Genomic DNA, 53,092 nt, shown 5'->3' with positions numbered 1-53,092 from the left:
ACCGATCGGCGAGAACGGCCCGCGTGAGCACTATATGCGCGCGCGCCTCTCCCCCGAAGGCGTGACGGTGTTCGACCGGCAAGACAGCGCCCTGCTGAGCGTGCTGGGCAGTGCCGACGCTCTCGCCGTCCGACCGCCGCATGACCCCGCGCGCGCCGCCGGGGATGAGATCGAGGTGATCCGTCTCTGACCGCTCGCGGACGTTGTTTCGGGACTTCCCGAAATGCCAATTCTCGGCCCGCCAGCGCGGCTTGCGCGGCACTATTAACTTTCGTTTAACGAAAGCGGGGATTGACACAAAACGGGAACATGCCTAGAACAAAGTCGAACATCTTCACTGGGCAACCCACGGGGAACGGCGCATGCTGACCAAGAAACAGCTCGATCTGCTGGATTTCATCAACACGCGCGTCGCCCGCGACGGCGTTCCCCCCAGTTTCGACGAAATGAAAGAGGCGCTCGATCTGCGGTCGAAATCCGGCATCCACCGGCTGATCACCGCATTGGAAGAGCGCGGCTTCATTCGCCGCCTTGCCCACCGCGCCCGCGCGATCGAGATCGTCAAACTGCCCGACAGCCTCGCCGGGCGGCCCAGCGGCTTTGTCCCCCATGTGATCGAAGGCGATCGTGGCGCGCCCGCGGCGAATAATGCAGTGGCCGAGGCGCTGGAAAGCGTCGGCGCCATGGAGCTGCCCCTGATGGGCCGGATCGCCGCTGGTGTTCCCATCGAATCGATCTCGGATGTGCCGCCGAATGTGGCCGTGCCCAGTGCAATGCTCGCCAGCAGCGGTCGCCACTACGCGCTGGAAGTCAAAGGCGACTCGATGATCGAAGCCGGGATCAACGATGGCGACGTGGTGATCATCCGCGAAACCTCTTCCGCTGAAAACGGCCAGATCGTCGTGGCGCAGGTGGAGGGCTATGAATCCACGCTCAAGCGGTTCCGCCGCAAAGGCAGCAGCATCGTCCTTGAAGCTGCCAACCCGGCGTTCGAGCCGCGCGTTCTGCCCGCGGGATCGGTCTCCGTGCAGGGGCGTCTTGTCGGGCTCATCCGCTCCTATTGATCGCGGCGCACCGCTGGGCTCTGCCACAGGCGGGCGCTAGGGCCTTTCGCCGCCTCAACCCTCATGCCGCCCGGAGCCTCGTATAGCGCCACCGCGCCAGTCACCTGCAGTCCCACCGGATCAAAGACCATGCACCCCTCTCGACGCGGCATGGGCGCGCTGGAGACGAGGATTGTTGCACCTGCGCAGCCCGTCACCTTCTGCGCTTCGCGCGCGCCGATCACATGCACGATCTGCTGATCCGCCGTTGCGGCGCGGCGCAGTTTGCTCTCGCTGACCGGCCAAAGCGCCGCAGCGGCGGGCTGTCCTCCTGCCTGTCCGTCATTCTCGAGCCAGCTTTCGGCGACAAAGCCACTTCCGACGCTGCGCGACAGCGCGCGCCCTTCCTCGGTCATCAAGCCAACGAGGCGGCCCGTCTCGGAGATCAGCAGCACGGGCCGCACGGTTTCCATCCAGAGGAAGGCCCCCACAAGCAGCGGCACCGCGCCCATCCAGCGACCGCGTCCCTGCCAGAGCAAGACCAGCAGCCCGCCGGCAACCAACAGCGGAAGCACCGCCGGCGCCGGTGCCACCACCGGGACCACAGCCCCTTGCAGCGCAGAGACGCGCTCGGCGACGGCGAGGATCCAGCGCAGCGCCAGCGCCATGCCCTGCAGCGCCAGCCCATCGAGCCCAAGCGGCAGGAGCAGCGCAGACAGCACCGCCATGGGCACCGCCACCAGCCCCATCGCCGGGACGGCGAGCAGGTTCGCCAGCAGCCCGTAGCGCGAGAGGATGTTGAAATGCGCCATGGAAAATGGCGCCGTCGCCAGCGAGGCGGTTGCCGAGGAAAGCAGCAGCGTGACGAGCGGGCGGACGACAGGTGCGAGGCGCATCAACCGCCCCGAGCCCGCGCTTTCGAACACCCGGACGAGGGCGGTCGTGGCGGCAAAGGACATCTGAAAGCCCGGGCCAAGCAGTGCTTCGGGCCGCAAGGTCAGCACGATCAGCGCCGCAAGGGCCACCGCGCGCAGCGACAGCGCCCGTAAGTCCGCCAGCACCGCGCCGAGCATGACCGCCACCATGATGAAGGCGCGCTGCGTGGCCACATTGCCGCCCGAGAGCGCCATATAGGCGGCGGCGGCCAACAATGCGCCCACCGCCGCGATCTTTTTGCCCGGCCAATGGTGACGCGAGCGCCGCGGCAGCAGCAGCGCGATCCGCAGTGCCGCAAAGACGAACCCCGCGAGAAGGCCCATGTGCAGGCCGGAGATCGCCAGAAGATGCGCGAGATTGCTGTGCCGCAGCGCCTCCAGCGTATCCTGCCCCATCGCGCTGCGGTCGCCGGTCATCAGCGCCGCCGCAAAGGCACCGATCTCCCCGGGCAAATGCGCCTGCACATGGCGCGACAAAGCCATGCGGGTGCGAAAGAGATATTGCCCGTGCTCCGGCGACGCGAGCAAAAGCACCGGCGTGCGCGTGTAGCCGACCCCGCCGAGTTCGTGAAACCAAGCGTGGCGCCGAAAGTCGAAGCCGCCCGGCTCGACGGGGCCACCGGGCGGCAGGAGATGGCCGGTAAGCATGACTCGTTGACCCGGCGCGGGCTGCAGCACGCGCGCCTGAACATCGGGGTCGCCATGCAGCGCGATGCGCACCCGGCGCGGCTGGTCCCCTGTGGGCAGGCCCTGCAGGCGCAGATCGTCGAGCGTCAGCCGTAGCGCATCCGATCTTGCGCGGTCGATCTGCACCACGCGCCCTTCGATCGGTCCGTAGTAGCGCCCCGCAAGCTGCGGCGCGGCGACCAGATGCGCCCGCCCTCCAGCGACTGCCAGACCGAGCAGCACAAGCCCGCACACAAGCGGCAGCACCGACAGATCAGAGGCCATACGCAGGCAAAGCAGAAACAGCCCGCCGCCCATGAGGGCACTGAAAAGAAGCGCCTCCGGCACCGGCTCGAACGGCAGCGCGAAATAGAGCGCGATGCCGAGGCCAAAGCAGACCGGCACCCAAGGGAAGAGATGACCGCGTTGCCGGCGCAGCGCGCTGAGGCCCCGGCCTGCCGGCACGCCAAGCAGACGGCTGATCCGCGCCCCCATGCTTGCCCCCGCCCCCTGTGCTGTTTAAGGAACCTGCAAATCCTAGGCTCACCACGATTACCGCGAGGTTAATGACCATGACGAACACCCAGGCGGTCGTCACCCGTTTCGCCCCTTCCCCCACCGGCTTTCTGCACATCGGCGGCGCCCGCACCGCGCTGTTCAACTGGCTCTATGCCCGTGGCCGTGGCGGCAAATTCCTGCTGCGCATCGAGGACACCGACCGCGCCCGCTCGACCCCCGAGGCGACGGCGGCGATCCTCAAGGGGCTCGACTGGCTCGGCCTCGACCATGACGGCGAGGTGATCAGCCAGTTCGAGCGCGCCGAGCGCCACGCCGAGGTCGCCCGCGCGCTTCTCGCCAAGGGCGCGGCCTATAAATGCTTCTCTTCTCAGGAAGAAATCACCGCATTTCGGGAAAAGGCGAAAGAGGAAGGCCGCTCCACGCTGTTCCGCTCGCCCTGGCGCGACGCCGATCCGGCAACCCACCCCGACGCCCCCTATGTGATCCGCCTGCGCACCCCCGAAGAGGGAGAGACGGTGATCAAAGACGAGGTGCAGGGCGAGGTGCGCATCGGCAACGCCCAGCTTGACGACATGATCCTGCTGCGCTCGGACGGCACGCCGGTCTACATGCTGGCGGTTGTGGTCGATGATTTCGACATGGGCGTGACCCATGTGATCCGCGGCGACGACCACCTCAACAACGCGGCGCGCCAAATGGGCATCTACACCGCCATGGGCTGGCCGGTTCCGGTCTATGCGCATATCCCGCTGATCCACGGCCCCGACGGCAAGAAGCTGTCGAAGCGCCACGGCGCGCTTGGCGTCGATGAGTACCAGAAGATGGGCTACCCCTCGGCGGGCATGCGCAACTACCTCGCGCGCCTCGGCTGGAGCCACGGCGATGACGAGTTCTTTACCGATGCGCAGGCAAAAGAGTGGTTCGACCTGTCTGGAATCGGCAAATCCCCGGCCCGTCTGGACTTCAAGAAACTCGAGAACATCTGCGGCCAGCACATCGCGGCCGGGGACGATGCCGCACTGCTGCAAGAAATCGAGGCGTATCTTGCTGCAGCCGAGCTTCCGGCGCTGACAGCGGCGCAAAAGGACGGGATGACGCGGGGTATGTATTGCCTGAAGGACCGGGCCAAAACCTTCCCGGAACTACTTGAAAAGGCTCAGTTCATCCTGACCGAGACGCCGATTGTCCCGGATGAGAAGGCACAGAAAAATCTCGATCCTGTATCCCGTGGTATACTGGCTGCGTTGACGCCGCACCTGCAAAGTGCTAGCTGGTCGCGAGAAGAGCTCGAGGGGGTAACGGCGCGTTTCGCCGAGGAACATGACACCAAGTTCGGCAAGCTTGCGGGCCCGCTGCGTGCGGCTCTGGCTGGCCGGGCCGTCACCCCTAGCGTGTTCGATATGATGCTGGTGCTCGGCCGCGAGGAGTCGCTCCTCCGGCTCGAACAGGCAGCGGCCTCCGAGGTGGCGTAACGGCAAGTACCGACCCACTCCGGGCCATGTGACAGATACCGACCGGGCGCGCGCGACGCGCCTGGCCTTTTCTAGATGAAGGGATAAAGCAAGCATGGCTGACACAGCGAAAAGCGCGAAACTGACCATTGGCGAGCAGAGCTACGATCTTCCGATCTACTCCCCGACCGCCGGTCCCGACGTGCTCGACATCCGCAAGCTCTACGCGCAGGCCGGGGTGTTCACTTACGACCCGGGCTTCACCTCCACCGCGAGCTGCGACAGCACCATCACCTTCATCGACGGCGACGAAGGCGTTCTGCTTCACCGTGGCTACCCGATCGACCAGCTGGCCGGTAAGTCGCATTACCTCGAAGTGTGCTACCTGCTGCTCTACGGCGAGCTGCCGACCGCGGCAGAGCTCGAGCTGTTCGAGAACACGATCACCCGTCACACGATGATCCATGAGCAGATGCACAACTTCTTCCGCGGCTTCCGCCGCGACGCGCATCCCATGGCAACCATGGTGGGTGTGGTCGGCGCCATGTCGGCCTTCTACCACGACTCGACGGATATCTCCGACCCGCGCCAGCGCGAGATCGCCTCGCACCGCCTGATCGCCAAGATGCCGACCATCGCCGCGATGGCCTATAAATACTCGATCGGCCAGCCCTTCGTGTACCCGCGCAACGATCTGACCTACGCAGAGAACTTCCTGCACATGTGCTTCTCGGTGCCCGCCGAGAAATACGAGGTCGACCCGATCCTCGCGCGCGCCATGGACCGCATCTTCACCCTGCACGCCGATCACGAGCAGAACGCCTCGACCTCGACCGTGCGTCTGGCCTCTTCTTCGGGCGCGAACCCCTTCGCCTGTATCGCGGCTGGCATCGCCTGCCTCTGGGGCCCGGCCCACGGCGGCGCCAACCAGGCCTGCCTCGAGATGCTCAAAGAGATCGGCTCGGTCGACAAGATCCCCGAGTTCATCGCCCGCGCCAAGGACAAGAACGACCCGTTCCGCCTGATGGGCTTCGGTCACCGCGTCTACAAGAACCGCGACCCGCGCGCGACGGTGATGAAGCAATCCGCCGACGAGGTGCTGGATCTCATGGGTGTCGAGAACAACCCGATCCTGCAGGTCGCCAAGGAACTGGAAAAGCAGGCGCTCGAGGATGATTACTTCATCGAGAAGAAGCTGTTCCCGAACGTCGACTTCTACTCGGGCATCATTCTCGAGGCGATGGGCTTCCCGACCTCCATGTTCACCCCGATTTTCGCGCTGTCGCGCACCGTCGGCTGGGTGTCGCAGTGGAAAGAACAGCTCGCCGATCCGCAGCACAAAATCGGCCGCCCGCGCCAGCTCTACCGTGGCTCGGTGACGCGCGACTACACCGACATCGAAAGCCGCTGAACGCAGCTTCTGTCACAGGAAAGGCCCCGCAGATGCGGGGCCTTTTGCTGTCCGGGCCATTACTTTTAGGGCTAAAGAGCGTCTTCAGCGCCGCGCCCCCTGCTTCTTCTCTTTAAAAATACGCAAATCCGGCGCCAGCCAAGCCTCACCGACCCTCGAATTTCGCCGCGCGCTTCTCGTGGAACGCCACCACGCCCTCCTTGAAGTCCCGCGTCATGCCGCATTCGCCCTGCAGTTGCGCCTCCAGCACCAATTGGCTGCCGAGATCCTGCTCGAAAGCCCCCCGAATGGCGCGTTTGATCCGCGCATAAGCCTCGGACGGGCCCTGCGCCAGATGCGCCGCACGGGCCTTCCAGATCGCCTCGAACTCTGCGTCCGGCACCGCCTCCCAGATCATCCCCCAGCGCTCGGCCTGCGCCGCGCTGATGCGGTCGGCAAAGAGCGCTGCCCCCATGGCTTTGGCCAGCCCCATCTGCCGCGGCAGCAGCCATGTGCCGCCCGCGTCGGGCATCAGGCCGATGCGGGTGAAGGCCTGCATGAAAAAGGCGCTCTCGGCGGCGATCACCACATCGGCGGCCAGCGCGAGATTCGCCCCGGCCCCGGCGGCAGCGCCGTTCACTGCTGCGATGGTCGGGCGCGGGCATTCGGTGATGGCGGTCAGCATCGGCATATATTCGTCGCGCAGCACGCGCTCGAGATCGATATTGGCGGCGGTCTCGCGGTCGCCCAGATCCTGACCCGAGCAGAAGGCCCGTCCCTCGCCGGTCAGCACCACCACACGCGCCTCTTTGCCGCCCGCTTGGATGGCATGGGTCAGCTCGGCCCGCATCGGCGCCGAAAGCGCATTCATCACCTCGGGCCGCGCGAGGGTGATCTGCGCCACGTCGTCAATGACCTCATAGCGGATGGTGTCGTAATTCATGCTGCTCCTCCAGACATCGGCCCGCGTTCGGGGCCTGCGCGCGCGAAGAGTGCCCGCGCGCGCCGCCGATGCCAAGCCCGGCTCAGAGCTTTTGCAGCGCCGCGATCAATGCCAGCGCCTCGGGGCTGGGTCGGTGCTCGATGCGGCTGTAGCGCGCGCCATCGCGGGTGCGTGTCAGCATGCGGTTCTCCACCATGCTGCGCCTGATCTGCGCGGCGTCGCGAAAGGCGCAGTGTAGGTCGATGCGGGCGCTGATCTCGCGTTCGTTGAACACCTGCCGCGGCGGGATCCGGGCCCAGATCGGCGCAAGGCATAGCGCCTGCATCGCCGTCCGCCCGGGAAAGCGCAGCAAACGCCCATGCTCATCGAAATGGCGCAGGGCGCGCGCCACCTGCTTGGGGTCGACTTGCGGCTTCGGCTCGGCCTGCGCGCGCAGCTGCTGGTAATTGCGATAGCCCGCGGCCCTAGCGATCAGCCCCAGCATCTGCTGATGCGGGGGCGGCGCGTCGAGGCTCGCACGCAGGGCGCGGGCAAAGCCCGACAGATCGTCAATGGCAAGCGGGATGGTCTCACGGCGCGAGGACGTGCTCATCGGATCCTCCAGATCCTCCGGCGCTGCTGCCCGACCCCTTGCGGGGCTGGAGTTCCGCCCTTGTCCGTCAGGCATCGCCGGGATGTCCGGAGATCACTGAAAGCGAAAGTGCAGGTTCAGCGTACCTGCGTGCTGCAGGCGGCGGAGACTGGGTGAACTGCCGACCCTGCCCGCGACGCTATCAGGAGGACCCGCCCTCGTCCAGAATCCGCTTCAGCCGCGCCTCTTCCTCGGCGGTGAGCCCCGCCTCTGTGCTGGCCTCGGCCCGAGAGCGGCCACGCAAGTAGACCGCCGCAAGCAGCAGCGCCAGCACGAAAAGGATCGGCCCGGCGGCCCAGAGCAGCCAGTTCCAGCCGCGCGTGGTGGGCTGCAGCAGCACGAACTCGCCGTAGCGGTCGACAAGGTACGCCACGGCCTCTTCGTCGCTGTCGCCCGCCACCAGCCGCTCGCGCACCAAAAGCCGCAGGTCGCGGGCAAGCGCGGCGTTGGAATCGTCGATGTTCTCGTTCTGGCAGACCAAGCAGCGCAGGTGCTTGGAAAGCTCGCGCGCCCGCGCCTCCAGCGCCGGATCATCGAGCATCTCATCGGGCTGCACCGCCAGCGCCGGGGTGGCGGGCACCAGCGGCAGCGCCAGAAGCAGCAGCATCATGGCCATGTGAAGCAGGTGAAGCGGCTTCATTCTGCGGGCACTCCCTGCGCCGGGCGGCTCTTGCGCGCGCCAGCGGCGACGCGGAAGCGCCGGTCCGACAGGCTCAGCGCGCCGCCAAGCGCCATAAGGATGGCGCCGCCCCAGATCCAGTTCGCCAGCGGCTTGATATAGACCCGCATGGTCCAGCCGCCACCCGCCTGCGCATCGCCCAGCACAACGTAGACGTCGCGCAGGACACCGCCGTCGATCGCCGCCTCGGTGGTGGGCATCTTGGCGACCGGGTAGTTGCGCTTTTCCGGATAGAGATGCGCGATCTCTTCGCCGTTCTTGCGCAGCGAGACCTCGCCCATGTCCGAGAAATAATTCGGCCCCTGCACCCGCTGCACGTCGAGCAGTTCAAGCTCGTAGGCGCCAACGGTGAACGGCTGGTTCACCTGCGCGACGCGGATGTCTTCCTGCTGCCAAGCCATCAGACCCGCGATGCCGAGCATGGTGATGCCAAGCCCGCCATGTGCCACCGCCTTGCCCCAGTCGGCGCGCGGCAGACGCATCAGGCGGCTCCAGTCGCGGGTCCGGCCGATGCGCGAGATCAGATCGGTGATCGCCCCCGCCACCAACCATGTGCCAAGGAAGACACCAATCGGGCCCATCAGGCTGCGCCCGGTCTGCATCGCCCATGCAAGGCCTGCCAGCGCAACGGCGAGGATCAGCGCAGGCACCAGTTGGCGCAGCGCGCGGCCGATCTTGCCTCGTTTCCAGCTCAGCAGACCGCCGATCGGCAGCACGAGGCCGAGCAGGATCATGAAGGGCGTGAAGGCCATGTTGAAGAAGGGCGCCCCGACCGACAGCTTGCGCCCGAACAGCATCTCGGCGACCAGCGGCCAGAGCGTGCCGGTGAAGACCACAAAGCAGGCGACGGCCAGCAGGATGTTGTTGACCACCAGCGCCGACTCGCGGCTGACGATGCCGAAAACGCCCTTGGCCTGCATGATGCCCGCCCGCGCCGCGTAGAGCGTCAGCGCGCCGCCGGTGAAGAACACCAGAATGCCGAGGATAAAGACGCCGCGCTGCGGGTCGGTGGCGAAGGCGTGGACCGAGGTCAGCACGCCCGAGCGCACGATGAAAGTGCCGATCAGCGAGAAGCCGAAGGCGAGGATGGCCAGAAGGATGGTCCAGCTCTTCAGCGCCTCGCGCTTCTCGACCACGATGGCCGAGTGCAGCAGCGCTGCGGCCAGCAGCCACGGCATGAAAGAGGCGTTCTCGACCGGGTCCCAGAACCAGAAGCCGCCCCAGCCCAGCTCGTAATAGGCCCACCAGGAGCCGAGCGCGATGCCGATGGTCAGGAAAAGCCAGCTCAGCAGCGTCCAGGGGCGCACCCAGCGGCCCCAAGCAGCGTCGACCCTGCCCTCAATCAGCGCGGCGACCGCGAAGCTGAAGCAGATCGAAAGGCCCACGTAGCCCAGATAGAGGAACGGCGGATGGAAGGCGAGCCCCGGATCCTGCAGCAGCGGGTTCAGGTCCTGCCCGTCAAAGGGCGGCACCGCGAGGCGCAGGAATGGGTTCGAGGTGAAGAGGATGAAGGCGAAAAAGGCCACCCCCACAGCGGCTTGTACCGACAGCACCCGCGCGCGCAGCGTCGGCGGCAGATTGCCCCCGAACCATGCGGCCATCGCACCAAACAGCGACAGGATCAGCACCCACAGGAGCATCGAGCCCTCGTGGTTCCCCCAGACGCCGGAGATCTTGTAGATCAGCGGCTTTGCGGAATGCGAGTTCAGCACCACCAGCCGCAGCGAGAAGTCGGAAGTGATGAAGGCATGCATCAGGGCACCGAAGGACAGTGCCACCAACAGGAATTGCGCCGTGGCGGCGGGCTCGGCGACGGCCATCCAGCCGGGCCATCGCTTGTGCGCTCCGATCATCGGCACCACCGCCTGCACGCAGGCGACGAAGAAAGCGAGGATGAGCGCGAAATGTCCGAATTCGGTGATCATGATCCCGCTTATAGGGCGCAAGACAACGCCCGGCCAACGGAAATCGCGGGCCGGGCGGGATCACAATGTCGCAATTGACGCAGCGGGATGGGCGCGGCGCGCGCCTCAGTCCATGCGGCGCAGGTAGGTCCAGGTCGGCACTGCGGAATTGCGGGCCACCGAGAAAGCCTCTGCGTCGCCAATATATTCGAAGCCGCAGTTCACCAGCACGCGCGCCGAGGCGGCGTTGTCCTGAAACACCGACGCGAACATCGTGGCGCTGCCAAACGGGTTGGCCTGCACCAACGCGCGCACCGCTTCCGAGGCGTGGCCGGTGTTCCAGAACGGCGGCGCGACCCAATAGCCGATCTCGGCTTGGTTGCCGTCGAGACGTTCAAGCGAGATGAGCCCCATGACCTCGGCACCGCCATGCGCTTCGCCGTCCATCGCCCAGACATCCTCTTCGCGCTTGGGATCGGTCGCACGCGCGATGAAGGCCTCGGTCGCGCCCGGCGGCAGCGGGTGCGGAATCGAGGTGGTCATACGCGCGAGGCGCAGATCGCCGGTGTAATGCGCAATCATCCCTGCGTCCGACTTTCGCAGCGGCCGCAGCAGGAAACGGGGTGTCTCGATGACCGGCTGTGCGGTCAGCTGGTCCTCTTGGGCCAGGCTCATCGTCTTTCTCCTCTTGTGCGCGAGGGATCGCCTCACGGGCCGTTTCGTCTCCCCCCGAAACGGAAGAGGGGGACCGGCCCGTGCCGATCCCCCTGCAAGATGTCGATCTTGGATCGGCTTATTCGGCAGCCTCCGCCACGGGCAGGACGGAAACGAAGGTGCGGCCCTTGAGGCCTTTGTGGAAGGTGACCGAGCCTTCGGTCACAGCAAAGATGGTGTGGTCTTTGCCCATATCCACGCCCTCGCCCGGCCAAAACTTGGTGCCGCGCTGACGGATGATGATGTTGCCGGGGTTGGCGGCTTGGCCACCGTAGAGTTTCACGCCGAGACGGCGGCCAGCGGAGTCGCGGCCGTTACGGGAGCTACCGCCTGCTTTTTTATGTGCCATGGGTTGGTCTCCTTAAATCTCTATCAGGCCAGGGTCTTGGCCTGTTCAACCCACTCGGGCTTCACCTTCACGGCATCGAAGCTCTCGGGGTCAACGGCGGCGAGCTGTGCGAAGGTGGCGATGCCGGCTTCGTTCAGCTTCTTGGCGGCGGCGGGGCCGACACCGGTGATCTGGGTCAGGTCGTCACCCTCTGCTGCGGCGGCCTTGGGGGCTGCTGCGGCGGGCGCGGCTTTCGGAGCGGAGGCAGCGCCAGCGGCGGCCTTCACGCCGGTGCCTTCGGCGCCGGATGCGAGGATCTCGGTCACGCGCAGCAGGGTCAGCTGCTGACGGTGGCCGCGGGTCCGCTGCGAGCTGTGCTTGCGGCGGCGCTTGACGAACTTGATGACTTTCTCGCCCTTGATCTGGTCGATCACGGTTGCCTGAACGGCCGCACCGGACACCAGCGGAGCACCAACGGTGACATTGTCGCCGCCGAGCATAAGGACTTCGTTGAACTGAACGGTTTCACCCGCATCAGCAGCCAGCTTTTCCACGCGGAGCACGTCGCCCGCCTGGACTTTGTATTGCTTGCCGCCGGTTTTCATCACCGCGAACATCTGCGTCTTCCTTTGTCTACCGCGTTCTGTGGCGTCCCGGTCCGTGCGGACCTTTTCGGGAACTTCGTGGTGCGGAAAGCCCGCTCCGCCGTCGAACAGCGCGCCCTTTCGGGCTGTCATGATGTAAGAATCGAAAGCGGGGCGCGCAATGGCCCCGTCTTCGAAGCCCGGCTTATCGGGGCAAAACCTTATGCTGTCAACCCATCAGGGCGGCCAAGCCCCGGATTCGCGCTTGGCGAAGTGATCACCGCGCGGATTGCGTGCGCGAGACCATCAAAGCCCCCTCGCCCACGCCGAGCCCCAGCCGAGCCCCAAAACCCTCTCAGAGCTCTTCGCTGCGCATCTCGCGCGCGGCTGCCAGCCCCAGCCCGTAAGAGATCTCTTCATACATGTGATTGAACCCGTCGAACAGCGCGCGGTTCATCGCTTTGCCCTCGGGCGTTGCCGAGACATCTATATAGGCATCAAGCTCTTCACCCGGCAGCGGCCCATAGGCGGTGAGCATATAGGCATAGAGCCACTCTTCGGTGTCGTAGCGCGTGGTCTCTTCCTGCATCCAGACCTCTTCAACGATCTCCGGCTCGGTCATCTCCATGCCGCCGCCATCAACAAGGCCAAGGTAGAACTGGAAGCTGGCGTTGAGCGCGCCGACCACATTTGTCTCGAGCAGATCATTGGCGGCCACGAAACGGTCAAGCTGCGCCTCGCGCGGGTCACCAGTGCCGGCGATGGCGTTCCACGCCTCGCGCGCGGCGACCTCGACGTCATTGTCGATCATCTCGCGCCGGGCGGTGAGTTCAAGCTCCACCACGCGCTGCCCGGCCTCGGAGGTGAAAAACTCCAGCAAGGGCCCCGCGTCGGTGTCGCCGAAGCTTTCGAGAAAGCCCGCGCGCACCACCTCTTCCATGGCGTCCGCGTCATAGAGCCTGCCCACGGCCTCTTCCCAGCCTGCGGTCGCCCCCGACGGAAGAAGGTCCTGCGCCATGTCCGATCCGTAGTCCCGGCCCTCGGCGCGCATGATCTCGACAATCTCATCCACCTTCAAAGCGTCGAGCAATTCCTCGGCGGGGCCTGCCCACCCCGGCAGGCTAAGTGCGGGCATGATCAGCGAGGCGGAAACGGTACAGGCGGCAAGACGCGACAACATGGCAGAGCTACTCCAGCTACTTTCGGCCAGACCCTAGGGCGCGCCCGCGGCATTTCCAAGGTGACGCAAGGCCCCCGCGCGATGGCTGGCGGAGCTTTGCCAAGGAAAAATTCGCCTGAATGAAAAAACTTCAAAATTCCCTGTTGCACCCCCCTGAGCATATCGTTAAACGCCCCCCACGACCCCCGCGGAGAGGTGCCGGAGTGGTCGAACGGGGCGGTCTCGAAAACCGTTGACCCTGCAAGGGGTCCCAGGGTTCGAATCCCTGTCTCTCCGCCACTTTCCTTCGGGAAAGTAGCCAGTTACGCCGACAGCCTTCAGAAATATCTGAGCTGTCGGCATCACTGACCCAACCATCCGAAATTGATCTACGCCCGGTGTCAGCGCCCGATCATTCGTGCGTGTTGTCTTCCGTTCGCGCGGTCTGCTGCGTCCCTGTTTGGCGTGTGCCGCGCGCGTGGGTTTTACTGCCCTACGAACCCTCAAACACCCTACCCCGAACAAAAAACGCGGCGCGCAGGGATCGTCCCGCACACCGCGTCATTGTAATGGGCCGTTTTCTTGCGCCGCGGCGCTCAGGCCTCGATGCTGCCGCGTGCCGGTGCATCCGCCTGCTGCGCCTCGGCGCGCGCTGCGGCATAGCTCTCGGCACCTTGACGCATCCGGGACGCAAGACCGTCCTCGTCGGCACCGCTGCCGATCTGGGCAAGCACCAAGGATTTCATGAAGCTTTCCTGCGTGGAGATAGCCTTGGCGCGGGCCTGCGCGAGGGCATCAGCCTCTTCCGGAGTTTCGCTCGCCTCGACCTGCGCGCCGCTCGACTGAGCAGCATTGGCGGCCACCTCGTCGGCCTCGCTCGACGCATTGGCATTCGCGGCACTTGCGGCGCCAGACGAAGAGCCCTCGCTCGCCGCCTCTTGGGTGGCAGCCTCCGCCACTGCGTCAACGCTGGCCGAGACCTCCTGAATCTGATCGTCTTCGTCCGTAACGTCCGGTTCAGCTGCAATCTGGTTTTGGGAGGAGGATTGCGCCGCCGCGACCGCCGAGGCGATCGCCCCGAAGAGGCTCGAGTTCGAGCCGGAAATGGAACCTAACATTTACATACACCTTTTGATGGTACACGCGCCTTTTGATTAAGGATTGAGGAAGAATTACGACCTCTGCGAGACCACTTAGCGGCAAGCCGCCCTTCCGGTGCCCGTCAAATTCTCACCATTCGGCAGAGAAATCGCCCGGCAGATAGGCCCGGATGCTGTGGAAGAAGATGTCGATCTCCAGCGCCATCCCGACCTCGAAGTCATTGAGTTCCGCCCCGCTCCAACGGTGCTGCTCGAGGCGCGCAAGGAAATCCCGGCGGGTCTGATCGTCGCGCGGCTCCAGTGGCAGGGTGCCGGCGGCACGCAGCAGGTCGATGCGCTTGTGCACCTCGCGCATGCCCGAAAACGCCTCCATCATCGGGCGCGTCAGGCGCGGGTCTTTCTGCCATGAACGTCCGCCAAAGACCTCCTGCACCACCCGATTGCCCGCCCCAAGGCAATCATAGGCGACGCAGCCCGGAAACCCCTCCTCCGTCAGCCTCTCGTGAATCGTGCAGCTGTGTCCCGAAAGGTTCCGGCACGGCTCGCCGGGGTTCTTGTCGAAGGCGAAGTCCTTGCCCTTGTCGAAGGCCAGCGCGAGGCAGCAGAGCGCCGCGCATTTCGAGCAATCGGTTTTCAGGTGATCGGTTTTGAGATGATCGGTCTGCGGCATTGCGGCAATCGTTCTTCAGGGATGTCCAAGGGCGGCTGAGGGGGCCGTATCCCGCGGAACGCCCGCGGATTGCAAGCCCAGCCTGCCTGCCGCTCTGCGCAGCGTCTGCAAATGACGAGCGCGCGCCAACTGCGGACGGAGCGGGGTTCAGGCTGATTTATCCGACTTCTTGCCGTCGGGCAGAGCCTCGTCCCCCGGCCCCGAGGGGGCCTCCGGCGGTTTGCTGAAGGACTTGGTCAGAACGATTGCCTCTTCGCTCCAGCGGCAGGCCATCTTCTGGAAGTTCTCAAAGAGAACATGGTGGTAGTCCCATTTTTCGCTCTGAGCGTCCCACTTCCACCTTTCGCGCTGAATGAAATCCGCCGCCGCGTTCCAATCCCGCACGAAGGGTCCCCTCATCCATTCACGATAAAAAGCTTCATCGAGAATTTTTCTGCGAATCCCGATGGATACAAGCTCGTAGTGATTGAGGTACCCCAAGATCGCCCGACGTTCTTCCCGGTCTTTCGTTTCCGCAGGGCTGTGAAGCTTTGCAAAGCCATTCTGACGGCGGTGGTAGCTGAAGACCGAATTCTGCTCTTGGTAATATGGCGTGGATTCGACCTTCTCGATCATATCCAGCGTGGCTCTCTGGCGGGTGGACGCCCGGGCCATGGCGACGCCATAGGCCGCCACCGCGACCGACATCAGGATGACCGCGGGGCCGACCAAACCGATCCAGTTGAAACTAGAAGCGACGCAAACCACCAAGGTTTGCGTCGCTTCACTGGCAATCTGCTCGGAACAGTTCACGTCAGTCCCGAGCACCTTCTTTGGTGATCACAGACATGCTGGTCTCCTTCTCAGAAAGATGCGTTGCAAGCAGGTTTACGCGCTTCACGCGCACTGTCAACGAATTCCCATAGGCTGGCACGGCCGCCCACTGCCACCCGCTTCGCGAGAGCCGCGCGGGATCGGAGAGCGCGAAACCTCGCCCACAACAAAGGTGGTCATCGAAACTCTAGCTTACAATGGTAAACGCTTCACTTCCCGCCGAGTTCCATAAAGCTCGCACATATTCCAACTTCATTCTGCAAGCTGAGATGAACTGATCTCGCCACGCTGATCTACCACGACGGACCGCGCGCGCCCCGGCGCGGCGCAACGCCTGATCACGCAAAAAACGCAGGAGTTTATGAGGATTTGCAGAAAGCTGAGCGATTTCAGCTTGGTACCCAAGGTCGGACTCGAACCGACATGACCTCGCGGCCGGGGGATTTTGAATCCCCTGCGTCTACCATTCCGCCACTTGGGCCCGGGCATGGATTTAGCCGCCCCGCCGCGCCGCGTAAAGCGGCAATCTTCAAGCACTCGCATGTTCCTTGCGAAACTGTCATCACAAATGCGGCCCCAATGGCTTGCGCCTCAGGTTCCCCCGTGCTTCCTGCAAAGAAGACCCACGCCGGAGACCTGCCCGACGATGCTGCGCCGCCTTTACGACTGGACCATGTCGCTTGCCGATCACCCCAAGGCGCTTTGGGCGCTGGCAGCGGTCTCTTTCATCGAAGCCTCGGTGTTTCCGATCCCGCCCGACGTGCTGATGATCCCGATGATCCTCGCCGCGCCGCGCCGGGCATGGCTGATCGCGCTGGTGGCCACATTGGCCTCGGTCGTCGGTGGGCTCTTCGGCTATGCCATCGGGCATTTCTTCTTCGACAGCATCGGGCGGCCAATCCTCGAAACGCTCGGCAAGGCCGACTCGATGGAGGCCTTCAACGCCCGCTTCAACGGCGTTGGGTTCTGGGCCGTGCTGATCGCCGGGATCACCCCCTTCCCGTTCAAGGTGATCACCATCATGTCGGGCTGGACCGCGATGCCGCTCGGCACCTTCGTCACCACCGCCATCATCGCCCGCGCCTTCCGCTTCTTCATCGTTGCGGGGCTGCTGCGGGCCTTCGGCGCGCCGATCCGGGATTTCATCGAAAACCGGCTCGGGCTGGTGTTTACTGTCTTTGTGCTGCTGCTTGCCGGCGGCTTCTTTCTGGTGAAATACCTCTGAGACCATGACTGACCTGCGTAAGTTCCTCATCCTGATCGCCGCTGGCGGATCGGCCGCCCTGCTGCTGGGCGCGATCGGCTCACAATTCATCGGCGGGCTTGCCCCCTGCCACCTGTGCATCCTGCAACGCTGGCCTCATGCCATCGCCGTCGTCATCGGTGCACTGGCGCTGGCCTTCCGCGCCCGCCTGCTGCCGCTTTTGGGCGCGCTGGCGGCGCTGACCACCAGCGGCATCGGCGTCTATCACACCGGCGTCGAGCGCGGCTGGTGGGAAGGGCCGACCACCTGCACCTCCGGCCCGATCGGCGGCATGTCGGCGGACGAGCTGCTCAACCAGATCATGGACGCGCCGCTGGTGCGCTGCGACGAGGTTGCGTGGCAGTTCCTCGGCCTGTCGATGGCCAGCTGGAACGCGGTGATCTCGCTTGGTCTCGCGCTGATCTGGATCGCCGCATGGCGGCGCTCGGCCCAAGCCTGAACGGCGTTTTTGCGGGCCCAAACCGGCCCTGAACCAAAGTTGCAGGGGGCCCAATCTGCCCCCTGCGGTGCATGGCGAACCCGCCTGCCCCACGTCAGATCGGTCTTCGAGGCGCGGATGTCCCGCGCCGTCATTGAGGAGACCCATCCATGACCTATCGCTTCGTCACATCCGCCTTCATCGCCGCCCTGCTGACCGCCAGCGCCGCCGTCGCCTCCCCCGAGATTCCCGAACAGACCCAAGCCCAGGTGCGTGAGAAGCTCACTGCCGAGGGCTATGACGTGCGCCGCATCGACAGCGAAGACGGGCTGATCGAAGTCTATGCATTGAAAGACGGCAAGAAGCTCGAGCTCTATCTCGACGAAAGCCTGAAGATCGTCCGCAGCAAGTCCGACGACTGAGCCCAGACGGCCCCGCGCCCGCGCGGGGCCGTGCCGCTTTCCGGCCCCTGCTCTCGCACACAAGGGGCCAAGGACGCCCAGCAAAAGGACCTCTTCCATGTCTGATCTCTCGACCACCGCCGCGCCAAGCGGTGCCACGCAGCATGCCGTCTGGGACCCGTTGCTGCGGATCTTTCACTGGAGCCTCGTGACGCTCTTTGCCGCAAACGCGCTGTTTGACGATGCCGGGTCGAAGCTGCACGCGTGGATCGGCTATACGATCGGCGGCCTCATTGCGCTGCGGCTGATTTGGGGCTTCATCGGCCCGCGATCCGCGCGGTTTTCCAGCTTCTTCCCAACCCGTGCCGGCGTCGCGCAGCAAATCACCGATATGGCCACCGGACGCCGCCGCGTGCATCTGATGCACACGCCGCTCGGCGCACTGATGATCTTTAACCTCCTGCTCACCCTCGCCGGGATCATCGCCACGGGGGTGATGATGACCACAGACGCCTATTGGGGCGTCGCTTGGGTCGAGCATCTGCATGAGGCACTGGTCACATGGGCCGAAGTTTCGGTGGTGCTGCATGTCGGCGCGGTGCTGCTGGAAAGCCGCCGAACCGGAGTGAATTTGCCCAAGGCCATGGTCACGGGTATCAAAACCGTACCGGATGGCGCAAAGATCGAGGAATGACGCCGCAAAACACCGAACGCCCGATCATCCTGACCCTGCTGATCGCCGTGCAGCTGATCTGCACGGCCTTCTTCGTGGTCGACGTGATCTTTGACGCAAGCGAAGCGGGCTGGAACCCGGTCCATGATCCCGAGGCCTTCCTCGAAGGCAGCATGGTGCTCTGTCTCGGTGCGGCGGTCTGGGTCGAGATGCGTTTCCTGCTCCGGCTGCTGCGCCAGAATGCGCATCTGGAGCGGCAGGTCTCGCTCGCCACCGGCGCCTTCCATGAGATCGTCGAAGCGCAGTTCACCGCGTGGGGCCTGACGGGCTCCGAGCGGGACGTCGCCATGTTCACACTCAAAGGCATGACCATCCCCGAGATCGCGGCGCTGCGCGGATCGGCAGAGGGAACGGTGAAATCCCATCTCAATGCGATCTACCGCAAGGCCGGTGTGTCCGGGCGTGGTGCGCTGCTCGGGCTTTTCATCGAGGAGTTGATGACCGGTGCCGCGCCTGACGTCAGCACCGCCGCCGCTTCGACACAAGACAGGTGACAGCGCGCCAAACCTCTGGCATCACGAGAAAATGACCAATCGCTTCGCCCTCTGGCTTGCCGCCATCCTGATCCTCGCTGCCGTGCTGGATTACCTGCTCTTCGGGAGCGATCACTTCATCTATCTGGGGCGGAAAGTTTTCAATCTGCTCGATTGGATGGCATTTTGGCGGTGAGCGCTAACAGTCCCAGTATTGACTTGCCCGACGTATCCTGATGACCTTCGGGCAACCGCAGACTCTCGGACAGCGAGGAGACATCATGACCGTCAAGGTAGCGATCAACGGCTTCGGCCGCATCGGGCGCAACGTGCTGCGCGCCATCATCGAATCCGGCCGCACTGACATCGAAGTCATCGCCATCAACGACCTCGGCCCGGTCGAGACCAACGCCCACCTTCTGCAGTTCGACAGCGTGCATGGCCGCTTCCCGGAGGACGTGAAAGTGGCGGGCGACACGATCGACGCAGGCCGCGGCCCGATCAAGGTGAGCGCCGAGCGCAACCCCGCCGATCTGCCTTGGGGCGATGTTGATGTGGTGCTCGAATGCACCGGCATCTTCACCGACCGCGAGAAGGCCGCCGCCCACCTCGCCAATGGTGCGAGCCGGGTTCTGGTCTCGGCCCCCTCCGCCGGTGCCGACAAGACCATCGTCTATGGCGTCAACGACGACACGCTGACCAAGGATGACCTGATCGTCTCCAACGCGTCCTGCACCACCAACTGCCTGTCGCCCGTCGCCAAGGTGCTGAACGACACCGTCGGCATCAAGAAGGGCTTCATGACCACCATCCACAGCTACACCGGCGACCAGCCGACGCTGGACACGATGCATAAGGACCTCTACCGCGCGCGCGCCGCAGCGCAGTCGATGATCCCCACTTCGACCGGTGCCGCCAAGGCCGTGGGCCTCGTGCTGCCGGAACTGAACGGCAGGCTCGATGGTGTGGCGATCCGCGTGCCCACGCCGAACGTGTCGGTCGTCGATCTGGTGTTCGAAGCCGAACGCGAGACCACGGTGGAAGAGATCAACGACGCGATCCGCGTCGCCGCCAACGGCAAGCTGAACGGCATTCTGGGCTATACCGACAAGAAGAACGTCTCGATCGACTTCAACCACGATCCGCACAGCTCGATCTTCCACACCGACCAGACCAAGGTCATGGAAGGCACCATGGTGCGCATCCTGTCGTGGTATGACAACGAGTGGGGCTTCTCGAACCGCATGTCCGACACCGCCGTGGCGATGGGCAAGCTGATCTGATCCTGCCGCGCGCTTGCCAGCGCCATGTCTGGAAACTCAAAGGCGGGGCCGCGTGCCCCGCCTTTTCATTTGTCGAACGCCTTGCGCGCCGCGCCATAGCCCTCTGCCGCCTCGAGCCCCGCGGGCCGTGCGCGCGGGGTCACCCTGCCGGTCAGCGGCAGTGCCAGCGGCTGGCTGATCACCGGCACAGGCGCAGCAAGCGGGGCGTGTGACAAGCGAGCCACCCCCTCTTGCGGTGCAGTGCGGGCAGGCTGCTGCGGCGCGGCTTTGGGCCGCTGCGACCGGCCATGACCGCCGATCCCCTGCTGAATTTCCATGACCTGTCTCCCTTTCTAAGAGCCCATCGGCGCTGTTTTGGCTCCGCGCCCAGCAGCCGCGCTGCGGTGTTGCTGTGGCGTTAAGGTTAATCGCCGAAGGTTTACAAAGCCTTGCGCTCGCAGAAAGGCACCGCGCGCCATGCCATGCATGTTTTGCAAGGCGGGTCTGGAAAAGCGTCAATTGTGCTGCGTCGCAGCAAGGCCTAAGTTAGCGCCAACGCCGGGGACACCCGCAAGGGCATTTCCCGCGGCACCGAGTTTCAACAAACCAACCGCAAACGCGCCCACTCCTCCCCTCGGGGCGCCCTTCATAGATGGATCAGAGACATGACCAAAGCCATCAACGCCGTTCGTGACAGCTTCTCCCGCCGCTTCGCCTATCGCCGCACGCATCAGGCCCTGATGTCGCTGCCGCTGCGCACCCGCATCGACTGCGACATCGCAGGCCGCGAAGCGGAAACCGCGCGGATCGCTGTCTACGGTCAGTAAGACCAAGCTACGACAAAGAAAAACGGGGCCCCAGCGGCCCCGTTTTTGCGTTCAGCCTTGGCGTTCAACTTTGGCGTTGCGCCCCTGCGCTCAACCTTTGTCGAAGCGCGCCTTCAGCGCCTCGTTCACCGTGGGCGTGACGAATTTGCTGACGTCGCCATCGAGCCGGGCGATCTCTTTCACCAGCTTCGAGGCGATTGCCTGATGCCGCGCCTCGGCCATCAGAAAGACGGTCTCGATGCTGGTGTCGAGCGCGCGGTTCATTCCAACCATCTGAAATTCATACTCGAAATCTGCCACGGCGCGCAGGCCGCGAATGATGATCTGCGCGCCCACATCGCGGGCGCAGTCGATCAGCAGGTTCTCGAAAGGATGCGCGACGATCTCTGTCCCGGTTTCTTCAGACAGTTTGGCGCATTCGGTCTCGATCATCGCCACGCGGTCTTCCAGCGGAAAGAGCGGACCCTTGTCGCGGTTGATCGCGACGCCAATCACCAGACGATCGACCAGCGCCGCGGCGCGGCGGATGATGTCGATATGGCCCAGCGTGATTGGATCGAACGTGCCGGGGTAAAGGCCAATGCGCATAAAATCCTCCCAGAAGTGCCCGCGGGGGCATGTCCGGCGCACGCAACGATATTGCGTCCCGGAATGCAACCCCGAAACCGGCCTCCTGTTGAGGCGCCTGAACTTAGAAGCCCATGATCATGCCCTGCAGCGCGTCTTTTTCCATGGCAAGTTCGGCGATCTGCGCCTTCACCACGTCGCCAATCGAGATGATGCCCACCAGCACCCCATCCTCGACCACCGGCATGTGACGGAACCGTCCCTCGGTCATCCGGGCGAGCACCACATTGGTGTCCTCGTCGCGGGTGCAGACCTGCAATTTGCGGGTCATCAACTCGTCACACGTCATGTTCAGGATGCTGGCACCCTGCGCCGAGATAGCGCGCACGATGTCACGCTCTGACAGGATCCCCAGCGGCGTCTGCCCGTCGTCGGAAATCACCACACCACCGATCCGGCGCTCAGAAAGCACCTGCGCCGCGTCACCGACGCTGCTGCCGGGGGTGACGGTGACCACCCCGTCGTCGGACTTATCCTTGAGAATCTGTTGTACCTGCATGCGGCTTTCCTCCTAAGCGCTGCTGACCCTTACAGCGTCCGCCCCCTGCGACCTTCTGTCAACTCCGACCTTCGAGGCAGGCCAGCTCGCGCCGAACACCTTCGGCCAAAAGCTCTGCGAATCCGTTAAGGCGCGCGTGGCGCCGGTCGTCGGCATGGCGCACGAGGTAAAAACTGCGGGTGAGCGACACTTCATCGGCCAGCACCTTGCGCAGTCCCGGCGCGGCGGGCAGCGCGAAATCATGCACGATGCCCAGCCCCGCGCCCAAGCGCAGCCAATGGAACTGCACCGCGACGGAATTGGAGGCGAGACGCACCCGCTCGACGCCCAGATCGCTGAGATAGTCGAGCTCGCGGTCAAAGATCATGTCGGGGATGTAGCCCACCATGCGATGCCCCTGCAGGTCGGCGCGGCTGAGGATCGGGGCGTGACCGGCGAGATACTCCTCGGAGGCCGCAAGATGCAGGCGATAGTCCGAGATCTTCTTGACCACCAGCCGCCCCGCCGTGGGCGCAGAGACCGCGATGGCCATATCGGCCTCACGCCGCGACAGGTTCACCACGCGCGGCAGCGAGACGATCTGCAGATCGAGCCCCGGATTGTCCTCGGCGATCTTGGCGCAGACCTGCGGCAGCAGGAAGTTCGCGCAGCCGTCGGGCGCACCGATGCGGATCTGCCCGGCGAACCCCTCGGAGGCGCCCATCAGCGCCTGTGCGCCCTGCCCCAGCGCCTGTTCTGCGGTCTCGGCATGGACCAGCAGCCGCGCGCCTGCCTCGGTCAGTGCGTAGCCCTGCGGCGACTTGGCAAAGAGCGGATGGCCCAATTGCTCCTCGAGACGCGCCACCCGGCGGCCCACCGTCGCCGGGTCCATGCGCAGCACCCGCCCCGCCGCCGACAGGCTCTCGCCGCGCGCGACGGCAAGGAAAATCCGCAAGTCATCCCAGTTCTCACGCATGGCGCACCTGAATTTTTGCAAAACCTTTTTGCTGGATTACCCCTGTCCCCTGCATTTCCGCAAGGCTAGAGTGCGGCCCAACATCAAGGAGGTTCAGATGCAAGAACTCACGCATTTCATCAACGGCGAACACGTCAAGGGCACCTCGGGCCGCTTCACCGAGATCTTCAACCCGGCCACCGGGGAAGTTCAGGCCAAAGTGCCGCTGGCCACCGTCGCAGAGCTGAACGACGCCGTTGCCAAGGCCGCCGAAGCGCAAAAAGGCTGGGCCGCCACCAACCCGCAGCGTCGCGCCCGCGTGATGATGAAGTTCGGTGCGCTGATCAACGAGCATATGGACGAGCTGGCCGAGCTGGTCTCGAAGGAACACGGCAAGACCCTGCCCGACGCCCGTGGCGACGTGCAGCGCGGTCTGGAAGTGGTCGAGGTCTGCATGGGCGCGCCGCATATGCTCAAGGGCGAGTTCACCGACAACGGCGGTCCGGGCATCGACCTTTACTCCATGCGCCAGCCGCTTGGCGTGGTCGCGGGCATCACCCCGTTCAACTTCCCGGCGATGATCCCGCTGTGGAAGATGGCCCCGGCGCTGGTCTGTGGCAACGCCATGATCCTCAAGCCCTCCGAGCGCTGCCCCTCGACCTCGCTGCGCCTTGCCGAGCTGATCATCGAGGCTGGCCTGCCCGAGGGCGTGCTGCAGGTGGTCAACGGTGACAAGGAAGTGGTGGACGCGATCCTCGACAACGACACCGTGCAGGCCGTGGGCTTCGTCGGCTCGACCCCGATCGCGCAGTACATCTATGGCCGCGCCGCCACCAACGGCAAGCGCGCGCAATGCTTCGGCGGTGCCAAGAACCACATGATCATCATGCCCGACGCCGACCTCGACAAGGCCGCCGACGCGCTGGTGGGTGCGGGCTACGGCGCTGCGGGCGAACGCTGCATGGCGATCTCGGTGGCCGTGCCGGTGGGCGAGGAAACCGCCGACGCGCTGATCGAGAAGCTGGTGCCGCGCGTCGAGAAGCTGAAGGTTGGCCCCTACACCGCGGGCGAAGACGTGGACTATGGCCCGGTGATCACCGGCACCGCCAAGGACCGCATCAACGGCCTCGTCACCAAAGGTGTCGAACAGGGCGCGAAGCTGGTCATCGATGGCCGCGACTTCTCGCTGCAGGGCTATGAGAACGGCTTCTTCGTCGGCCCGTCGCTCTTTGACAATGTGACGCCCGACATGGACATCTACAAAGAAGAGATCTTCGGCCCGGTTCTCAGCACCGTGCGCGCTGGCACCTACGAAGAGGCGCTCGATCTGGTGATCGACAATGACTACGGCAACGGCACGGCGATCTACACCGCCGATGGCGACACCGCGCGCGACTTTGCGCACCGGGTGAACGTGGGCATGGTCGGCATCAACTTCCCGATCCCGGTGCCGCTGTCGTATCACACCTTCGGCGGCTGGAAGAAATCGGCCTTCGGCGATCTCAACCAATATGGCCCCGACGCCTTCCGCTTCTACACCAAGACCAAGACCGTCACCGCGCGCTGGTTCTCGGGCATTAAGGAAGGTGGCGAGTTCAACTTCAAGGCCATGGACTGATCCATTGCCGCGCCGCTTCGCACCGGCCCCTTGTCAAAAGCGCCGCCCCGATTCCCGGGGCGGCGTTTGCACATCCGGCGCAGACGGGTGACAGCGCCGACGCCAAACATGCATCTGCGGTACATCGTTGACGAGTCGAGGAACAACGGCGAGGCTTTTTCAGCGAACCCAGAAACAGCCGCCATGTGCACCATGTCCGTCACGTTCCGCATCCTTCCCAAACACGGATTGGTCTACGCCAGCTATGAAGGGCAGGCGTATCTCAAAGAGACATCCGCCGCGCTGACCGACTATCTAAGCCATCCCGACTTTCGCCCCGGCCAGAAACACTTGGTGGATCTGTCGCGCGTCACCGGCTGGGATGGGGATTTCGTCGAACTTATGAAAATTCAGGCCCGCATGGCCGACGCGATGCTTGGCGGCGGGGCTGAGGCCATGAAGGTCTATTACGCGCCGACACGGATAAGCCTCGAACTCGCACGGCTTGCCCTGCAATCTTGGGACGGTCTCGACGGTGCGGTCATGCTCGTGCAGCAAAGCGAACGGCGGTCGCTGGCGCTTTTGGGGCTTGCCGAGCGTAGTTTTGAACAGCTGCTGCAAGACGCGGACTGAGCTTCAAGGCACACAGACTCCGGCAGCTTAGTGTCGCTTACGCGACATAAAGTTTGACAGCCGCAGGCCCCCAGAACACATGCTAGCGTGACCCTACGCCGCGATTTCCTGTTTCTGGGAGGCACAGCAATGGCTGGCACGCTGAAATATTTTGCCGACCGCCCGTTGGTCTACCTAAAGTTTGCCGGGGAGACCTATTGCGAAGACTGCGTCGATGCTCAGAAGGTCCTGAACGACACGCCGGGCTGGACGCCCAATGTCGGCTGCCTGATCGACTATTCAGAGATGACGAATTTTCGAAGCGGTTACATAGGGTTGCAGCAAGTCTCGGCGGAGATGGCCGCCTCGGGCCATTTCGACGATCGCGTGATGCCTCTGGTCTATTTCGCCCCGACCGATCTGGGTTTCGGTGTGGCGCGCATGGCGCAGCAGATCCTCTCGCCGCAGCTCAGTTTCGACATCCGTGTCTTCCGCGAAGAAGCGCCCGCGCTGGCCTTTCTGGGACAGCCCGAGACCCGCGTCTCGGACCTCTTTGCCGCGACCCAGTGATCAGATCGCGCGCAACACCCCATTGAAAGCCGCGCGCCGCCGTCCTATATGAGGGATGTTCCGCAAGGGACTATGGGCATAAACGCGCATGTAATAAACGGATCGGACCCGGGGGCGGTACCCGGCGGCTCCACCAATAAACCCTTGTTGGGGGTTCATGGGGCCGAAATAGGATCGACGAACGCGTAAAGATGTAGCTTTGTCCCGGTGAGATACCACCGTTATCGGTTCATAAAGCATAGTTGCCAACAACAATCGTGCTCCGATGGCTCTGGCTGCGTAAGCAGTCCGAAACATCGAAATCTAAGCCCTTGCGCCTAGCAGTGTAAGGCGGGGTTCGCAGGTACCTGGCAACAGAAACCTGCACTTCCTCCCCCCAGAGTAATCGTCAGCGTAACCGTATAACCCATCGCGACCCGCGCGCGGGATGCCGCTTGCAGAGCGCCGCAATTCGCTGCTTTTGCGCCGCGACCGACGGATAGATTGACCGAATACCGCCGCGCTGCCAGCATTCGGCTTATGTTTCGCGTGGTTGCCGCCAGCCTTGCCCTGCTCGCCTCGCCGGCCCGAGCCTGCGAGACCGCGCTGCTTTTGGCCATGGATGTGTCGAACTCGATCGACCCGGCGGAATATGCGATCCAGGTCGAAGGCCTCGCCTTCGCATTGCGAGACCCCGAGATTGCCGCGATTCTGATCGAGGACCGGGTCGCGCTTGCGGTGCTGCAATGGTCCGGCCCGGCGCATCAGGCGCTCACCCTTGGCTGGCAGCAGATCACCGAGCCCGCCGATGTTTCCGCTTTCGCCAGCGCTGCAGAGCGCATGGAGCGGGCTTTCATCCTCTCTGACACCGCGCCGGGTGCCGCTCTGCAGGCCGCGCTCGATCACATGGCGGCGGCCCCCGCCTGCGGACGCCGGGTCATCGACATCTCGGGCGACGGGACGCCGAACTCCGGCCCCTCCGCCTCTGCCGCGCGGGTGCGGGCCGAACGCATGGGGGTGACGATCAACGGGCTGGCGATCGAGGGGCCGGGCCATGGGCTGCCGGTGACCAATTTCTACCGGCAGGTGCTGATCACCCGCGACGGCTTTGTCCTGACCGCGCGCAGCCACCTTGCCTATGCCGAGACCATGCGCCGCAAGATCCTGCGCGAGATCGCCCGCGTGCTAGGCTGAGCCGTCATGAAAGTTTCATCAAGCCCTGCGCAAAAGCCGGTGATGACGACGCCCGCCAAGACCCCGCTTTCACAGCTTTTCCTGAGTTTTCTGCGCATCGGCCTGCTGAGCTTCGGCGGTCCGGCGGCGCAGATCGCGCTGCTGCATCGCGAGATCGTCGAAGAGCGCGGCTGGCTGAGCGAGCGGCAATACCTGCAGGCGCTGTCCTTTTGCATGCTGCTGCCGGGACCCGAGGCGATGCAATTGGCCACTTGGGCGGGCTGGCGGCTGCGCGGCGTCGCCGGCGGGCTGATCGCAGGGGGGCTTTTTGTGGTGCCCGGCGCGCTGGTCATCGCCGCGCTGGCGCTGGCCTATTCCGCCTATGGCGCCCGCCCCGAAGTGACCGCGCTGATGCTGGGCGTGAAGGCCACGGTGATCGCGCTGGTCGCCTTCGCGCTCATGAAGCTTGGCCGCAAGGTGCTGTCTCATCGCGGCGCGCCATGGATCGCGCTGGCCGCTTTTGCCGCGCTTTATGTGCTGCATCTGCCGTTCCCGCTGGTCATCGCCTGCGCCGGGGCCATCGGCTGGCTCAGCCGCCCCGCCGCCCCCGCCGAGGACGTGCGCCCCCTGCCCGCGCCAGTGACCGACCGGCTGTGGGTCTGGCCGCTCTGGGTGACGCTCTGGTTCGCGCCAATGGTGCTGGCCGCGCTGGCCGGACAGACGCTGCTCTACGACATCGGCATGCTCTTCTCGAAGCTGGCGGTCTTCTCCTTCGGCGGAGCCTATGCGGTGCTGGCGTGGCTGGCGCAGGAGGCGGTCTCGGCGCGCGGCTGGCTCGACCCCGCGCAGATGGCCGACGCCTTGGGGCTGGCCGAGACGACGCCGGGTCCGCTGATCCTCGTGACGCAATTCGTGGGGATGCTCACCGGCTACGCCGAGGGCGGCTGGCCCATGGCGCTGGCCGCCGGAGCCATGGTGCTCTGGGTGACCTTCGTGCCCTGTTTCCTGTGGATCTTCGCCTTTGCCCCGCATCTCGAAAGGCTGCTGGCCCGCCCCCGCCTGCAAGGCGCGCTGGATGCGATCACCGCCGCCGTGCTGGGGGTGATCGCCAACCTCACGCTGTGGTTCGCCCTGCATGTGCTCTTTGCCGAGACGTGGCAACTGCGGCTTGGCCCCATCGCCCCGGAACTGCCAGTGCTGCAGAGCTGGCGACCGGGCGCGCTGGCGCTGACGCTTCTGGCCGCCCTGCTGCTTGGCCCGCTGGGCCGCTCGGTGCCGCTGACGCTTGCCGTGACGGCAGCCGCAGGCCTCTTGTTAACTATCTATTAATGCGCGTCTTTCCGTGAAATCCCGCCCGACGGGGATTTTTCCAGCCAAGTCCCCTTTTCCTCGCCGCCAAATCTAATATGGTGAAAAGAAAGCGACGAGGATCAGAGCCATGCCCTCCGGCATCGACTACGGGAATCTCATGCACCGCGCCATGCGCGGGCTCATTCATGACGTCCTTCTGGGCGTTCAGGACTCCGGCCTGCCGGGCGAGCACCATTTTTTCATCACCTTCGACACCCAGCATCCCGATGTGGAACTGGCGGACTGGCTGTCGGATCGCTACCCGGGCGAGATGACGGTGGTGATGCAGCATTGGTACGACGACCTCGAGGTGACCGAGGACGGCTTTACCGTGACGCTGAACTTCGGGGATGCGCCCGAGCGGCTCTACATCCCCTATGACGCGATCAAGACCTTCGTCGATCCCTCGGTCGAGTTCGGCCTGCGCTTCGAGACGCATGAGGAAGACGAGGACGACGACGAACCCACCCCGCCCGACGGCGACGATCCCGAGGGCTCGGGCGACGCGCCCAAGCAGGACGCCGAGGTGGTGCGGCTGGATTCTTTCCGCAAATAAACCGCCGCACAGGATGCGCCATGCCGCCGCCGGTCCGCCCGGCGGCGTTCGCTTTTCTGCCGCGCTGACCCTGCCATCATGGCCCGCGTCGCAGGATCTACAAATTTTCCTGCCCTGTCGCGACGCTAACAGCCCCCGCAAAACACGCTGCCCCGTTGCCCCTTCGCCTCGCTGGGGCTAAACGGCACACAATGGTATGCTTGCAGGAGGCAAAGATGGCCAACACCCGCACCGAGACCGACAGCTTCGGCCCGCTCGAGGTTCCCGCCGACAAGTACTGGGGCGCTCAGACCCAGCGGTCGATCATGAACTTCCCCATCGGCTGGGAGAAGCAGCCGGTTCCAATCATCCGCGCGCTTGGCGTGGTGAAAAAGGCCTGCGCCATGGCCAACAAGGAACTGGGCAACATGGAGGCCGAGGTCGCCGATGCGATCATCGCCGCCGCCGGTGAGGTGATCGAGGGCAAGTTCGACGACAACTTCCCGCTGGTGGTCTGGCAGACCGGCTCGGGCACGCAGTCGAACATGAACGCCAACGAGGTGATCAGCAACCGCGCGATCGAGATGCTGGGCGGCGAGATGGGCTCCAAAGCGCCCGTCCACCCCAACGACCACTGCAACATGGGCCAGTCGTCCAACGACACCTTCCCCACCGCCATGCACGTGGGCATCGCCATGCAGGCGCGCGATGTGCTGCTGCCGGGCCTGCGCAAGCTGCACGCGGCGCTCGAGGCGAAGAGCGAAGAGTTCAAGGACATCATCAAGATCGGCCGCACCCACACCCAAGACGCCACGCCGCTGACGCTGGGCCAGGAATTCGGTGGCTACGCGCATCAGGTGAAAAAGGGCATCGAGCGGGTCGAGGCCTGCCTTGGTGACATCTACGAGCTGGCGCAGGGCGGCACCGCCGTGGGCACCGGGCTCAACACCAAGAAAGGCTGGGCCGAGATGGTCGCCGCCAACATGGCGCAGATCACCGACCTGCCCTTCGTCACCGCGCCGAACAAGTTCGAGGCGCTCGCCGCGCATGATGCGATGGTGATGTTCTCGGGCGCGCTGAAGACCGTGGCGGCCTCGCTCTTCAAGATCGCCAACGACATGCGCCTGCTGGGCTCCGGCCCGCGCTCGGGCCTTGGCGAGCTGATCCTGCCGGAAAACGAGCCCGGCTCGTCGATCATGCCGGGCAAGGTGAACCCGACTCAGGCCGAGGCGCTGACCATGGTCTGCGCGCATGTGATGGGCAATGACGCCGCCGTCGGCATGGCCGGCAGCCAGGGCCACTTCGAGCTCAACGTCTACAACCCGATGATGAGCTACAACGTGCTGCAGTCCATGCAGCTGCTGGGCGACTCGGCCTCGGCCTTCACCGACAATATGGTCGTGGGCACGCAGGCGAACACCGCGCGCATCGACAAGCTGATGAAGGAATCGCTGATGCTGGTGACGGCGCTGGCGCCGACCATCGGCTATGACAACGCCACCAAGGTCGCCAAGACCGCGCATAAGAACGGCACCACGCTGAAGGAAGAGGCGATCGCCCTCGGCTTCGTCGACGAAAAGACCTTCGACGAGGTGGTGCGCCCCGAGAAGATGATCGGCCCGAAGGACTGATCCGCGTCCCTTTGCGAGACTTGAAACGGGGCCCCGCGCGGGCCCCGTTTTCGTCAGCGCCGCCGCCTGAGCGCGCAGCTTGCCGCAAACTGCCGCATATCTTTGCCCGCGCCTGTTCATACGTGCCTGTCCGGGCCTGCGCGTGCCTGCGCGCTCCCGGTTTTCGATTGTCCCCGCGCCGCACCGCGCTATCCTTTTTTCCCATGAGCAACGTCGTTAACCTCAACCGCTTCCGCAAATCCAAGGCCCGCGCCGAGAAACGCGCGCAGGCCGACGAGAACGCTGTGCGCCATGGTCTCAGCAAGGCCGAGAAGAAGCTGGAAGAACGCCGCAGCGACAAAGCCGCGCGCAGCCTCGAAGGCCACCGGCTGGACACGCCCGACGGCACGGCCGAGGGCGATGGCACGCCCGAGGGCGACGAGACCTCCCGCTCATGACCCCCAGGGACATCGGGCGCCCGGCGAAACACTCGCTGACCATCCGCGGCCACCGCACTTCGGTGTCGCTGGAGACGCCCTTTTGGGACGAATTTCGCAGCATCGCCGAAGCCGAGGGCAAGACGCTCAACGCCCTCGCCACAGAGATCGACGCGCAGCGCGGTGTGGAGGCGGGGCTCGCCTCGGCCATCAGGGTGCATGTACTCGAACACCTGAAGGCACGGCTGCGGGCGGCGGGCTGAGACGCCTCCGGCGGGCGTATTTTGGGAACAATGAAAGGCTCAGCGGCAGTAGTGGCTGAGCATCTCGTAGTCCTTGCGCGGCCCGCGTACGCGCCAGCGGGCGGTCCACTCCGGCCAGCGGCTGAAATCATACTCGGCATCATAGTGATCGGGATCACACCAATGCGCCGCCGCGCCGCCGCCGGGCGGAATATGGTGGAAGAAGCGCCCGTCTTCGAACCAGACCGACAGATCCATGCCCCAGCGATAGCGCCGCTCGGCGGCGAAACGCCCGGTCCCGATGATCAGATTCCCGGTCTCCACATAGAGCGCGCCACCGAGCGCGCCACCGTCCTCGGCGCGCCACTCGGCCCGCCCCTCGAAACGCGCCGCGCTGCCGTCCCCATGGGTGATCTCGCGCGCCAGCCGCCAGTCACCGAGGAAATCTTGGAGCCTGTGCATCGCCGCCGGTCCTATCTTCTTCTCTTTCCAAATACGCACATCTTTGGCCGGCGAAGCCGCGCGGCGGTCGTGAGGCAGAGCTGCCAGCCACTCACCGCCCTTGCCGTGGCGCCACTTCCGCCCTATGACGCCCGCGTCTGCCATGCAAGAGACCGAAGGATAGCCGATGATCCCCCGCTATGCCCGCCCCGAGATGACCGCGATCTGGGAGCCCGCCACCAAGTTCCGCATCTGGTACGAGATCGAGGCCCATGCCTGCGACGCACAGGCCGCGCTGGGGGTCATCCCCAAGGAAAACGCCGAGGCCGTCTGGAAGGCCAATGACGTCGAGTTCGACGTCGCCCGCATCGACGAGATCGAAGCCGTCACCAAGCATGACGTCATCGCCTTCCTCACCCACCTCGCCGAGCATGTGGGCAGCGAAGAGGCGCGCTTCGTGCATCAGGGCATGACCTCCTCGGATGTGCTCGACACCTGCCTCAACGTGCAGCTGGTGCGCGCCGCCGACATCCTGCTGGGCGGCGTCGACAAGGTGCTGGCCGCGCTGAAAAAGCGCGCCTACGAGCACAAGGACACCGTCCGCGTCGGCCGCAGCCACGGCATCCACGCCGAGCCCACCACCATGGGGCTGACCTTCGCGCGCTTCTACGCCGAGATGGACCGCAACAAGAACCGTCTCGAGAAGGCCAAATGGGAGATCGCCACCGGCGCGATCTCGGGTGCTGTCGGCACGTTTGCCAATATCGACCCGGCGGTTGAAGAGCACGTCTGCGAGAAGCTGGGCCTGCGCCCCGAGCCGATCTCGACGCAGGTGATCCCGCGCGACCGCCACGCCATGTTCTTTGCCACGCTCGGCGTCATCGCCTCCTCGATCGAGAACATCGCCATCGAGATCCGCCACATGCAGCGCACCGAGGTGCTGGAAGGCGCGGAGTTCTTCTCGATGGGCCAGAAGGGCTCGTCGGCGATGCCGCACAAAAAGAACCCGGTGCTGACCGAGAACCTCACCGGCCTCGCCCGCCTCGTGCGGATGACGGTGATCCCGGCGATGGAGAACGTGGCGCTCTGGCACGAGCGCGACATCTCGCACAGCTCGGTCGAGCGCGGCATCGGCCCGGATGCGACCATTACCCTCGATTTCGCGCTGAACCGTCTGGCCGGCGTCGTCGACAAGATGATCATCTACCCGCAGAACATGCTCGACAATATGAACAAGTTCCCGGGTCTGGTGATGTCGCAGCGCGTGCTGCTGGCGCTGACCCAAGCCGGTGTGAGCCGCGAGGACGCCTATTCCATGGTCCAGCGCAACGCGCTGAAGGTCTGGGAAGAGCGCCTTGATTTCCGCGAGCTGCTGCTGGCCGACGAAGAGGTGGTGAAAGCGCTCGGCGTCGACGGCATCAACCAGAAGTTCGACATGGGCTATCACACCAAACACGTGGACACGATCTTCCGCCGGGTGTTCGGCGAGGGCTGAGCCCCGCCCGGCTGGGGGCGCTGCCCCCGTCCGCTGACGCGGACTCCCCCGGGATATTTTGATCTAGACGAAGGGCCGGTGCGGCGCTCGCGGGAACGTGAGGTGCCGCGCCGGCCGCTTTCTTTTTGGCCGGTGGCCGAGCTGTGGTACCCTAGGGTCATTCCACACGGAGGACGAAGCATGACGATCAAGACGCTGTTGACCGCCGCCGCCCTCGTGGCAGCCCCGATGATTGCCTGGGCCGATTGCAGCTATCACGAGCAGGCCAAGATGACCTGCGCGGAAGGTTCGGCCTATGACGCCGAGAGCGGCACCTGCAAGGTGATCTCTGGCTGAGCTTTCCGCTGGCCTCGCGTGCAGTTACCCGAAGGGGCGCCCGATCTGGGCGCCCCTTTTTGCGGCAAGCCGTGACGGGGCGGAAATGCCGCGAGCCATGAGGGTTCATTAACCTCGCTGCGCTAGGTCTGGAGCTGCCAGCCCATCCGGCCCGCGCAGGCTTTCTGATCCCGAGATGCGATACCACGCCACGATAACACGACGCGAAACTCAGCACCGATGTCTACTCTGCCCTCATTGTCCGAGTCCCAAGGCCGCCCCGGCGGCCGGCCGCCGCTGTCGCGCCGCGCCAAGGCGGCGATCATCGTGCAATTCCTGCTCAACGAGGAGGCCGATGTGCCGCTCTCGGCGCTGCCCGATGACCTGCAGGCCGAGCTGACGCTGCAGCTGGGCCGCATGCGCTATATCGACCGCGCCACGCTCAACGCCGTGGTCGAGGAGTTTTCCGCCGAACTCGACGGGATCGGCCTGTCGTTTCCCGGTGACATGGCGGGGGCGCTTTCGGCGCTCGACGGTAAGATCAGCGCCCGCACCGCCGCCCGCCTGCGCAAAGAGGCCGGGGTGCGCCAGAGCGGCGATCCATGGGAGCGGATCGGCACCCTGCCCGAGGCGCGCATCGCCGAACTCGCCAGCGCCGAAGCGATCGAGGTGGCCGCCGTCATGCTCTCGAAGATCAACACCGCCAAGGCCGCCGCGGTGCTCGCGCTGATGCCCGGCGAGCAGGCCCGGCGCATCACCTATGCCGTGTCGATGACCGCAGGTGTCTCGCCCGAGGCGGTGGACCGCATCGGGCTCAGCCTCGCGGCGCAACTGGACGCCGAGCCGCCCAAGGCTTTTGCCAACCGCGCGGACGAGCGGGTTGGTGCCATCCTGAACTACGCCGCCTCGGCCAAGCGCGACGAGGTGCTCGAAGGGCTGGAGGAGACCGACAAGGATTTCGCCGAGGCCGTGCGCCGCGCCATCTTTACCTTCGCCGACATTCCCACGCGGTTGAAAAAGGTCGACGTGCCGAAGATCACCCGAGACGTGCCGCCCGAAGTGCTGACCACCGCCATCGCCGCCGCCACCTCCGAGGCCGATCTGCCCGCCGCGGAGTTTCTGCTCGAGAATATGTCGAAACGCATGGCGGGCGCGCTGCGCGAGGATGCCGCCGGGATGACCGTGAAGGGCAAGAAGGGCGAAACGGCGATGAGCACGGTGGTCACCGCCATCCGCGAGTTGGTCGCCGTGGGCGAGATCGAGCTTCGAACCGGCGAGGATGACGAAGACTAACGCGGCTCTGGAACTTGTGCCGCGCCGCGCGTCGGCCTAAATCTGCCCCTCGTAGGAACGGAGCGGGCTTTGACCAAGGGCGAGACGAATAACACCACTGCGCCGCAGGCGTCCACGAAGGACGGCGGTCCCGCGTCGGCAAGTGCCAAGACCGGCAGCAAGACGTCCAACAAGGCGGCCAGCAAGAAAGGCGGTAAGCCCGCGCCCGTGCGCGGCGGCACGGCGGATTACCTCTCGGACAAGGCGCTGCGCGGCACCATCCGGCTGGCGCTGACGCTGCCGCCTGCGCTGCGCGGACGGATGATGGGAACGCTGGTGCGGCGGCTCGTGGCGCCGCTCGCGGGCTACCGGGCGCGTGCCATGGCCAATCTCGAACACGTCTGGCCCGAGATGCCCGAGGCCGAAAAGCGCCGCATCGCCGATCAGGTGGCGGACAACGCCGGGCGCACGATGATCGAGAATTACGACGTCGCCGGGCTTTTGGAGCGGATGAAGGACACGCCTGTGACCGGCGAAGGCGTCGCCGCGATCGAAGCCGCCCGCGCCGAGGGGCGTCCGATCCTCTTTGTCACCGGCCATTACGGAAACTTCGAAGCGCCGCGCGCCGCGCTGGTGGCGCGGGGCTGGCGCATCGGCGGGCTCTACCGGCCCATGGCCAACCCGTTCTTCAACGAGCACTATGCCGCCAATATGCACGCGCTGAGCGATCCGGTCTTTGAACAAGGCCGCCGCGGCACCATGGGGCTGCTCAAGCATATTCGCGGCGGCGGCATGGGTGTGCTGCTGTTTGACGTCTATGACAGCGCCGGAACACCCATCGACTTTCTCGGCCAGCCCGCGCCCACGCTGACCTCCGCCGCCGAGATCGCGGTGAAGACCGGCGCGCTCTTCGTGCCCTTCTTCGGCATCCGCAAGCCCGATGGGGTGAACTTCGAGGCGGTCTTCGAAGCGCCCATCGCGCATGGCGAGCCGGTGGAGATGATGCGCGAGGTCACCCGCAGGCTCGAGGCGCGGATCGAGGCAGACCCGGGCCAGTGGTTCTGGATCCACCGCCGCTGGAAGCCCAAGCGCCAGCGCAAGCGGGCCGAGAAGCGCGCGCGCCAGCAGAATCAGAGCTAGTTCGCCGAGCGCGGCACTGCCTGCGCAAAAGGCTTGCCTGAGGCGGCGCTGTCGGCTCTGCTGCCCGGATATTCGAGACAGGAATTTTCCGGGAGACCCCACATGCCTTCAGCCAAGTTTTGCCTCGCCGCGGCGCTGATGCTCGCCGCCTGCGCCGAGACAGGTAGCCCCGCAATGGATGCGCCCATGCCCGCCTCTCCGGCTGGCCCGCCCTTCATCACCTCGATGTCGCCCGACGTCAGCAGCGCGGCGATCTCGGCCTGCCAGTCGGCGCTTACGGCGCAAACCGAGGGCGGCGTCACCGTGGTTGGCGGCGAAACCTCAGAGGCGGCGACGGCGGTCTATATGCGGGTCGGCGCGAACGGGGCGCCATGGCGTTGTCTGGTTGCGCCCGACGGCAGCAACCCCGAGCTGATGTTCATGGGAGATGAGGGCGCGGCCTGACTCGCAGCTGGCCTCGCCGCGTGCCGGATCAGTCTTTCCAGCGCGCCGAGGCCAGAACCGGGCCGAACTGGGCTTCCTGCAGCAGCACCACAGCCGGGTCGTCGCCTTCCAGGGGCACGGAAGTCTCATAGGGCTTCTGCCCGTCCCAGCTGCCGATCACCTGCCAGCCGTGGGCGATATTGGTGTAGGTCACCTCAAGCCCGGCATTCTCGCCATCCTCGATCGAGACGGTCTTTTCCGGCGCATAGCGCACGAGGTGAATCACCGTTTCCGGCGGCAGCTTGGCCAGCGGCTCGGCGCGGATCACCAATTGGTCGCCATCGCGCGCCACCAGAAGTTTCGCGGGCGACGCGGTTTCCGACGCGGCGCGGATCGCATCCACCACTTTCATCGGGCGCGAGCCGACCACGTCGTAGCGCCCGTTCACGATCATCTGCGGCGTGTAGAGCGAGCGGCGACCGGCGGCGCGGGCATAGCCCTTCTGGCGCTTGGTAAAGCCCGGATCGGCGAAATCATCCTTCCAGCCGATGTAATCCCAATAGTCCACATGCAGCGCCAGCGGGATGACATCCTCGCGGTTGCTGAGCTCGGCAAGCACCGCATCGGCGGGTGGACAGGCGGCACAGCCTTGCGAGGTGAACAGCTCGACGAGAACCGGGTTGTCCTGCTGCGCCTCGGCTGCGCTGCCCGCAAGCAGCATGGCGAGAGGTGCCATCCAAGTCGTGAGTCGGTTCATCTGAGCAGTGTTCCCCATGTCTGCGCCCCCATCTGGGGTACAAAACCCTCTTTGAAATAACCAATCAAGGTTTTGCGAGAGCAGGTGAAGCGTGTTTTCCGTGCATTGTATACCGTTGGATACAAAAAAACTCACGCGCCACTTGATCCAGCCCCCCCTCTGAGCCATCTACCTACTAGCGACCCATTTTTCTCCACGCAATGAGAGGGAGCCAGACATGCCTATTACAGTCGGTCAGGACACAGCCAAGACCCGCAAGACGCTTGAGGTCAACGGCAAGACAATCGCTTATTACTCGATCCCCGCAGCAGAAGAGGCCGGTCTCGGCGAGTTCTCGAAGCTTCCCGCCGCTCTGAAGGTCGTGCTGGAAAACATGCTCCGCTTCGAAGACGGCAAGACCGTCTCGGTGGATGACATCAAGGCATTTTCGGAATGGGGCAAGCAGGGCGGCAAGAACCCCCGCGAGATCGCCTATCGTCCGGCCCGCGTGCTGATGCAGGATTTCACCGGCGTTCCCGCCGTGGTCGACCTTGCCGCCATGCGCGACGGCATCAAGGCGCTGGGTGGCGATGCGCAGAAGATTAACCCGCTCAACCCCGTGGATCTGGTCATCGACCACTCGGTGATGATCGATGAGTTCGGCAACCCGCGCGCCTTCCAGATGAACGTGGATCGCGAGTACGAGCGCAACATCGAACGCTATGAATTCCTCAAATGGGGCCAATCGGCGTTCAACAACTTCCGCGTCGTGCCGCCGGGCACCGGCATCTGCCACCAGGTGAACCTCGAGTATCTGGCGCAGACCGTCTGGACCGATGAAGATCAGGACGGCACCGAGGTCGCCTACCCCGACACGCTGGTCGGCACCGACAGCCACACCACGATGGTCAACGGCGCCGCGGTTCTGGGCTGGGGCGTCGGCGGTATCGAGGCCGAAGCCGCCATGCTCGGCCAGCCCATCTCGATGCTGATCCCCGAGGTCGTCGGCTTCAAGCTGACCGGCGAGATGATGGAAGGCACCACCGGCACCGACCTCGTGCTGAAGGTCGTCGAGATGCTGCGCGCCAAGGGCGTGGTCGGCAAGTTCGTGGAATTCTACGGCGACGGGCTCGACAATCTGCCGCTGGCGCAGCGCGCCACCATCGCCAACATGGCCCCCGAATATGGCGCCACCTGCGGCTTCTTCCCGATCGACGCCGAGACGCTGCGCTATCTCGAGCAGACCGGCCGCGACAAGGAGCGCATCGCGCTGGTCGAAGCCTACGCCAAGGAGAACGGCTTCTGGCGCGACGGCGGTTATGATCCGGTCTACACCGACACGCTCGAGCTTGACATGGGCACCATCGTGCCCGCCATCTCGGGCCCGAAACGCCCGCAGGACTATATCGCGCTCGACGCCGCCGCCCCCGCCTTTGCCGAGTTTGTCGAAGGCCAGCGCAACGGCAACAACACCGACAAGGCCGAGGCCCGTTGGGAAGCCGAGGGCGGCGCCCCCGAGCCCACCGACATCCCCGGCGACGTCGGCCACCACAAGAAGGGCTGGTACAAGACCGACGACGGGGCCTACCAGCTGCACGACGGCTCGATCGTGATCGCCTCGATCACCTCCTGCACCAACACTTCGAACCCCTATGTGATGATCGGGGCCGGTCTGGTGGCGCGCAAGGCGCGTGAGCTTGGCCTCAACCGCAAACCCTGGGTGAAGACCTCGCTGGCGCCGGGCTCGCAGGTGGTGTCGGAATACCTCGAGGCGGCCGGGCTGCAGGAAGACCTCGACGCCGTCGGCTTCAACCTCGTGGGCTACGGCTGCACCACCTGTATCGGCAACTCCGGCCCGCTGGATGCGCCGATCTCGAAAGCGATCAACGATTACGATCTGATCGCCACCTCGGTGCTCTCGGGCAACCGCAACTTCGAGGGCCGCATCTCGCCCGACGTGCGCGCCAACTACCTCGCCTCACCGCCGCTGGTGGTGGCCTACGCGCTGGTGGGCGACATGAACGTCAACATCGCGACCGATGTCATCGGTCAGGACAAAAACGGCAACGACGTCTACCTCAAGGACATCTGGCCCTCGAACGCCGAGATCGCCGAGCTGGTCGAAAAGACCGTGACCCGCGCGGCCTTCCAAGAGAAATACGCCGACGTCTTCAAGGGCGACGAGAAGTGGCAGGGCGTGGAAGTCAAAGGCGGCGAGACCTACAGCTGGCCGCCGACCTCGACCTATGTGCAGAACCCGCCCTACTTCCAAGGCATGTCCAAGGATCCGGGCGTGATCACCAATATCGAAGGCGCGCGCATCCTTGCGGTGCTCGGCGATATGATCACCACCGACCACATCTCGCCCGCGGGTTCGTTCAAGGAAAGCACCCCAGCCGGCCAGTATCTTGTCGAGCATCAGGTGCCCGTGCGCGAGTTCAACTCGTATGGCTCGCGCCGCGGCAACCACGAGGTGATGATGCGCGGCACATTCGCCAACATCCGCATCAAGAACGAGATGCTGGATGGCGTCGAGGGCGGCTACACCAAGGGCCCCGACGGCGCGCAGACCTCGATCTATGAGGCCGCCATGGCCTATCAGGATCAGGGGACGCCGCTGGTGATCTTCGGCGGTGAGCTTTACGGCGCTGGCTCCTCGCGGGACTGGGCGGCCAAGGGCACGGCGCTGCTGGGCGTCAAGGCGGTGATCGCCGAGAGCTTCGAGCGCATCCACCGCTCCAACCTCGTCGGCATGGGGGTGATCCCCTTCGAGTTCACCGGCGGCGACACCCGCACCACGCTGGGCCTCACCGGTGAAGAAACCGTCAGCATCGAAGGTCTCGACAGCGTCACCCCGCTGGCCGAGGTGCCCTGCACCATTACCTTCAAGGACGGCTCGACCAAGACCATCCAGCTCAAGTGCCGCATCGATACGGCGATCGAGAAGGAATACGTCGAGCACGGCGGCGTGTTGCACTACGTGCTGCGCAACCTCGCCGCCTCCTGATCGGCGCGCGGCGCGACTCGTCGCGCTTGCCTGACTGCTATGAACCGCCCGGAGTCCATGCTTCGGGCGGTTTTGCGTTGTCCGGATGCTGCCTACGGCGGCCGTTTCGCGCCGATCCCAAGGCTGGCTGTGACCCGAAATCCTCAACCATGCCGCTTTTCCGCGCAGAAGAATGCAATTTAGGCAAAAGACCGCGCGCATGTCGCAATCGCGACACCTGATCCGCCGCAACCTGCTGTATTCTTGTCAGAAGCCGCTACCTGAGGGCAGAGACCACGAGAACGACGACCATAAAAAACGACAGCAGATAAAAACCATAAGGGGGTCCACCCGCAGCCATAAGCGGGGGGCAGCCACCACATCTTTGAGGCAGAAGATGAAACGCACAACCATGATCCAGCTGGCGGCGCTTGTCGCCCTCGCCGTGCTTGGCGCCTATCACGGTGCGAAGGCGCAGCAATCCCCCGCGACCCCGGTCTGCAGCAGGCCGGCGCTCGAGCATCCGATGGCGCCCCTCGCAGGCGACGCGACGGGCACCTGCGAGCTCTGACGCGCCTTTGGCGGCGCGGCGTGCTGCGCGGAAGTCAGGCGCTCTGTCAGGCATCAAGGGAGGGGGCGCTGCCCCCTCGGCGCTTTGCGCCTCACCCCCGGCGTATTTTTAAAGAGAAGAAGCGGACTCAGCCGCACGCGGTGCCGGGAACAGCAGGTCGTAGAGCCAGTTGAAGACGAAGGCATAGCCCACGTAGAACAGCGCGAAGGACATATCCATGACCAGCGCGTGCCAAAGGCTCACCCCCAGCTGCCACGCGATATAGGGCGCAAGCGCCAGCAGCAGCCCCGCCTCGAAGAGCAGCGCATGCGCGATGCGCAGGCCCGGTGTCTTTTGCGCATGGCCATAGCGGCGCTGCATCCAGCGGTCGAAGAGCAGATTGTAAAGGTAGTTCCAGCCCGTCGCCACGAGGCTGCAGACCAGCGCGATCAGGCCGATCTCATGGGCCGAGGCACCAAAGGCACTCGCCCCGAGCGGGATGATGAGGGCCAGCCCGATAAGCTCGAAACTGAGGGCGTGGCGGATACGGTCGAAACGGCTGCGCATGAGGGGTCTCCTTTGCCTCGGGCCGTCCCGTCTCGTGTCCCTTTTCCGGGGGAGGTCGTCCTCACTCGATCAGCGCATTTACGCCCTCCGGCGCGGCGTTTCAAGGCCGCACCGGAGAGATGGCCGCGCTGAAATGGCTCAGCCGGCTTTGCGCAATTGGGGGGCCACTTTGGTGCCCAGCACCTCGATCGCCTTGAGCATCTCGGAATGCTCGATCACCCCGATCGCCATCTGGATCGTCACCCGGTCAAACCCGAGATCCTCGCGCAGGCCAAGGATCTTGTCCACCAGCTGCGCCGGGCTGCCGACAAACATCGCGCCCTCACGGCTCATGCTCTCGTCATATTGCGCGCGGCTCTGCGGCGGCCAGCCGCGCTCGCGGCCCAGCTGGTCCATCACCTTCTTCTGCGCCGGGAAGAAGAGATCGGCGGCGCGCTGGCTGTCCTCGCCGACAAAGCCATGCACGTTGAGCGAGACGCGCGCCTGCTCGGCATGGCCGGTCTGCGCCGCGGCTTTGCGGTAGAGAGCGGCCAGCGGCGCGAACCGCCGCGGCTGCCCGCCGATGATCGCCAGCGCCAGCGGCAGACCAAGCGCCCCGGCCCGCACCATGCTCTGCGGCGTGCCGCCCGCGGCGATCCACAGCGGCAAACGGCCATCGCCGGTGGCGCGCGGGTAGACCCCGGCGCCCTCGACCGCGGGTGTATGCGTGGTGCCGGGCCATTTCAGCGTCTCATGCTCGTTGATCGCCATCAGCATCGACAGCTTTTCCTCGAACAACTCATTGTAATCGTCGAGCGCATAGCCAAAGAGCGGGAAGCTCTCGATGAAACTGCCGCGCCCCACCATCATTTCGGCGCGCCCGCCGGTCAGATTGTCGAGCGTCGCGTACTGCTGGTAGACCCGGATCGGATCGTCGGAACTGAGCACCGTCACCGCCGAGCTGAGCTTGATGCGCTTGGTGGTGCGCGCCGCCCCCGCCAGCACCGTCGCGGGCGAGGAGATCGCGTAGTTCGGGCGGTGGTGCTCGCCGAGGCCAAAGACGTCGAGCCCGACCTGATCGGCCAGTTCGATCTCTTCCATCAGGTTTTGCAGCCGCGTCTGCGCGTCGATCTTTTCGCCGGTGACCGGGTTCGTGCCCACATCGCCGAAAGTGTAGAGTCCGAGTTCCATTGCAATCTCCTTGCCTTGGCCCGGTATTTAGGGTGCGCGCGCCCGCCGCGACAGCCCTGCCCGCGCACATGGGGTGTGCGTTGGGTGATCAGGCGGGCGCTGTCAGGCGGGCGGCAGATGCAGTTCGGCGCGTTGGCCCTGCCCGCAACTTTGGGGCAGTTCCAGTGCCCCGCCGAGCCGGTCCATCGCCGCGGCCGCAATCGCCAGCCCGAGCCCGCTGCCATCGCCGCCCGCCGTGCCGCGCACAAACCGCTCGCAGGCCCGCGCGCGCAGATCGGGCGGGATGCCCGGCCCCGCGTCCTCGACCCGCAGCACACCGCATTGCAGCGAGATGCGCACCGTGGCGCCCTCAGGCGAGGCCTGCACCGCGTTCTCGACGAGATTGCGCAGCGCCGCATGCAGAAGGAAGCCGCTGGCGCGCAGCGGCGCGGACGCGCCCTGCGGCACATCCGAGCGCAAGAGCACCCCGCGCGCCTCGGCCAGCGGCGTGAGATCGGCGCATATCTCTTCACTCAGGCGGCCAAGGTCGGCATGACCCGGCGCCTCGCCCGCGCTTTCCACCGCCGAAAGTTCCAGAAGTTGCCGCACCATCCGATCGGTGCGGTCGACCGAGCGTTCGATGTTCTGCAGAGCGCGCGCCCGGGTCGCCTCATCCGGCGCGATGCGGGCGATCTGTGCCTGCGTGCGCAGCCCGGCCAGCGGGGTTTTCAATTCATGCGCGGCGAAGGCGGTGAAATCGCGCTCCGCCTCGCGCGCCTTGGCCAGCCGCCCGAAGAGACCGTCGAGCGCCGCGCGCATGGGGCGCATCTCGGCGGGCACCGGCCCTGCGGGAAGCGGACCAAGATCGCCGGGGCTGCGCAGCCGCAGCGCCTCGGCCAGACGGTGCATGGGCGCGAGCCCGCGTCCAACGCTGACCCAGATCGCCGCCGCCAGCAGCGGCAGGATCACCGCCAGCGGCAGCAAGAGCCCCTCGATCACGCCCGACACCAGCTTGTCGCGCACCGCGAGGCTGTCGCCCACCATCACCCGCACGCCCAGCGTGGTGTTCTCCACCGTGTAGACGCGCCATGTCTCGCCATCGACGGTGGATTCCGAATAGCCGGTGCCATGGGCGGCGCTCAGCTGTGCCTGCGGCGCGCCTTCGGACTGGCCCACGAGACTGCCCTGCAGCGACCATATCTGGCACGACAGCTGATGCGCGTAATCGCCATGCGCATCGAGCGGGATCGCCACCGGCGCGCCCTCGCCCGCCATGGCGATGCGCCGGTCCGAGAGCAGCGACGACACCATGCGGGCGGCTTCCGCCAGCCGCGCGTCAAGCACCTGCTGCACCTGCGCGCGGGTGGAATGCTCGATCCAGAGCACCGCCGAAAACCAGATGCCGCCGGTGGCCAGCGCGAGGATCAGAAAGAGGCGCAGCCGCAGCGACACAGGCTCAGCCCCCGCGCGCCACGCGGTAGCCAAGGCCCCGCACGGTTTCGATAAAACTGCGCCCCAGTTTGGCACGCAGGTGATGCACATGCACTTCGACCGCGTTGCTTTCGACCTCTTCCTGCCAGCCGTAGAGACGCTCTTCGAGGGCGGGTTTCGACAGGATCTGCCCCGGACGTTCCATCAGCGCATGCAGCACCGCGAACTCGCGGCGTGAGAAGCTCAGCGGCACGCCCTGCAGCACGCCGCGCATCTGCGCCGGATCAAGCTCCAGCCCGTTCCAGCGCAGCACCGCCGCCGCGCGCCCGTCGGCGCGGCGCAGGATCGCCCGCAGCCGCGCCGCCAGTTCCTCAAGATCGAAAGGCTTGCCAAGATAGTCATCCGCACCGGCGTCCAGCCCCTCGATCCGGTCCCTCACCTGATCGCGCGCGGTCAGCAGCAGCACCGGCAGGTCCGAGCCGCCGCGCCGGATCTCCGCCAGCAGGTCGATCCCCGAGCCATCGGGCAGCATCACGTCAAGCACCATGCCCGCGAACTCCGACGCCTCCAGCGCGGCGCGGGCGTCGGCCAGCGTGCCGACCGGATCAGCGGTGAAGCCCGACAGCCCCAGCCCCACCGAGAGTCCCTCGGAAAGCACAGGGTCGTCCTCGACGATCAGGATGCGCATGAAACCTCCTTGCCTCGGCGCGTTCGCTGGTAAACCTTAAGGCTTACTTAAGCAGCAATTCATAGTCGCATCACATGACCCTTTGCCCGATGCCCCGCAAGGCGCCGATGCGCGGCGCCGCTTTTGCCGCCCTTGCCTGCGCACCGCGGCCGGTGCCCGGCGCAGGCCTGCCTGTTGCTGCAACACAACAAATTGGAACCGGAGTGCGGACAAATCATACCGCCGCTCTACCTGTTTCGCGACGAGGGGTCCCGCCCATCCGGCGCGCCTCCCCCCGCCCATTCGTCGGAGCAGCCCCGCTGCACCGCCATCCCCAAACGAACGGAACCGCCAGATGACAGACATCCTCCGACCGCGCCGCAGCGTTCTTGCCGCGCTCTCGCTCGCCACATTGGGCCTGCTTTCGGCCTGCGCCAGCACGACTTCGGTGCCCCCGACCACCCCCGGCGCCATCTCGGAAGAGACGCGGATGATGTATATGGCGGTCGACGATGGCGACATCACCGTTCCGGCGATCGAGGATAAATATCTGACCGAGGCGAAGAAGCGGCAGGTGGTCGACTATTGGTCGGACGAGAAACCCGGCACGATCATCGTCGATCCCGGCGCGCGCTGGCTCTATCAGGTGCTCGAAGGCAATAAGGCCATGCGCTATTCGGTCGCCGTGGGCGCCGAGGGCCTGAGCTTTTCGGGCACCGCCAATATCGCGCTGAAGCGCGAATGGCCCTATTGGACCCCGACCCAGAACATGATCCGCCGCGAGCCGGAAACCTATAAGCCGGTGGCGAGCGGCCTGCCCGGCGGCCTCGAAAACCCGCTCGGCGCGCGGGCGCTCTATCTCTACAAGGGCGGGCGCGACACGCTCTACCGCATCCACGGCACCCCCTCGCCCTGGACCGTCGGCCACGCCACCTCGTCGGGCTGCATCCGCATGTTCAACCAAGATTCGATGCATCTTTACGAGCGCACCCCCAAGGGCACCAAGGTGATCGTGCTGACCAAGGGCCAATCCGGTCAGGGCACCGTGCCGCCGGGCACCGCCCTGCCCGCCACGGCGGCGCTTGAGGCGCCCGCCGCCCCGGCCAGCGCCAGCTGAGCCTTTGGCGCGCGGCGCACGGTGGATCGCATTCGCGTGAAGCCGGTGCCGCCGCCGCGAACGCTTAAGCTCCGGTTAAGGCCGGTCACGTCTCTGGCCCGCAAGGACGGGGGTATCCCCGCCGGAAAGGAGACCACATGAGCCATAACCTCACCCGCCGTGCCGCCCTTGGCGGCGCGCTGGCCACCACCTCGGTGCTTGCCACGCCCGCGCTGCTGCACGCCGGGACGCGCAACAATATCTCGAGCTTCGTGCGTCAGGACTGGCGCGACCATTTCGACGATCTGGGCAAAGCCACCATCGTCGCCGACACCGCGTCGCGCGCGCTGCACTTCTGGAACAGCGACGGCAGCGATTACCGCGTCTATCCCACCTCGGTGCCGATCTCGGAAGAGCTGACCAAACGCGGCTATACCTCCATCGTGCGCAAGAAGGTCGGCCCGTCGTGGACGCCCACCGCCTCGCAGATGGAGCGCTACCCCGACTGGAAGCCCATCGGCCCCGGCCCCGACAACCCGCTGGGCACCCACGCGATGTATCTCAGCTGGCCCGCCTATATCATCCACGGCACCCATGACACGCGGAAGATCGGGCGCCCTTCGTCGGATGGCTGCATCGGTCTTTACAACGAGAAGATCGCCGAACTTTTCCAGCTCTGCCCGGTCGGCACGCAGGTGCGGGTGATCTGATCTCCCCCCTCGGATCGTCCCCAGCCCGCACGTCGTGGACCCCGTCCGCGCTGCCCCGCCGGAAGGCTCTTTGCGCCTCCGGCGGGGATATTTTTGCCAAGAGGAAGCCCCGGGGCGCCTACTGGATGGCGCGGATGCCGCGATAGGCCGGGCCGAAGGTGCTGTAAGCCTCGTCGAACGCGGGCACCAGCGCGGCCACCGGCTCGATCACCTCGGCGGTGGCGGGCGGGCGGATCACCTCCTCGGGGGCGGCGCCAGTGGCGGCGATGAGCCCCAACCGCGCGGCACCGAGCGCCGCGCCGAACTCGCCCGACGCGGGCAGATGCAGCGGCGTGTCCAGCACCGTCGCGATGAGCCGCAGCCAGTAGCGTGAGCGGCTGCCGCCACCGATCGCCAGCAGATGCGACAGATCCGCGCCAGCGCTGCGCAGCGCCTCGGCGCTGTCGCGCAGGCCGAAGGCCACCCCTTCGAGCACCGCGCGGGTCATCTCGTCGCGCCCGGTCTCGGCCCCAAGCCCGGTGAAGGCGCCGCGGATCACCGCATCATTGTGCGGCGTACGCTCGCCCGAGAGATACGGCAAAAAGCGCACCCGGCCCGGCGGCTGCAGTGTGACGCCCAAAGGCGCGGTCAGCTCGGCGGGCCGCAGCCCGGCGATGCGCGACAGCCAGTTGAGACTGTCGGTGCAGGAGAGCATCACCCCCATCTGGTACCAGCGCCCCGGCACCGCGTGGCAAAAGCTGTGCAGCGCGCTTTCGGGGAGCGGATGGCAGCCATCCCGCGCCGCCAACAACACGCCGGAGGTGCCCAGCGAGACGAAGCCCTGCCCCTCGCCAAGCGCGCCGGTGCCGCAGGCGGCGGCGGCATTGTCGCCCGCGCCGCCCGCCACGGTGACCGGGCCGGACAGGCCCCAGTTTGCCGCGAGGTCTTTGCGCAGATCGCCCGCCGGGTCCGAGCCCTCGACCAGCCTCGGCATCTGGTCGCGGCGCATGTGACCGGCGGCCAGCAGTGCCTCGGACCAGTCGCGCCCGGCGATGTCGAGCCACGAGGTGCCGGCGCTGTCGGACATATCCGCCACATGCTCGCCGGTCAGATAGAGGCTGAGAAACGCCGCGGGCAGCAGCACCTTGGCGATCCGGGAGAAGACCTCTGGCTCATGGCGCTGCACCCAGCACAGCTTGGGCGCGGTGAAACCGGGAAAGACGATATTGCCCGAGATCGCGCGAAATTCGGACCGCGCGTCAAGCTCTGCCGCCTCGGCATGGGCACGGGTGTCGTTCCATAAGATGCAGGGCCGCAGCACCTGATCCTCGGCATCCAGCAGAACCGCCCCATGCATATGCCCCGCAACGCCAATGCCACGCAGCGCGGGCCACGCGGGCTCGGCGCGCAGGTCGGAGACGGCGCCTTCCAGCGCCGCGATCCAGCTGGCGGGGTCCTGCTCGGACCAGCCAGGATGGGGATGCAGCGCCTCATAGTGGCGCTCGGCGCTTGCCAGCGGCGCGCCCGCCTCATCCACCAGCAGCGCGCGCAGCCCCGAGGTCCCGAGGTCGATCCCGAGATAGGCCATAAGCTCAGTCCTTGGGCTGGGTTTTAAGATAGGTTTCCAGCGCCACCTGCGCGCCATCCGACCAGATCAGCCCCAGCCAGCGCGCAAACGCCGCGCCGAAAACGTCATTCCCGGCGATCTCGCCATAGACCGCGCGCTGGCTCAGCCATGCCTCGGGCATGTCCCGAGCCTCTGCGGCGAGCGCGGTCAGCGCGCTCCAGTTCGGGTCATTGGGCTCGATCACCGTGCCGTCCTCGAATGTGCCAAAGCAATAGCGACACCACAGCGCGCTTTCGAGCGCCAGCCCCTCGACCGAGGCGCCCTTGCGCAGACCGTCGGCGATCGAGGGTACGATGAACTTCGGCTGCCGGTTCGACCCGTCGAGGCAGAGGCGGCGGATGGTGTCCTTCACCGCGGTATTGCCAAAGCGCTCTTCGATGAGGTCGAGATAGGCCGGCGGGGTGAACTCGGGCACCGGCTGCACATGCGGCAGGATCTCCTCCTGCTCGACCTTACGCAGGAAGGCGCTGACCAGCGGGTGGCGCATGGCGTCATCGGCGAACTCGCAGCCCATGAGCGCCCCAGCGTAGGCGATGATCGCATGGCCGCCGTTGAGGATGCGGATCTTCATCCGCTCGTAGGAATGCACGTAATCGGTGAAGGTGACGCCCACTTCCTCAAGCCGCGGGCGGCCTTGCGGGAAGTTGTCCTCGAGCACCCATTGCCGGAACGGCTCGCAGGTCACCGGCACCGGATCGTCGAGGCCGAACTCCCGCGCCAGCGCCCGCTCGCCCTCGCCCGTCGCCGGGGTAATGCGGTCGACCATGGCGTTGGGAAAGGCGACGTTGGCCTCGATCCATTGCGCGAACTCCGGGTCGGAAAGCCGCGCGGTTCCGGCCACCGCATCGCGGGTGACCTCGCCATTGCCGGGGATATTGTCGCAGCTCATCACCGTGAAGGGCGGCAGCCCGCCGGCCTTGCGCGCCTTGAGGGCGGCGACAATCGCCCCAAAGACCGTCTTGGGCGTGTCCGGCGCGGCGCCATCGGCGACAATGTCGGGATGGGTGGGATCGAAGGTGCCGGTGGTGGCATCGACGTAATAGCCGCCCTCGGTCACGGTCAGCGAGACGATCCGCGTGGCCGGCTCGGACATGCGCGCGATCAGCGGGCCATTGTCGGGCGCGACCTCCACGAAATCCACCATGGCGCCGATGATGCGCGGACGCGGCCCCGAGGGATCAAGCTCGATCACCGTGGAAAGATAATCCTGCGCCGCCAGCGCCTCGCGCATCTTGCCATCGGGCGCACGCACCCCCGCGCCGCAGATCGCCCAGTCATGATCCAGCCCCTTGGCAAAAAGATCGTCGAGATAGACCGCCTGATGCGCGCGGTGGAAATTCCCGAGCCCGACATGGACGATCCCTGCCGACAGGGCGCTGCGGTCATAGCCGGGCACGGTGATGCGCTTATCGAGCGCGCCGAGCGTGTTGGTCTGGAGTTTCATCAAAGCCTCCGTCAGCTCATCCATTGTCCGCCGTCCACGTTGTAGGTCTGGGCGACGATGTAATTGGCCTCGTCCGAGGCGAGGAAGACGGCCATGCCGGTCAGATCCTCGGCCCGTCCCATGCGGCCGAAAGGCACCGCCTCGCCGACCTCGCGTTTCTTCTGGCCGAGCGGCTTGTTTTCATATTTGGCGAAGAAGGCATCGACCCCGTCCCAATGCTCGCCATCCACCACGCCGGGGGCGATGGCGTTGACGTTGATGCCGTGTTCGATGAGGTTCAGCGCCGCCGATTGCGTCAGGCTGATCACCGCCGCCTTGGAAGCGCAGTAGACCGCCACCAAGGGCTCGCCCCGGCGCCCGGCCTGACTGGCCATATTGATGATCTTCCCGCCGCCGCCGCGTTCGATCATATGTTTCGCCGCCGCCTGCATCGTAAAGAGCACCCCCGCGACGTTGATGTCGAAGACCCGCGCGTAATCCTCGCGGGTGATCTCGACCAGCGGCGCGGCGGTGAAGAGCGCGGCGTTGTTGATCAGAATGTCGATCCGCCCGAGCCGCGCCACGCTTTCGGCGACGGCGCTGTCGATGCTGGCCTGATCGGTGACATCTATATGCACCGCCACGGCGCCATCCCCCAGCGCCGCGGCGGTGGCTTCGGCGCGGGCGAGGTCGATGTCGGCAATCGCCACTTTCGCGCCCTCGCACAGATAGGCTTCGGCAAATGCCGCCCCAATGCCCCGCGCCGCCCCGGTGATCAGGGCGCATTTGCCCTGCAGCCGCATGCTCATACCCGCAGCCCCTGCGCGTCGAAACGGTGCAGCTTGCTCTCGTCCGGGGTGAGGAAGATCGTATCGCCGTGGCGCACCGGCATCTCGCCATCGACACGCACGGTCAGCGGCTCGTCGCCCAGCCCGTGATCATGCACATGCAGGAAGGTGTCCGAGCCAAGGTGCTCGGCCACACCCACCCGGCCCTGCCACAGCCCGCTCTCGGTCGAGGCCGCCAGATGCTCGGGTCGGATGCCGATGGTCGCCACGCCGTGTTTGTCGGCCTCGGCACCGCGGATCAGGTTCATCTTCGGCGAGCCGATGAAGCCGGCGACAAACTCGTTCTGCGGCGTGTGGTACAGATCCAGCGGCGAGCCCACCTGCTCGATATTGCCCGCGCGCAGCACCACGATCTTGTCGGCCATGGTCATCGCTTCGACCTGATCGTGCGTCACATAGATCATCGTTGTCTTCAGCGCGTTGTGCAGCTCGGAGATCTCCAGCCGCATGTTCACCCGCAGCGCCGCGTCGAGGTTCGACAGCGGCTCGTCGAAGAGGAACGCCGACGGCTCGCGCACGATGGCCCGCCCGATGGCGACCCGCTGCCGCTGGCCGCCCGAAAGCTGCCCCGGCCGCCGGTCGAGATAATCCGTCAGGTTGAGCGATTTCGCCGCCGCCTCGATGCGGCGGTTCTGCTCGTCCTGCGGCATCCCCGCCATCTTCATCGGAAAGGCGATGTTCTTGCGCACCGACATATGCGGATAAAGCGCGTAGCTCTGGAACACCATCGCCAGCCCGCGCTTGGCGGGGGGCATGTCGGTGGCGTCCTCGCCGTCGATGCGGATCTGGCCCGAGGTCACGTCCTCAAGCCCCGCGATCAGCCGCAGCAGCGTGGACTTGCCGCAGCCCGAGGGGCCGACGAAGACCACGAACTCGCCGTCGTTGATGGTCAGATCCAGCGGCGGGATGACGTTCACTTCGCCGAAGCTCTTGGTCACCTTGTCGAGGGTGATGCGTCCCATGTCTCTGGTCCTTCTTATTTAACCGCGCCGAAAGTCAGGCCGCGGACAAGTTGCTTCTGGCTGAACCAGCCCATGATGAGGATCGGCGCGATGGCCATGGTCGAGGCCGCCGAGAGCTTGGCGTAAAACAGGCCCTCGGGGCTGGAGTAGGAGGCGATGAAGGCTGTCAGCGGCGCCGCCTTGGCTGCCGTCAGGTTCAGCGTCCAGAACGCCTCGTTCCATGCGAGGATGATGTTGAGCAGCAGGGTCGAGGCGATCCCCGGCACCGCCATCGGCGTCAGCACGTGAATGAGCTCGTTCTTCAGCGAGGCGCCATCCATGCGCGCGGCCTCGAGGATCTCGCCGGGGATTTCCTTGAAGTAGGTGTAGAGCATCCACACGATGATCGGCAGGTTGATCAGCGTCAGCACGATCACCAGACCCAGCCGCGTATCGAGCAGCCCGGCGTCGCGGAACAGCAGGTAGATCGGCACCAGCACGCCGACGGGCGGCAGCATCTTGGTGCTGAGCATCCACATCAGCACGTCCTTGGTGCGCTTGCCGGGCACAAAGGCCATGGCCCAGGCCGCCGGGATGGCGATCAAGAGGCCAATGACGGTCGAGCCCAGCGAGATCACCACCGAGTTCCAGAAATGCCGGAAGTAGTTCGAGCGCTCCTGCACCGTGGCGTAGCTTTCGAAGGTCCAGTTCGAGAAGAGCACCTCGAAGGGCGTCTTGATCGCGTCGCCCTCGGATTTGAACGACAGGATCACAATCCACAGGATCGGGAAAAAGATCGCGATCCCCACGAGCCAGGCCAGAACGGTCACCACCGCCTTGCGCCGGTTTGTCACTGCGCGTGCCATCTCAGCCCCTCCCTTTCATTTTTCCTAGAATACTCCCGCCGGAGGCATCCGCGGCCGCAGGCCGCGCTGTGCTGCGCATCGTCATCGCTCAGGCCTCCAGGTTCTTGCCGATCATCCGCATCAGGAAGATCGCCACGATATTGGCGAGGATGATCGCCACCACGCCCCCGGCAGAGCCGCCACCCACGTCGAATTGCAGCAGCGATTGCATGTAGATGAGGTAGGTCAGGTTGGTCGACGCCACGCCCGGACCGCCGTTGGTGGTCACCAGGATCTCGGCAAAGACCGACAGCAGGAAAATCGTCTGAATGAGGATCACCACGGTGATCGCCCGTGCCAGATGCGGCACCATGATGTAGAAGAAGCGCGACAGCGGCCCGGCGCCGTCCATCTCGGCGGCCTCCAGCTGTTCCTGGTCCAGCGACTGCAGCGCGGTCAGCAGGATCAGCGTCGCGAAGGGCAGCCATTGCCAGCTGACAATGAAGATGATCGACCCCAAAGGCGCCTGCGCGAGAAAATCATAAGGTTGCAGGCCAAAGAACTTCGCCAGATGCGCGAAGAGGCCATTCACCGGGTTCATGAACATGTTCTTCCACACCAGCGCCGAGACGGTGGGCATGACGAAGAACGGCGCGATCACCAGAATGCGGACGATGCCCTGCCCCCAGAACGGCTGGTCCATCAGCAACGCCAGCAGCGTGCCGCCCACGGTGGTGATCAGCAGAACGCCCCCCACCAGCAGCAGCGTGTTCCACAGCGCCGCCGAGAAGGCCGGATCGGTCAGGAAGAAGCGGTAGTTGGTCCAGCCGGTGAACTCTTCCATGCCCGGCATCAACAGGTTGTAGCGCAGGAACGAGAAATAGAGCGTCATCGACAGCGGGATGATCATCCAGCCCAGCAGCAGCAGAACTGCGGGCGAGATCATGAGCCGGGCGGCGGCACGCGAAGCTTTGGTGGCCATGGCCTGTCTCCCTGTGGAATGAAACCTTCCGGAGCGATGCGGCAGAGGGGGGCGCCGTCATCTCTCCGGAAGAAGGTTGGTCCGATGCGTGACGCGGGTCCCGGTGAGGTGAGACCCCCGCTGCGAGGCGCGCTCTGGCGGCACGCTCCCGCTGCGGTTCGAACCGGTGAAGCCTCCGAAACTGTGGAGGTGGCGGGCCCCGGTCCCCGAAGGGAACTCCATCCCCGGAGGAGGCCCGCCCGCTTCGGGGCTTACTTGATGTAGCCGGCCTTCATCATCTCACGCTCGGTGAGCATCTGTGCCGACTGCAGCGCCTGCTCGGCAGTCACCTGCCCGGCAAGCGCGGCAGAGAACTGCTGGCCGACTGCGGTGCCGAGTCCTTGGAACTCGGGGATGG

General features: G+C 65.4%; 59 protein-coding genes, 2 tRNA genes and 1 other RNA gene (2 of these 62 only partly in view). 32 read left to right on the top strand and 30 right to left on the bottom strand.

Annotated features, from left to right (window positions below; genetic code table 11):
* Both glp and lexA read left to right on the top strand, forming a co-directional pair.
* A protein-coding gene (glp, locus tag G0A00_RS02465) for a gephyrin-like molybdotransferase Glp (RefSeq protein ID WP_164181757.1) crosses the window boundary here: on the top strand, positions 1 to 190 show its final stretch. It extends 977 nt beyond the left edge of the window; only the last 190 of its 1,167 coding nucleotides appear in the window; its start codon lies off the left edge, out of view; its stop codon occupies positions 188 to 190.
* A gap of 172 nt (positions 191 to 362) precedes the next feature.
* A complete protein-coding gene (gene lexA, locus G0A00_RS02460; protein WP_066100115.1) occupies positions 363 to 1,064 on the top strand; it encodes a transcriptional repressor LexA in 702 nt (233 codons plus the stop codon).
* Here lexA and G0A00_RS02455 read toward each other — a convergent pair.
* Positions 1,058 to 3,139 carry a ComEC/Rec2 family competence protein gene (locus G0A00_RS02455; protein WP_164181754.1) on the bottom strand — a complete coding sequence of 694 codons (2,082 nt, stop codon included), beginning with the start codon at positions 3,137 to 3,139 and terminating at the stop codon, positions 1,058 to 1,060. The genes lexA and G0A00_RS02455 overlap by 7 nt on opposite strands.
* 71 nt (positions 3,140 to 3,210) lie before the next feature.
* Between G0A00_RS02455 and gltX the strand changes: the two genes are divergently transcribed.
* On the top strand, positions 3,211 to 4,635 hold the full coding sequence (gene gltX / locus G0A00_RS02450) for a glutamate--tRNA ligase (RefSeq protein ID WP_164181752.1): 1,425 nt from the start codon (positions 3,211 to 3,213) through the stop codon (positions 4,633 to 4,635).
* A gap of 94 nt (positions 4,636 to 4,729) precedes the next feature.
* The gene (gltA, locus tag G0A00_RS02445; protein WP_164181750.1) at positions 4,730 to 6,025 is read left to right on the top strand and encodes a citrate synthase; all 1,296 of its coding nucleotides are present in this window, start codon (positions 4,730 to 4,732) and stop codon (positions 6,023 to 6,025) included.
* 145 nt (positions 6,026 to 6,170) lie between these two features.
* Here gltA and G0A00_RS02440 read toward each other — a convergent pair whose 3' ends face one another.
* From G0A00_RS02440 to G0A00_RS02405, 8 genes are all read right to left on the bottom strand, one after another.
* Positions 6,171 to 6,947, bottom strand: a complete 777-nt coding sequence (locus G0A00_RS02440) for an enoyl-CoA hydratase-related protein (protein WP_164181748.1) — start codon at positions 6,945 to 6,947, stop codon at positions 6,171 to 6,173.
* 82 nt (positions 6,948 to 7,029) lie between these two features.
* Positions 7,030 to 7,539 carry a DUF2087 domain-containing protein gene (locus G0A00_RS02435; RefSeq protein ID WP_164181747.1) on the bottom strand — a complete coding sequence of 170 codons (510 nt, stop codon included), beginning with the start codon at positions 7,537 to 7,539 and terminating at the stop codon, positions 7,030 to 7,032.
* A 181-nt stretch (positions 7,540 to 7,720) separates the two neighbouring features.
* Positions 7,721 to 8,218 carry a cytochrome c-type biogenesis protein gene (locus G0A00_RS02430; RefSeq protein ID WP_164181746.1) on the bottom strand — a complete coding sequence of 166 codons (498 nt, stop codon included), beginning with the start codon at positions 8,216 to 8,218 and terminating at the stop codon, positions 7,721 to 7,723.
* Positions 8,215 to 10,182 carry a heme lyase CcmF/NrfE family subunit gene (locus G0A00_RS02425; protein ID WP_164181745.1) on the bottom strand — a complete coding sequence of 656 codons (1,968 nt, stop codon included), beginning with the start codon at positions 10,180 to 10,182 and terminating at the stop codon, positions 8,215 to 8,217. Before G0A00_RS02425 ends, G0A00_RS02430 begins: the two co-directional genes overlap by 4 nt.
* Before the next feature lie 105 nt (positions 10,183 to 10,287).
* Positions 10,288 to 10,836, bottom strand: a complete 549-nt coding sequence (locus tag G0A00_RS02420; protein WP_164181744.1) for a GNAT family N-acetyltransferase — start codon at positions 10,834 to 10,836, stop codon at positions 10,288 to 10,290.
* Between the two features lie 118 nt (positions 10,837 to 10,954).
* Complete coding sequence (gene rpmA / locus G0A00_RS02415; protein ID WP_066100140.1) at positions 10,955 to 11,224, bottom strand: 50S ribosomal protein L27; 270 nt, start codon at positions 11,222 to 11,224, stop codon at positions 10,955 to 10,957.
* 23 nt (positions 11,225 to 11,247) lie between these two features.
* Entirely contained in the window at positions 11,248 to 11,820 is a 573-nt protein-coding gene (locus G0A00_RS02410) for a 50S ribosomal protein L21 (RefSeq protein WP_164181743.1), read from the bottom strand.
* A 322-nt stretch (positions 11,821 to 12,142) separates the two neighbouring features.
* A complete protein-coding gene (locus G0A00_RS02405; RefSeq protein ID WP_164181742.1) occupies positions 12,143 to 12,967 on the bottom strand; it encodes a DUF2059 domain-containing protein in 825 nt (274 codons plus the stop codon).
* A gap of 189 nt (positions 12,968 to 13,156) precedes the next feature.
* Between G0A00_RS02405 and G0A00_RS02400 the strand changes: the two genes are divergently transcribed.
* A tRNA-Ser gene (locus tag G0A00_RS02400) sits at positions 13,157 to 13,246 on the top strand.
* Between the two features lie 296 nt (positions 13,247 to 13,542).
* Here G0A00_RS02400 and G0A00_RS02395 read toward each other — a convergent pair.
* The 4 genes from G0A00_RS02395 to G0A00_RS02380 form a co-directional block, all read right to left on the bottom strand.
* Positions 13,543 to 14,064 carry a hypothetical protein gene (locus G0A00_RS02395; RefSeq protein ID WP_164181740.1) on the bottom strand — a complete coding sequence of 174 codons (522 nt, stop codon included), beginning with the start codon at positions 14,062 to 14,064 and terminating at the stop codon, positions 13,543 to 13,545.
* Between the two features lie 112 nt (positions 14,065 to 14,176).
* Positions 14,177 to 14,716: a hypothetical protein gene (locus G0A00_RS02390; RefSeq protein ID WP_164181738.1), complete on the bottom strand. Its 540-nt coding sequence runs from the start codon at positions 14,714 to 14,716 to the stop codon at positions 14,177 to 14,179.
* 147 nt (positions 14,717 to 14,863) lie between these two features.
* A complete protein-coding gene (locus G0A00_RS02385) occupies positions 14,864 to 15,508 on the bottom strand; it encodes a DUF4760 domain-containing protein (protein WP_164181736.1) in 645 nt (214 codons plus the stop codon).
* 416 nt (positions 15,509 to 15,924) lie between these two features.
* Positions 15,925 to 16,010, bottom strand: a tRNA-Leu gene (locus G0A00_RS02380).
* A gap of 165 nt (positions 16,011 to 16,175) precedes the next feature.
* Here G0A00_RS02380 and G0A00_RS02375 point away from each other — a divergent pair.
* From G0A00_RS02375 to gap, 7 genes are all read left to right on the top strand, one after another.
* Positions 16,176 to 16,754 carry a YqaA family protein gene (locus G0A00_RS02375; protein WP_066100156.1) on the top strand — a complete coding sequence of 193 codons (579 nt, stop codon included), beginning with the start codon at positions 16,176 to 16,178 and terminating at the stop codon, positions 16,752 to 16,754.
* A 4-nt stretch (positions 16,755 to 16,758) separates the two neighbouring features.
* Complete coding sequence (locus G0A00_RS02370) at positions 16,759 to 17,232, top strand: disulfide bond formation protein B (protein WP_164181734.1); 474 nt, start codon at positions 16,759 to 16,761, stop codon at positions 17,230 to 17,232.
* Between the two features lie 149 nt (positions 17,233 to 17,381).
* Entirely contained in the window at positions 17,382 to 17,633 is a 252-nt protein-coding gene (locus G0A00_RS02365) for a PepSY domain-containing protein (protein ID WP_164181732.1), read from the top strand.
* 97 nt (positions 17,634 to 17,730) lie between these two features.
* Entirely contained in the window at positions 17,731 to 18,306 is a 576-nt protein-coding gene (locus G0A00_RS02360; RefSeq protein ID WP_164181731.1) for a cytochrome b/b6 domain-containing protein, read from the top strand.
* A complete protein-coding gene (locus G0A00_RS02355) occupies positions 18,303 to 18,839 on the top strand; it encodes a helix-turn-helix transcriptional regulator (protein WP_164181729.1) in 537 nt (178 codons plus the stop codon). The genes G0A00_RS02360 and G0A00_RS02355 overlap by 4 nt, the downstream gene beginning before the upstream one ends.
* Positions 18,840 to 18,870: 31 nt before the next feature.
* Positions 18,871 to 19,014: a hypothetical protein gene (locus tag G0A00_RS26325; protein WP_193789501.1), complete on the top strand. Its 144-nt coding sequence runs from the start codon at positions 18,871 to 18,873 to the stop codon at positions 19,012 to 19,014.
* An 85-nt stretch (positions 19,015 to 19,099) separates the two neighbouring features.
* Entirely contained in the window at positions 19,100 to 20,101 is a 1,002-nt protein-coding gene (gap, locus tag G0A00_RS02350; RefSeq protein WP_164181727.1) for a type I glyceraldehyde-3-phosphate dehydrogenase, read from the top strand.
* A gap of 65 nt (positions 20,102 to 20,166) precedes the next feature.
* On the opposite strand, the gene G0A00_RS02345 is transcribed toward gap, so the two are convergent.
* Positions 20,167 to 20,418 carry a hypothetical protein gene (locus G0A00_RS02345; protein WP_164181725.1) on the bottom strand — a complete coding sequence of 84 codons (252 nt, stop codon included), beginning with the start codon at positions 20,416 to 20,418 and terminating at the stop codon, positions 20,167 to 20,169.
* 327 nt (positions 20,419 to 20,745) lie between these two features.
* On the opposite strand from G0A00_RS02345, the gene G0A00_RS02340 reads away from it, so the two are divergent.
* The gene (locus G0A00_RS02340) at positions 20,746 to 20,907 is read left to right on the top strand and encodes a glyceraldehyde-3-phosphate dehydrogenase (RefSeq protein WP_066100169.1); all 162 of its coding nucleotides are present in this window, start codon (positions 20,746 to 20,748) and stop codon (positions 20,905 to 20,907) included.
* Positions 20,908 to 20,997: 90 nt separating this feature from the next.
* Here G0A00_RS02340 and coaD read toward each other — a convergent pair whose 3' ends face one another.
* The 3 genes from coaD to G0A00_RS02325 form a co-directional block, all read right to left on the bottom strand.
* Positions 20,998 to 21,495 carry a pantetheine-phosphate adenylyltransferase gene (gene coaD, locus G0A00_RS02335; protein WP_066100173.1) on the bottom strand — a complete coding sequence of 166 codons (498 nt, stop codon included), beginning with the start codon at positions 21,493 to 21,495 and terminating at the stop codon, positions 20,998 to 21,000.
* Between the two features lie 103 nt (positions 21,496 to 21,598).
* Positions 21,599 to 22,033 (bottom strand): CBS domain-containing protein, encoded by a 435-nt coding sequence (locus G0A00_RS02330; protein WP_164181722.1) that lies wholly within the window; start codon positions 22,031 to 22,033, stop codon positions 21,599 to 21,601.
* Positions 22,034 to 22,091: 58 nt separating this feature from the next.
* Positions 22,092 to 22,988, bottom strand: a complete 897-nt coding sequence (locus G0A00_RS02325; protein WP_164181720.1) for a LysR family transcriptional regulator — start codon at positions 22,986 to 22,988, stop codon at positions 22,092 to 22,094.
* A gap of 97 nt (positions 22,989 to 23,085) precedes the next feature.
* Between G0A00_RS02325 and G0A00_RS02320 the strand changes: the two genes are divergently transcribed.
* The 10 genes from G0A00_RS02320 to G0A00_RS02275 all read left to right on the top strand — a co-directional run bounded on the left by G0A00_RS02320 (position 23,086) and on the right by G0A00_RS02275 (position 31,093).
* Entirely contained in the window at positions 23,086 to 24,585 is a 1,500-nt protein-coding gene (locus G0A00_RS02320; RefSeq protein ID WP_164181718.1) for a CoA-acylating methylmalonate-semialdehyde dehydrogenase, read from the top strand.
* Positions 24,586 to 24,693: 108 nt separating this feature from the next.
* Complete coding sequence (locus tag G0A00_RS02315) at positions 24,694 to 25,197, top strand: hypothetical protein (protein WP_235953054.1); 504 nt, start codon at positions 24,694 to 24,696, stop codon at positions 25,195 to 25,197.
* A gap of 129 nt (positions 25,198 to 25,326) precedes the next feature.
* Positions 25,327 to 25,746, top strand: coding sequence for a hypothetical protein (locus G0A00_RS02310; RefSeq protein WP_164181716.1), 420 nt, complete (start codon positions 25,327 to 25,329; stop codon positions 25,744 to 25,746).
* An 18-nt stretch (positions 25,747 to 25,764) separates the two neighbouring features.
* Positions 25,765 to 26,114, top strand: a transfer-messenger RNA (tmRNA) gene (gene ssrA / locus G0A00_RS02305).
* A gap of 151 nt (positions 26,115 to 26,265) precedes the next feature.
* A complete protein-coding gene (locus G0A00_RS02300) occupies positions 26,266 to 26,919 on the top strand; it encodes a DUF1194 domain-containing protein (protein WP_164181714.1) in 654 nt (217 codons plus the stop codon).
* Positions 26,920 to 26,961: 42 nt separating this feature from the next.
* Positions 26,962 to 28,227 (top strand): chromate efflux transporter, encoded by a 1,266-nt coding sequence (chrA, locus tag G0A00_RS02295; protein ID WP_164181777.1) that lies wholly within the window; start codon positions 26,962 to 26,964, stop codon positions 28,225 to 28,227.
* Positions 28,228 to 28,336: 109 nt separating this feature from the next.
* Positions 28,337 to 28,804 carry an SspB family protein gene (locus G0A00_RS02290; protein WP_164181712.1) on the top strand — a complete coding sequence of 156 codons (468 nt, stop codon included), beginning with the start codon at positions 28,337 to 28,339 and terminating at the stop codon, positions 28,802 to 28,804.
* Between the two features lie 215 nt (positions 28,805 to 29,019).
* Positions 29,020 to 30,414 (top strand): class II fumarate hydratase, encoded by a 1,395-nt coding sequence (fumC, locus tag G0A00_RS02285; RefSeq protein ID WP_066100199.1) that lies wholly within the window; start codon positions 29,020 to 29,022, stop codon positions 30,412 to 30,414.
* Positions 30,415 to 30,617: 203 nt separating this feature from the next.
* The gene (locus G0A00_RS02280) at positions 30,618 to 30,851 is read left to right on the top strand and encodes a DUF4169 family protein (protein ID WP_164181711.1); all 234 of its coding nucleotides are present in this window, start codon (positions 30,618 to 30,620) and stop codon (positions 30,849 to 30,851) included.
* Positions 30,848 to 31,093, top strand: a complete 246-nt coding sequence (locus G0A00_RS02275) for a ribbon-helix-helix domain-containing protein (protein ID WP_164181709.1) — start codon at positions 30,848 to 30,850, stop codon at positions 31,091 to 31,093. Before G0A00_RS02280 ends, G0A00_RS02275 begins: the two co-directional genes overlap by 4 nt.
* A gap of 39 nt (positions 31,094 to 31,132) precedes the next feature.
* Here the strand turns inward: G0A00_RS02275 and G0A00_RS02270 are convergent, their stop codons facing one another.
* A complete protein-coding gene (locus G0A00_RS02270) occupies positions 31,133 to 31,534 on the bottom strand; it encodes a DUF6314 family protein (protein ID WP_164181707.1) in 402 nt (133 codons plus the stop codon).
* A 166-nt stretch (positions 31,535 to 31,700) separates the two neighbouring features.
* On the opposite strand from G0A00_RS02270, the gene purB reads away from it, so the two are divergent.
* The 5 genes from purB to G0A00_RS02245 all read left to right on the top strand — a co-directional run bounded on the left by purB (position 31,701) and on the right by G0A00_RS02245 (position 36,179).
* The gene (gene purB, locus G0A00_RS02265) at positions 31,701 to 33,008 is read left to right on the top strand and encodes an adenylosuccinate lyase (RefSeq protein WP_164181706.1); all 1,308 of its coding nucleotides are present in this window, start codon (positions 31,701 to 31,703) and stop codon (positions 33,006 to 33,008) included.
* A 180-nt stretch (positions 33,009 to 33,188) separates the two neighbouring features.
* Entirely contained in the window at positions 33,189 to 33,344 is a 156-nt protein-coding gene (locus G0A00_RS02260; protein WP_066100212.1) for an adenylosuccinate lyase, read from the top strand.
* Between the two features lie 219 nt (positions 33,345 to 33,563).
* On the top strand, positions 33,564 to 34,616 hold the full coding sequence (locus G0A00_RS02255; RefSeq protein ID WP_164181705.1) for a flagellar motor switch protein FliG: 1,053 nt from the start codon (positions 33,564 to 33,566) through the stop codon (positions 34,614 to 34,616).
* A 207-nt stretch (positions 34,617 to 34,823) separates the two neighbouring features.
* Positions 34,824 to 35,735 carry a lysophospholipid acyltransferase family protein gene (locus G0A00_RS02250; protein WP_164181775.1) on the top strand — a complete coding sequence of 304 codons (912 nt, stop codon included), beginning with the start codon at positions 34,824 to 34,826 and terminating at the stop codon, positions 35,733 to 35,735.
* Between the two features lie 102 nt (positions 35,736 to 35,837).
* Positions 35,838 to 36,179 (top strand): hypothetical protein, encoded by a 342-nt coding sequence (locus G0A00_RS02245; protein ID WP_203595234.1) that lies wholly within the window; start codon positions 35,838 to 35,840, stop codon positions 36,177 to 36,179.
* Positions 36,180 to 36,207: 28 nt separating this feature from the next.
* On the opposite strand, the gene G0A00_RS02240 is transcribed toward G0A00_RS02245, so the two are convergent.
* Positions 36,208 to 36,915 carry a thioredoxin family protein gene (locus G0A00_RS02240; protein ID WP_164181704.1) on the bottom strand — a complete coding sequence of 236 codons (708 nt, stop codon included), beginning with the start codon at positions 36,913 to 36,915 and terminating at the stop codon, positions 36,208 to 36,210.
* 217 nt (positions 36,916 to 37,132) lie between these two features.
* On the opposite strand from G0A00_RS02240, the gene acnA reads away from it, so the two are divergent.
* Both acnA and G0A00_RS02230 read left to right on the top strand, forming a co-directional pair.
* The gene (gene acnA / locus G0A00_RS02235; protein ID WP_164181703.1) at positions 37,133 to 39,901 is read left to right on the top strand and encodes an aconitate hydratase AcnA; all 2,769 of its coding nucleotides are present in this window, start codon (positions 37,133 to 37,135) and stop codon (positions 39,899 to 39,901) included.
* A 376-nt stretch (positions 39,902 to 40,277) separates the two neighbouring features.
* Positions 40,278 to 40,451 carry a hypothetical protein gene (locus tag G0A00_RS02230; RefSeq protein WP_164181702.1) on the top strand — a complete coding sequence of 58 codons (174 nt, stop codon included), beginning with the start codon at positions 40,278 to 40,280 and terminating at the stop codon, positions 40,449 to 40,451.
* 108 nt (positions 40,452 to 40,559) lie between these two features.
* On the opposite strand, the gene G0A00_RS02225 is transcribed toward G0A00_RS02230, so the two are convergent.
* The 4 genes from G0A00_RS02225 to G0A00_RS02210 all read right to left on the bottom strand — a co-directional run bounded on the left by G0A00_RS02225 (position 40,560) and on the right by G0A00_RS02210 (position 44,265).
* Complete coding sequence (locus G0A00_RS02225; protein WP_164181701.1) at positions 40,560 to 40,997, bottom strand: PACE efflux transporter; 438 nt, start codon at positions 40,995 to 40,997, stop codon at positions 40,560 to 40,562.
* Positions 40,998 to 41,135: 138 nt separating this feature from the next.
* Complete coding sequence (locus tag G0A00_RS02220; RefSeq protein WP_164181700.1) at positions 41,136 to 42,167, bottom strand: LLM class flavin-dependent oxidoreductase; 1,032 nt, start codon at positions 42,165 to 42,167, stop codon at positions 41,136 to 41,138.
* Positions 42,168 to 42,269: 102 nt separating this feature from the next.
* Positions 42,270 to 43,598: an ATP-binding protein gene (locus G0A00_RS02215; RefSeq protein WP_368667650.1), complete on the bottom strand. Its 1,329-nt coding sequence runs from the start codon at positions 43,596 to 43,598 to the stop codon at positions 42,270 to 42,272.
* 4 nt (positions 43,599 to 43,602) lie between these two features.
* A complete protein-coding gene (locus G0A00_RS02210; protein ID WP_164181697.1) occupies positions 43,603 to 44,265 on the bottom strand; it encodes a response regulator in 663 nt (220 codons plus the stop codon).
* A gap of 334 nt (positions 44,266 to 44,599) precedes the next feature.
* Between G0A00_RS02210 and G0A00_RS02205 the strand changes: the two genes are divergently transcribed.
* On the top strand, positions 44,600 to 45,361 hold the full coding sequence (locus tag G0A00_RS02205) for a L,D-transpeptidase (RefSeq protein WP_164181695.1): 762 nt from the start codon (positions 44,600 to 44,602) through the stop codon (positions 45,359 to 45,361).
* Positions 45,362 to 45,498: 137 nt separating this feature from the next.
* Positions 45,499 to 46,050, top strand: coding sequence for a L,D-transpeptidase (locus tag G0A00_RS02200; RefSeq protein WP_164181693.1), 552 nt, complete (start codon positions 45,499 to 45,501; stop codon positions 46,048 to 46,050).
* Between the two features lie 118 nt (positions 46,051 to 46,168).
* Here the strand turns inward: G0A00_RS02200 and xylB are convergent, their stop codons facing one another.
* The 7 genes from xylB to G0A00_RS02165 all read right to left on the bottom strand — a co-directional run.
* Positions 46,169 to 47,617, bottom strand: coding sequence for a xylulokinase (gene xylB, locus G0A00_RS02195; RefSeq protein ID WP_164181690.1), 1,449 nt, complete (start codon positions 47,615 to 47,617; stop codon positions 46,169 to 46,171).
* A 4-nt stretch (positions 47,618 to 47,621) separates the two neighbouring features.
* On the bottom strand, positions 47,622 to 49,100 hold the full coding sequence (locus G0A00_RS02190; protein ID WP_164181688.1) for a mannitol dehydrogenase family protein: 1,479 nt from the start codon (positions 49,098 to 49,100) through the stop codon (positions 47,622 to 47,624).
* Between the two features lie 11 nt (positions 49,101 to 49,111).
* Positions 49,112 to 49,882, bottom strand: a complete 771-nt coding sequence (locus G0A00_RS02185; protein ID WP_164181773.1) for an L-iditol 2-dehydrogenase — start codon at positions 49,880 to 49,882, stop codon at positions 49,112 to 49,114.
* A 2-nt stretch (positions 49,883 to 49,884) separates the two neighbouring features.
* The gene (locus G0A00_RS02180; RefSeq protein ID WP_164181686.1) at positions 49,885 to 50,889 is read right to left on the bottom strand and encodes an ABC transporter ATP-binding protein; all 1,005 of its coding nucleotides are present in this window, start codon (positions 50,887 to 50,889) and stop codon (positions 49,885 to 49,887) included.
* Positions 50,890 to 50,903: 14 nt separating this feature from the next.
* On the bottom strand, positions 50,904 to 51,734 hold the full coding sequence (locus tag G0A00_RS02175; protein WP_066100257.1) for a carbohydrate ABC transporter permease: 831 nt from the start codon (positions 51,732 to 51,734) through the stop codon (positions 50,904 to 50,906).
* A gap of 88 nt (positions 51,735 to 51,822) precedes the next feature.
* Positions 51,823 to 52,695 carry a carbohydrate ABC transporter permease gene (locus tag G0A00_RS02170; RefSeq protein WP_066100260.1) on the bottom strand — a complete coding sequence of 291 codons (873 nt, stop codon included), beginning with the start codon at positions 52,693 to 52,695 and terminating at the stop codon, positions 51,823 to 51,825.
* Between the two features lie 251 nt (positions 52,696 to 52,946).
* Positions 52,947 to 53,092 carry the 3' portion of a sugar ABC transporter substrate-binding protein gene (locus G0A00_RS02165; RefSeq protein ID WP_164181684.1) on the bottom strand. 1,171 nt of this gene lie beyond the right edge of the window, so the window shows 146 of its 1,317 coding nt (coding positions 1,172-1,317); its start codon lies off the right edge, out of view — the gene reads right to left on this strand; the stop codon is at positions 52,947 to 52,949.

This window comes from Salipiger sp. PrR002 (genome assembly GCF_010500775.1).
In the GTDB taxonomy this organism is placed as follows: domain Bacteria; phylum Pseudomonadota; class Alphaproteobacteria; order Rhodobacterales; family Rhodobacteraceae; genus Salipiger.
This window is presented reverse-complemented; position numbering and strand designations above follow the sequence as displayed.

What these genes read in the sequence shown, in the direction of transcription:
- G0A00_RS02210 (WP_164181697.1), bottom strand. Translation starts at nt 44,265, where the DNA reads ATGCGCATCCTGATCGTCGAGGACGACCCTGTGCTTTCCGAGGGACTC.
- G0A00_RS02395 (WP_164181740.1), bottom strand. Translation starts at nt 14,064, where the DNA reads ATGTTAGGTTCCATTTCCGGCTCGAACTCGAGCCTCTTCGGGGCGATC.
- G0A00_RS02345 (WP_164181725.1), bottom strand. Translation starts at nt 20,418, where the DNA reads ATGGAAATTCAGCAGGGGATCGGCGGTCATGGCCGGTCGCAGCGGCCC.
- G0A00_RS02240 (WP_164181704.1), bottom strand. Translation starts at nt 36,915, where the DNA reads ATGAACCGACTCACGACTTGGATGGCACCTCTCGCCATGCTGCTTGCG.
- G0A00_RS02300 (WP_164181714.1), top strand. Translation starts at nt 26,266, where the DNA reads ATGTTTCGCGTGGTTGCCGCCAGCCTTGCCCTGCTCGCCTCGCCGGCC.
- G0A00_RS02455 (WP_164181754.1), bottom strand. Translation starts at nt 3,139, where the DNA reads ATGGGGGCGCGGATCAGCCGTCTGCTTGGCGTGCCGGCAGGCCGGGGC.
- G0A00_RS02170 (WP_066100260.1), bottom strand. Translation starts at nt 52,695, where the DNA reads ATGGCCACCAAAGCTTCGCGTGCCGCCGCCCGGCTCATGATCTCGCCC.
- G0A00_RS02330 (WP_164181722.1), bottom strand. Translation starts at nt 22,033, where the DNA reads ATGCAGGTACAACAGATTCTCAAGGATAAGTCCGACGACGGGGTGGTC.
- G0A00_RS02365 (WP_164181732.1), top strand. Translation starts at nt 17,382, where the DNA reads ATGACCTATCGCTTCGTCACATCCGCCTTCATCGCCGCCCTGCTGACC.
- G0A00_RS02270 (WP_164181707.1), bottom strand. Translation starts at nt 31,534, where the DNA reads ATGCACAGGCTCCAAGATTTCCTCGGTGACTGGCGGCTGGCGCGCGAG.
- rpmA (WP_066100140.1), bottom strand. Translation starts at nt 11,224, where the DNA reads ATGGCACATAAAAAAGCAGGCGGTAGCTCCCGTAACGGCCGCGACTCC.
- G0A00_RS02205 (WP_164181695.1), top strand. Translation starts at nt 44,600, where the DNA reads ATGACAGACATCCTCCGACCGCGCCGCAGCGTTCTTGCCGCGCTCTCG.
- xylB (WP_164181690.1), bottom strand. Translation starts at nt 47,617, where the DNA reads ATGGCCTATCTCGGGATCGACCTCGGGACCTCGGGGCTGCGCGCGCTG.
- G0A00_RS02355 (WP_164181729.1), top strand. Translation starts at nt 18,303, where the DNA reads ATGACGCCGCAAAACACCGAACGCCCGATCATCCTGACCCTGCTGATC.
- G0A00_RS02180 (WP_164181686.1), bottom strand. Translation starts at nt 50,889, where the DNA reads ATGGGACGCATCACCCTCGACAAGGTGACCAAGAGCTTCGGCGAAGTG.
- G0A00_RS02175 (WP_066100257.1), bottom strand. Translation starts at nt 51,734, where the DNA reads ATGGCACGCGCAGTGACAAACCGGCGCAAGGCGGTGGTGACCGTTCTG.
- G0A00_RS02280 (WP_164181711.1), top strand. Translation starts at nt 30,618, where the DNA reads ATGAGCAACGTCGTTAACCTCAACCGCTTCCGCAAATCCAAGGCCCGC.
- G0A00_RS02405 (WP_164181742.1), bottom strand. Translation starts at nt 12,967, where the DNA reads ATGTTGTCGCGTCTTGCCGCCTGTACCGTTTCCGCCTCGCTGATCATG.
- G0A00_RS02425 (WP_164181745.1), bottom strand. Translation starts at nt 10,182, where the DNA reads ATGATCACCGAATTCGGACATTTCGCGCTCATCCTCGCTTTCTTCGTC.
- G0A00_RS02310 (WP_164181716.1), top strand. Translation starts at nt 25,327, where the DNA reads ATGGCTGGCACGCTGAAATATTTTGCCGACCGCCCGTTGGTCTACCTA.
- G0A00_RS02435 (WP_164181747.1), bottom strand. Translation starts at nt 7,539, where the DNA reads ATGAGCACGTCCTCGCGCCGTGAGACCATCCCGCTTGCCATTGACGAT.
- G0A00_RS02260 (WP_066100212.1), top strand. Translation starts at nt 33,189, where the DNA reads ATGACGATCAAGACGCTGTTGACCGCCGCCGCCCTCGTGGCAGCCCCG.
- G0A00_RS02440 (WP_164181748.1), bottom strand. Translation starts at nt 6,947, where the DNA reads ATGAATTACGACACCATCCGCTATGAGGTCATTGACGACGTGGCGCAG.
- chrA (WP_164181777.1), top strand. Translation starts at nt 26,962, where the DNA reads ATGACGACGCCCGCCAAGACCCCGCTTTCACAGCTTTTCCTGAGTTTT.
- G0A00_RS26325 (WP_193789501.1), top strand. Translation starts at nt 18,871, where the DNA reads ATGACCAATCGCTTCGCCCTCTGGCTTGCCGCCATCCTGATCCTCGCT.
- G0A00_RS02390 (WP_164181738.1), bottom strand. Translation starts at nt 14,716, where the DNA reads ATGCCGCAGACCGATCATCTCAAAACCGATCACCTGAAAACCGATTGC.
- gltA (WP_164181750.1), top strand. Translation starts at nt 4,730, where the DNA reads ATGGCTGACACAGCGAAAAGCGCGAAACTGACCATTGGCGAGCAGAGC.
- purB (WP_164181706.1), top strand. Translation starts at nt 31,701, where the DNA reads ATGATCCCCCGCTATGCCCGCCCCGAGATGACCGCGATCTGGGAGCCC.
- G0A00_RS02275 (WP_164181709.1), top strand. Translation starts at nt 30,848, where the DNA reads ATGACCCCCAGGGACATCGGGCGCCCGGCGAAACACTCGCTGACCATC.
- lexA (WP_066100115.1), top strand. Translation starts at nt 363, where the DNA reads ATGCTGACCAAGAAACAGCTCGATCTGCTGGATTTCATCAACACGCGC.
- G0A00_RS02370 (WP_164181734.1), top strand. Translation starts at nt 16,759, where the DNA reads ATGACTGACCTGCGTAAGTTCCTCATCCTGATCGCCGCTGGCGGATCG.
- G0A00_RS02220 (WP_164181700.1), bottom strand. Translation starts at nt 42,167, where the DNA reads ATGGAACTCGGACTCTACACTTTCGGCGATGTGGGCACGAACCCGGTC.
- G0A00_RS02315 (WP_235953054.1), top strand. Translation starts at nt 24,694, where the DNA reads ATGCATCTGCGGTACATCGTTGACGAGTCGAGGAACAACGGCGAGGCT.
- G0A00_RS02255 (WP_164181705.1), top strand. Translation starts at nt 33,564, where the DNA reads ATGTCTACTCTGCCCTCATTGTCCGAGTCCCAAGGCCGCCCCGGCGGC.
- gltX (WP_164181752.1), top strand. Translation starts at nt 3,211, where the DNA reads ATGACCATGACGAACACCCAGGCGGTCGTCACCCGTTTCGCCCCTTCC.
- G0A00_RS02290 (WP_164181712.1), top strand. Translation starts at nt 28,337, where the DNA reads ATGCCCTCCGGCATCGACTACGGGAATCTCATGCACCGCGCCATGCGC.
- G0A00_RS02360 (WP_164181731.1), top strand. Translation starts at nt 17,731, where the DNA reads ATGTCTGATCTCTCGACCACCGCCGCGCCAAGCGGTGCCACGCAGCAT.
- G0A00_RS02340 (WP_066100169.1), top strand. Translation starts at nt 20,746, where the DNA reads ATGACCAAAGCCATCAACGCCGTTCGTGACAGCTTCTCCCGCCGCTTC.
- G0A00_RS02320 (WP_164181718.1), top strand. Translation starts at nt 23,086, where the DNA reads ATGCAAGAACTCACGCATTTCATCAACGGCGAACACGTCAAGGGCACC.
- G0A00_RS02230 (WP_164181702.1), top strand. Translation starts at nt 40,278, where the DNA reads ATGAAACGCACAACCATGATCCAGCTGGCGGCGCTTGTCGCCCTCGCC.
- G0A00_RS02410 (WP_164181743.1), bottom strand. Translation starts at nt 11,820, where the DNA reads ATGTTCGCGGTGATGAAAACCGGCGGCAAGCAATACAAAGTCCAGGCG.
- fumC (WP_066100199.1), top strand. Translation starts at nt 29,020, where the DNA reads ATGGCCAACACCCGCACCGAGACCGACAGCTTCGGCCCGCTCGAGGTT.
- G0A00_RS02225 (WP_164181701.1), bottom strand. Translation starts at nt 40,997, where the DNA reads ATGCGCAGCCGTTTCGACCGTATCCGCCACGCCCTCAGTTTCGAGCTT.
- G0A00_RS02245 (WP_203595234.1), top strand. Translation starts at nt 35,838, where the DNA reads ATGCCTTCAGCCAAGTTTTGCCTCGCCGCGGCGCTGATGCTCGCCGCC.
- G0A00_RS02375 (WP_066100156.1), top strand. Translation starts at nt 16,176, where the DNA reads ATGCTGCGCCGCCTTTACGACTGGACCATGTCGCTTGCCGATCACCCC.
- G0A00_RS02200 (WP_164181693.1), top strand. Translation starts at nt 45,499, where the DNA reads ATGAGCCATAACCTCACCCGCCGTGCCGCCCTTGGCGGCGCGCTGGCC.
- G0A00_RS02420 (WP_164181744.1), bottom strand. Translation starts at nt 10,836, where the DNA reads ATGAGCCTGGCCCAAGAGGACCAGCTGACCGCACAGCCGGTCATCGAG.
- G0A00_RS02325 (WP_164181720.1), bottom strand. Translation starts at nt 22,988, where the DNA reads ATGCGTGAGAACTGGGATGACTTGCGGATTTTCCTTGCCGTCGCGCGC.
- coaD (WP_066100173.1), bottom strand. Translation starts at nt 21,495, where the DNA reads ATGCGCATTGGCCTTTACCCCGGCACGTTCGATCCAATCACGCTGGGC.
- acnA (WP_164181703.1), top strand. Translation starts at nt 37,133, where the DNA reads ATGCCTATTACAGTCGGTCAGGACACAGCCAAGACCCGCAAGACGCTT.
- G0A00_RS02430 (WP_164181746.1), bottom strand. Translation starts at nt 8,218, where the DNA reads ATGAAGCCGCTTCACCTGCTTCACATGGCCATGATGCTGCTGCTTCTG.
- gap (WP_164181727.1), top strand. Translation starts at nt 19,100, where the DNA reads ATGACCGTCAAGGTAGCGATCAACGGCTTCGGCCGCATCGGGCGCAAC.
- G0A00_RS02190 (WP_164181688.1), bottom strand. Translation starts at nt 49,100, where the DNA reads ATGAAACTCCAGACCAACACGCTCGGCGCGCTCGATAAGCGCATCACC.
- G0A00_RS02185 (WP_164181773.1), bottom strand. Translation starts at nt 49,882, where the DNA reads ATGCGGCTGCAGGGCAAATGCGCCCTGATCACCGGGGCGGCGCGGGGC.